Genomic DNA, 57,159 nt, shown 5'->3' with positions numbered 1-57,159 from the left:
CAGGGCCGCAAACGACGCCAGGACGAGCAGCGTGATGGCGTACTCCTCGCCCGGGAGGCCCACCTGCCGGTTTCCCCCGGAGAACACCCGGATCACGGCCCAGCCGGCAAACATGCCCACCAGCGCGGCGAGCAGACTCATCGCGATCAACGGAATCACGTTCTCGGCCAGGATGATGCGGCGCAGCGTGCCGGCGCGCACCCCCATCAGCCGCAGCCGAGTGAACACCTCCCGGCGGTCGAGCACCCCGATGATGGTCGCCACCGCGAGGGCGAGCATCGAGATCCCCCCGGCCACGATGGCGCCGATCGACGCGAGCGTGGAGAAGCGGGCAAAGTACCCCAGCTGATCCCCGTACTCACGCTCGGTGAGCACGTACGGGACAGCGTCGGCGGTGAGCCCGAGCGCCCACACGGCGGTGCGCGTGCGCTCGATCGCCTCGGCGGACCCATCGGTGAAGGCCAGGCTGTTTCGCGGGATTCGCGGCACGTTCGGATCCACCGGAGTGTCCTCCGCATGAATCGCCACCCCCGCCGTGATCGTCGGGTTGAGCATCACGAATTCCTGCGCCGGCTTCGGGTTCAGCCCGAGGAGGCGGGCATCCGCGGCGCTGACCACGGGCTGGCCTCCGAATCCGTCATCCAGGTCATACACGTCCACCACAAACTTCACGCCGGACACCTCGCTCATGACCTCGCGACGTCGCTCGGCCAGAGTGGCATCGCCGGAGTGGTTTTCGAGCTGCACTACGCCGGCCCACACCGGGGAATCCGCACCATACACCTCCCGCATTTCGGCCCGAGGGTCAACCCGTGCGGTCATCGCAATCTGGAACATCGAGACGAGGAAGAGCGCGATGACGAGTCCACTCACCGCACGGAACGTGGCGCGGGGAACTCGCACGGTGCGCCCCACGGCGATGACGTTCGCCGCCGAGGTGACGCCGCGGCGCAGGACGCGCCCCAGAACGTAGGTGAGGTACGGTCCGGCAATGATCAGGCCCGCGCAGATGAGCGTCAGAACGATGAACATGGCCAGCCAGTAGGTGATGCTCGAGAGGATCGAGTTCATCATCAGGATCGCGGGGATCCCCAGCAGGCCCAGTACCAGCGGCACCAGCCGCCAGAAGCTCGGCACGGGTTCGGGGAGAACGGCGCCGCTCGGCAGCACACCCCGATCCGTACGGTGCGCACGGAGCGCGGCGATCAGGGGCACAAGGGCGGCCACCAGCGCCAGTACCACGATCTGCTGCGCGAGGGGCACCCGGATATCCGAGGTGAAGAAGGTGCCGTCGATCACCGGAACGAGGGAGAACAGCGGTGCCGTCAACCAGGCCCCGGCCGCCCCGAGCAGCACGCCCACCAGGGCCGCGGGGATCATCTCGAGCGCCGCGAGGTGTGCCACCGTGCCACGGCTCGCGCCCAGCAGGCGCAGCGTGGCCGTGCGTTCGCGCCGGGATGCCTGCCCCAGGTCGGCCACGATCGCGATCAGCAGCAGCACCGGCGCCGCCACCGCGAGTGCACCCAGTACCGCAACGAAGCTATAGACGGGCATTCCGCCGAACTCGCCGGAGGGGCCCCCGATCAAGACCCGCGGGGAAAAACGCATCAGCATATCGGTCTCGTTGTGGGCCACGACCGCCACGAGGGCATCCGGGGTCGGGAGGGCACCATCGGGCAGGGTGCCCGCGAGCGTGCCAAAGCGCACCCCGAGCTCCAGCGGGGAGTACTCGGCAATGCGTTTCGCCAGCGCAGGCGATGCGAGGAATTCACCGGGTTGCGGGAGCGTCACCGGAACGTGGAAGAGCGGTGGTGCACCCTCCGGAGACGACACGTCGATGCGTTGGATATCGGCTTCCCGATGCCGGTCAATATTGCCGGCAACGAGGGTTTGCCCGGTGCCTGGCTCAACCTCTTCGAGGGTGCCGGTGAGCGAGCTCATCTCGATCCGCGAGATCGCATCCCAGCGCTCGCTACGCGACTCGAGCCCGCGATATCCTCCCCAGAGCAGGAGGAGCAGCATCACACCGATCGCGATGCCCGCGGCGATACCCAGAATGCGCACCCGTGAGCGCCGGTCCTGGGTGAGGACCAGCGCGAGACTGAGCCTCATCGCGAGAAACCGGGGTGTGCGGAGAAGCCTGCGGTGGTGCCGGCGTCGGCCGGATTTTCGTCTACCAGGGGCACGCCGATACCCGCGCTGATGCGGCCATCGCGCACGATGATCTCGCGGTCGGCATAGGCGGCGGTGCGCGCATCGTGGGTCACGAGAACCACCGCCGTGCCATCGGCGCGCGCGAGGTCGGTGAGCGCAACCATGGTGGTCTCGGCGCTCAGCGAGTCGAGGGCACCGGTGGGTTCATCGGCAAAGAGCACCCGGGGCCGGGTCACCAGCGCACGGGCAATGGCAACGCGCTGCGCCTGGCCACCCGAGAGCTCGGCGGGGTAACGCGCGCCATATTGACCGACTCCCAGCCGATCGAGTTCCGCGCGGCCGCGGTCAATCGCCTCCCTCCGACGCACGCCGGCGAGCAGCAGCGGAATGGTGACGTTATCCAGCGCACCAAGATCAGGCAGCAGCTGCCCGGACTGAAACACAAAGCCGCACTCGCGCAGGCGCAGATCATCGCGGGTGGCCTGATCGAGCTCGCCCAGCACTCGGGTGCCGATCCGTACGGTACCCGAATCCGGCACGAGCACACCGGCCAGCGTGTGCAGCAGTGTGGATTTTCCCGACCCCGAGGGCCCCATGACCGCGAGCACCTCGCCCGGGTAGACGTCGAGACTGATCCCGCGTAGGGCCTGCGTCTGGCCAAAGTTCAGGACGAGATCCCGCGCGCGGATGAGCGGCTGCGTGCCCTGGGCGTCTGGTGTGCTCATGCGCCACGCACCCCCGCCCGCAGTTCGGTCAGGCGGGCACCGGTGAGTTCGATCCAGCGCAGGTCGGCTTCGATGTGGAACAGCGCGTGGTCGATCGTGAGGATGGTCGCGAGGTCGGCATCGCGCTTGGCGCGGGTGAGTTCGCGCATCCGGGCCTGGTGACAGGCGCGCTGGGCGTCGAGGAGGGACGCGGCGTCCTCATCCAGAAGCAGGGCGATCACGGTCTTCGCAAACAGGTTGCTCTGCAGGGTGGGCTCGGGGGTGTCCGGTGTGAACATCCACTCGCGCACGCGCACCCGGCCGGCAGCGGTCACGCTGTAGCTCTTGCGGTCCGGGCCACCGGAGGATTCGCCGCCCTGCGCCTCGAGGATGAGGCCGTCGCGGATCAGGCGGGCGAGGGTCGCGTAGACCTGCCCGAATGCCAGGGGCTTCTGCCCGCCAAAGTAGCGATCGTACTCCCCCTTGAGGTCATACCCGTGGCTCGGGGCCGCTTCGAGCAGCCCGAGGAGCGTCTGTGCGTTGTCCATGACGCCACTATACACCGAGTGTATAGTTGATAACGCCCGCCTGACCGACGGTGCACCTCGGCACCGATTCGAATATCCTGAGGGGATGTCTGCAACACCGATCACCCTGCGCGCCACCCTCGGTTCCGCCGAGTATCCGACCCTGACGGCGATCTGGCAGAGTGCCGTCGAGGCCACCCATTCCTTCCTCACTCCCGCCGATATCGAGTTCTATCGGGAACGCATCGAAAACGTCTATCTTGATGCCGTCACCCTGACGGTGGCCGAGGCTGACGGGGTGCCGCTGGGATTCTCGGGAATCGCCGAGGGCTCACTGGAGATGCTGTTTGTGCACGCCGATGCGCGCGGAACGGGAATCGGCGGCGCGCTGCTCACCGCCGCACTCACCGAGTATCCAACGCTGGTAACCGACGTCAACGAACAGAATCCGGATGCCCTGGGGTTTTACCTCACCCATGGATTTGAGGTGGCCGGCCGCTCCGAGCTGGATGGCGACGGCCGACCCTTCCCGCTGCTGCACCTGCGCCGCGCCACACCGGGCACCGCGACGCCGTAGCGCCGCTCGTTTCCACCAGCACCTTCCCGGTGTCGGAGCAAGGGGGTAGCGTGAGTGGGTGACCCATCTTCTCCTGCTCTCGCGCGGCCTCGGTGCCGTTCCCGCATTCCTCGCCACCGTCGTGCCCGATCGCCCCGCACGCATTGGCTATATTCCCGATGCGGCACACGCCTTTGCCGGGGCCCCGTTTGTGCAGGCCGAGCGCGACGCCCTCGACTCTCTGGGCTTCGAGGTATGGGAGATTCCGCTGCGCGACCACTCGAGCACGAGCTTCGCCGCGGCCCTCGACGAGGTTGACGCAATCTACGTCGCCGGCGGTGACACCTTCGCCCTTCTCGCCGCCGTTCGCCGGGCGAACGTGGCTGACCTCCTGCGCGAGCGCGTGGCCGACGGCCTCGCCTACATAGGATCGAGTGCAGGATCGGTCCTGGCCGGCCCCGATATCAAACCCATCGGTCCGCTTGACGACCCGCACGGCGAGCACGCGGGCTCAGACACCACCGGGCTCGGCCTCACCGACGCCGTGGTCCTCCCCCACGCCGACGGCCTGCTGCCGCCGTATCCGCTCGTGCTCATTCAGCGCACGCTCGCGCGCTATGCCGATCGCTTCCGCATCGTGCCACTGCGCGATGACCAGGCGCTGCTGCACACCCCCGAGGGAGAGCGCCTGATCGAGTCGTCACCGGTTCAGGATCCGGCACCGCTACTCGCGGCCGACACGCAAAACTCGGAAGACTCGGAAAACTGGAATTCCCCGGAATCGGGTGCGAGCCACGCCCAAACGTGATCGTAAAACCGGGAGCCACCGGTGAGGTTCCTGAATGTTCGCAGGAAAGACGGTTGTGAACCGGAACACCGGCGTAACGTGAATCTCGGATCCCCCGCCCGTGGGTTGGTGGACTCGCGACGTTATTCCCCCTGGTAAACCGTCCGTCGCGACTCCACCAACCCCGGGCATTTTCTCTGCCCACCCGCGCGCACGACTCACCGCGGCTCTGAGCCCAGATCCGCGTATGCGCGGCCCATCACGACGTATCTCACGCCGTGACCGGCCAGCGCTCCGAAGTGAGCGGGCAAAACGCCGCCATCGACGCCGCGCACACCACCGCCCTCGCCATGATCTGCCCGGAGGGGATACCCGCTGATGCGCTGCAATTCGGCGGCGTACCCCGCACGGCCGGGCGGGGTGAGCATCATCAGCACCCCGTCGGTGAGACGCACCCAGTCGGGATCGATGCTGAGTTCACCACCGCCATCCCAGGCCATCCACACCTCTTCGGCGCGGTGCCGGGCCGCCGCAACCCAACGGAAAGCCGCGGGGTGGAAGTCCGCCTGGATCGTGATCCGAGAAACGCCCCGGGGTACCCGGGCGAGAGCCTCCGCAAGATCATCCACCATCAGGTGAACGTCGAGCCGGACACCGGGAATGCGTGCAAGCCGCGCCAGCTCCTCCCAGCCGATACCGGGCTGACCCCGATAGCGGCCCTCAATGATGTCCGCGTGCACCCACTCCCCCGACGACGCCCGCACGCGCGCGAGCGCCTCACGAGATTCGGGGGCGATCGCGATCAGGCTGGGCGAGAGGACGATACCCAGTGCGCGCGCGTCCCCACTCACCGATTCTCGCGATGCGTTATCGCCCGGGGTCATCCCATATCGGATTCGAACGCCGCGGCAGAGGCATCGCTGACGTCGTTCTGCATGCACGCCCAGATCACGCCGGGTGCCGCGGTGAACTGCCACACCCCGACGCGGGCGAGCGCCGCAATGGCGTCCGGTGTGCGCAGGCTCGCGGCCAAAACCTCGGTATCGCTGTCGGCCACCAGGGCGGCGAAATCGGCGATGACCGCGACGCCATCCTGGCCGGAGTCTTCCAGTCGGCCAAGATAGGGGGCGATGAAGTCCGCACCGATGGCGGCGGCCAGGAGCGCCTGGGCGGGAGCGTACACCGCGGTGATCAACACCGAGACATCCTGGGCAATCAGGGCACGCGCTGCGGTAAACCCGATGGTGGTGGCCGGCACCTTCACGGTGATGTTGGAGCCGAGCGACGCGATTTCGGTGCCGCGCTCGATCAGCTCGGCGGCCGTGGATCCCCAGGCCTGGAAGAACACCCGCTCGGCCCCCTCCGCGCTCCATCGGCGAGCGAGCTCGGGAATGTCGCTGGCTCCCCGGTTGGAGCGTGCCAGGATTGTGGGGTTGGTGGTGACCCCGGTGATCACCCCGGCAGCCAGCAGCGCGGCCACCTCTTCCGTATCGGCACTGTCCGCGTAAAATACAGGGTTGCGGGTCATCTGAGTTTCCTTCATGTGTTCGATTTATGCCGCGTCGCTGTCTGTCCAGGCGAGCTCGCGGAGCATGGGAGCCGTTGCATGCCCCTGCGCGTATGTAACGCCATCGCAGGAGCCGGAACGGAAGACGGTGATGGTATCAGCCACGGTCATCAGCTCCTCCTCATCGGAGGAGACGACGATCACGGCGACGTTTTCGTTGTGGGCAAGGTCGCGGATGATTCCGTAGATCTCCCGCTTCGCGCCGATGTCAACGCCCTTGGTGGGTTCGTCGAGGAGCAGCACCCGCGGGCGCTGAATCGCCGCACGGGCGAAGAGCGCCTTCTGCTGGTTACCCCCCGAGAGCGAGGTAATCGGTGCCTCCGCGTTTCCGCGAATACGCACCCCGGAGAGCGCCTCGGTCGCGGCCGCACGCAGCTTTTTGGCGCTCAGGAGGCCGGCCGAAGTGTAGCGGGAGAGCACGGGAAGGGTCACGTTTTCGAGCGAGCTCATCTGGGGAATGAAACCGTCGGACTTCCGCTCCTCGGAGAGGAAGGTCACCCGCTGCGCGATGGCCTGCCCCGGGTTCTTCGGGGAATAGGGCACTCCATACAGCGACATCGTGCCCTCCGCCATCGGCTCCGCTCCGTAGACCGTGCGAAGGAAACGGGAACGGCCCGACCCAACGAGGCCGTAAATCCCGAGAATCTCGCCGGCGCGTACCGTGAGGTCCACACCGTCGAGGTTGTTGCCGGCCAGCCCGCTCACGACCAGTGCCGGTTCGCCGAAACGCTCGGCCCGGCTTGCCTCATCCTCGGCGAGGGTCTCAGCGCTCAGGGGCTCGGCCTCCTCGTGGGGGCCATCGGCCACCAGATCGTGGTCGCCCACGATGGCGTCGATCACCGCGCCGCGATCCACCTCGGTGATGGAGCCGTCCAGCACGATGTTGCCGTTCGCGAGGCCCACGATCTGATCGGCAATCGCGAAGACCTCGTCGAGCTTGTGATCCACCAGCAGGATACCCACACCACGCTCCTTCGTGACCCGACGGATGACCGCAAGCAGCCCCTCCACCTGGTCCTGTTCGAGCGCGGTGGTGGGCTCATCCAGCAGGATGTATCGCGCATTTCGGCTGATCGCCCGCGCCACCTCGAGGAGCTGGCGCTGCGCAACCGGCAGCGCGCGCACGGTGTCGGTACCGCGGGCGGCAATACCGTACTCGGCACACAGCTCATCGGCGCGACGGTTCATCAGGCGACGATTCAGCAGCGGACCGCTGAGCTGCTCGTCTCCGAGAAACAGGTTCTCGGCCACGGTCAACTCATCGATCAGGCTCAGTTCCTGGTAAACGCAGGCGATGCCCGCGGCCGTCGCATCTCGCGGCGAACCGAACGGGGTGTCGTCCCCATCCACGGAAATGCTGCCCTGGTCGGGCACCTCGGCACCGGAGAGCGAACGCAACAGCGTCGACTTTCCGGCACCGTTGTGCCCGATCAGTGCCACTACCTCGCCCGGTCGAATCCGGATACTCACGTCCGACAGGACCCGGGTGGGCCCGTAGGACTTAGAAATGTTGGTGACGATGAGTCCCGAATTCTCGGTCATGATGTGTTCTCCAGGCTGGGATGATGAGTCCGACGCACGGTCGGGGATGCGGGAGTGGCCCGTTGGCTAGTAGCTAGCCAACCTCGCCAGCACCGGGGGTCTGACCGGTGACGAAGACCTTCAGGGGTTCCAGTACTTCGTTCTCAATCGACTCCCCGGCCAGGTGCTTCTTGAGGTTGTCGAGCGCGATCTTTGCGTAGTTCGCGGGCTCCTGAGCAGCGCAACCGGCGTAGGTCGAGGTCAGAGCGGTGTCCGCGGCACAGAATGCGTAGACCTTGATCTTGTCGGACTTGCCCTGCTGGCCAATGGCCTGCAGCGCTCCCACCGCGTGGGGGCCGGCATCGGCGAAGATCACGTTGATGTCGGGGTTACCCTGCAGCATGTCTCCGGTGACCTGGAGGCTGATGTTCGGGTCGATCTTGCCGTTGACGGTCTGCACAACCTTGGCGTTGGGGTTCTTGCTAATGGCCTCGGTGAAGCCCTTGTCGCGCAGGTTGGTGGGGATCTGGTCGGGGTTACCGATGATTCCCGCGACGATCTTGCTGTCGGCGCCCAGGTCCTTCAGAGCCTGCTCACCCATCTGGGTTCCGCCGGCCACCTGGTCGGCGCCGACGTACTGCAGGAAGGAGGCGTTCTGGGTCTTCAGGTCGTCCTCAGAGATCGTGACGTTCACGGTGATCACAGGAATGTTTGCCGCGTTCAGCGCCTTCACGCTTGCGGCACCCGGGCCCGAGTTGACCGCGTTCAGAACTACGGCGCACACCTTCTGCTGCACGAAGCCGTCGATCTGGGAGAGCTGGGTCGAGTCGCTGTCATTGGCGATGGCGACCTTCACGTCGTACCCCAGTTCCTTACCGTGGGCCTTGAAGGAGTCCTGCATGGCGACGTAGTAGGGGTTGACCGTGTTGGGGAGGGCCACACCGATCGTGGGGTTGTCGGTGGAGCAGTTTGCGGGGAGGCCACCGGACTCACCGGCACCACCGGCGTTATCGGTGGCGGGGTTCGAGCAGGCGCTCAGCGCCAGGACGAGTGCGCCACCGGCAAGGGCTGCCAGGGCTGCGCGGGAACGAATCTTCATTGATCTGCCTTTCAAATGGATGTGCTGTGGAGGGGAAAAACTATGCGGTGCCGCGGGTGGGGGAACCCGCCACCGGGGTGTCTGCGGAGCGCACCGATGCGGGGAGTTCGACCGGTGCCCCGGCGGGGGAATCCGGGCCGGATCCACCGCCACGGCGCAGCGTGAACACCGGCTTTCCGGCCCGCGCTCGACGATAGGTATCGAAGGCCACACCCGCGAGGATGATCAGGCCGATGACGAGAGACTGCCAGTAGCTCTGTACGTTCAGGACGTTCATGCCGTTGCTGACCACGGCGATCAGGACCGCACCGATCATCGCGCCGAGGATGGTACCGATGCCGCCGAAGAGCGAGATACCACCGACCACCGCGGCGGCGATCGAGTAGAAGAGCTCATTTCCGGTACCGGTGGCGGGGAACCCCACCATGAGGCGTGAGGTGGCGATCAGGCCACCCATACCGCCACAGAAACCGCTGATTGCATAGGCCATGATCGTGGTGCGGGCCACGTTCACGCCGGCCAGACGCGCGGCGGACTTGTTTCCCCCCATCGCGTACAGGTGCACACCCGGACGGGTCTTCGCGAGGAAGACTCCCGCGATCACCGCGGCCACCAGGAGAAGGAGCACGGCGACGGGAAGGCCGGCGATCTTGCCCTGGCCGATCCAGGAGAAGCCCGCATCCTTGACCGAGACCGAGTTGGCACCGGTGATGATCAGCGGGATGGCCAGCGCCACACCCTGGGTGGAGAACGTCGCGATAAACGCGGGAATCCGAACGTAGTGCACGAGGAATCCGTTGACCAGACCGAGCACGACTCCCGCGCCCACGGCGATCACCGCCGCGAGGAACCAGGGCAGCCCACCCTGCATGAGGAGGGCCGCGATGACGCCGGTCATGGCGACGTTCGCGCCGGTGGAGAGGTCGATGCCGCCGGTGAGCAGCACGAAGGTCTGGCCGAGAGCAAGGAACGCAATTACGGTTCCGTTGACCAGGAGTACCAGGCCATTATCGAGCGTGCGGAAGGACGGGGACAGGATGCTCAGAACCGCAACCACGGCAATGAGCACAACAAAAATCCCTGTTTCCTCGGGGAGTTTGCGCTTCTTCATGAGTGAGTGAACCTCGCTGTTCGGATGGGTGGGGAGGGGGAAAGTGGGGAGGGCCTACGCGGTTGCGGGGCGGTCGGCACCGCGCCAGTCGGCGGTGGTGAGGTAGCGGTTCCAGACCGCATCGAGCGTGGAATCCGGTCGCGGAAGGGCTGCTTCGTGCAGTCCGGGGGCCCAGCGCTCGCGTTGCGCGGCAATCGTGGTTCCGTGGAGCACCGCGGCGGCCTGCACCGCGGCCCCCATCCCCACTACCTCGCGCTCATCCGGGAGGAGCACGGGGCGGCCGGTGAGATCGGCGAGCACCTGTCGGTAGGCCGGGGAGGCCGCGCCTCCCCCGATCACGATCAGCCTCTCGCCGAGGTTGATCCCGAGCCGCTCGATCCGGCGCATCCCGCGCACGAGGCCGAAGATGACGCCCTCGTAGGCGGCCAGGGCAAACTCGCCCCGGTCCAGTTCCGCGTCAATGCCGGAGAGCACACCGCGGGCGTTGGGGAGATCGGGCGTTCGCTCACCGTCGAGGTAGGTGGCAAACACCGCCCGGTCCTCACGGCGACGAGACTCGAGGGCGAGCCGGCCGAGCTCATCATGATCGACACCGAGAATGCGGGCGACGGTGTCGGTAACCTTCGCGGCGTTCAGCGTGCAGATGAGCGGCTGGAAACCTCCGGCCGCATCGGCGACGCGATTGACGATTCCCTCGGCTTCGGTGGCAGGGTCCTCGGTCACGGTGTAGACGACGCCCGAGGTGCCAAGCACCACGACGGCGTCGCCGGGTCGGGCGCCCAGACCTACCGCACCAGCGTGCTGATCGCCCGCGCCGGGACCAACCACCGCGAGCGGGGAGATTCCCAGAGCCAGTGCGGCTTCAGGAGTAACCGTTCCGGCGAGCTGCTCGGGGCCAAGCACCGCGGGGAGGGCGGTGGTCCAGTCACGTTCGGCATCTACGAGGGCCAGCAGATCGTAGTCGTAGACGTTTCTCTGGGCATCAAAGTAGCCGGTTCCGCTGGCTTCGCTCCGGTCGGTAACGAACGCACCGGTCAGGCGAAAGGTGATCCAGTCGTGAGGGAGCAGCACCGTGGCCAACCGCGCGTAGGCGGCGGGTTCGGTGCGCTTGAACCAGGCGATCTTGGAAATCGTGAACGCCGCGTTGACCACCGTGCCGGTGCGGGTGATCCACTCACTCGGTGCCAGGAGTTCCCGCAGGTGTTCGGCATCGGGGGCCGAGGTGGTGTCGTTCCAGAGCTTCGCCGGGCGAATCACCGCACCGGCGGAGTCGAGAGCGACGAGTCCGTGGCACTGCCCGGCCACGCTCACCGCAACGATCTGCTCGGGGTCCACCCCGGCGGCCTCGCGAGCCCGTGAGAATGCGAGTACCAGGGCGTCCCACCACGCGGCGGGGTCCTGCTCGCTCAGCGGAGGAAAGGTTGCGGGGTGCGGAGCGCTCGCACTGGTAAGAACCGCGCCGGATTCCGCGTCACGGAGCACTACGGTGGTGGACTGGGTCGAGGTATCCACACCGGCCACGACGCGGGCGCGCTCGGCCGGAGCGAGCGAATCGATGCGGGGGCTCACGAGCGGGGCTCGCTCTCAAACGTGGGGATCTCGAGCGGTGCCACCTGCTCGGGCAGTGTGCTCAGCTGGCCGACGGCCCCACCGGGGTGGATGTAGTGCACGCGCTCCCATTCGAAGCCGCGAGCGCGCATGATCACGAGGGCGAGGGCATCCAGCCAGGAGCCGTGCGCGAGCGTGCTGCCCATCGCGATCAGTGCGCCGGGATCCGCGCTCGGGAACTCGCGCAGCGCCACGGTGATGTCCGCCGAGGTACCCAGACGAGACTCGGGGGCGCAGGTGAGGGCGACCACGGTCACGCCGTTTGTGCGTGAGCGATCGACGAGCTCATTAACCTCGGAGCTTCCGCCGCCCTTCGACATCGCGATCAGGATGTCATCGGGTTCGAGCACCCCCATCGAGCCGTGCAGACCGTCGGTGGGGTTGAGGAAGAATGCCGGGGTTCCCGAGACGGAGAACAGGTGGGCGGCACGGCGGGCGATGAACCCGCTCGTTCCGGCGCCGGTGATCACGACCTTGCCGGTCCCGCGCAGTACGAGATCGGCGACACGAACGAAGGTCTCATCGATCTGATCCGCGATGTCGTGGACGGCGCTGCTCTCCTCTTCGATAAAGGCGCGTGCGGCGTTGATCACGAGAGCTGAAGGGTTCGACACTGAGTTTCCTTTGTCCGGGGGCGACATCCCGGTCTGCCTCGACCGGTTGATTCGAGTATCACCCCGGTGTGCACATTCGTCAAATACCCCGCTCATATGAGCAAATCTCGATTTTGTGACTATACTTCGGAAGAACCACCGCCCGAACCGGGCATCCCCACCCACAACGCAGAGGGCTCAACATGACGGCATCCCCCGACTCTGGAATCCTCGCGGCGACGGTAGCGCGCAGATTCTATGTGGACGGCGACTCCAAGCTGCAGATCGCCGAAGATCTCAGCATCTCCCGGTTTCGGGTCGCGCGACTCCTGGACTACGCGGTGGCCAACAACATCGTGCGCTTCACCATCACCGCCCCGCTCTCCCACAATCTCGAGCTCGCCGAGCTGATCCGCAAGCGGTTTGGCTACCGTCAGGTCATCGTGATCGACGCCCCGGAAGACGAAAACAACCCCACCGCGCTGCGTCAGCGGGTGGGCACCGCCGCCGCACAGCTGCTCAGCGAAACCGTCACTGATCGGGACGTTCTGGGGATCGGTTGGGGTCGAACGATGAGCGCGATGGCGCGCGAACTCGTGGATCTCGCCGCCTGCACCGTGGTGCAGCTCGGTGGCATGGTTGGTTCCGTAAGCGAAAACTCCCTCGAGCTGGTGCGTCGGGTGAGCGAGGTGGGTGGCGGCCGCGCCTACCCGCTCTTCGTGCCACTCATCGTGCCCGATGAGGCCACTGCCGCGGGCCTGCGCTCCCAGCCCGGCGTTCAGTCGGCCACGCAGCGATTCAGCGAGATCACCGTGGCGGCCGCCGCGGTGGGCAGTTGGCAACCCGCGGACTCACAGATGCGTGATGCGCTGGCGCCGGCCGATCGTGACCGGCTAACCCAGATGGGTGTGGTCACCGAGGTGCTCGCCTCGCCGCTGACCCGCGAGGGAATCCTCGTGCCCGATCTGGAAAAGCGCGCGATCGCGCTGGACTATGCGGGGCTCGTGCGCATCCCCCACCTGATTCTGGTGGCCGCCGGTGCCCACAAGGCTGATGCCGTGCATGCGGCAAAGCTAGGCGGCCTCGGCGATACCCTGGTCACCGATCGCTCGCTGGCGCGAGCGCTCCTCAAGCTCGGCTAGCCACTAGAGGTCGAAAATGTCGTCGTAGCCGAGAAAGCGCCAGTCGTCGTTTTCGCGGCCGTAGCAGGCCACGAACTCGTTGTTCATCTGCCGTGACCACCAGACGATGCCCACGCGCCCGCGATAGTGAATAACCTGGGCCGGATCGGCGTCCAGCTCATCCCGGTGTGCGGTGAGCTCGTCGAGACCCGCGAGAAAATCCCGGATCTCGGGCAGCACAAACCGGCTCAGCTCATCAAGACTCGGCGCATACGCCTGGATCGTGAGCTCGTTCTCCTCACCGGGAAACAGCACGCAGTTGTACTCGGTGAGCTCACCGTCGCCCTCGCCGGTATCGATAAGTGTGCGGCGGCGCAGCTCTCCGGTCCAGTCCATGCCCCCAGTCTAGGAGGCCGCGCGCCAGAGGTGCATCGCCGCGTAGGAGCGCCACGGCGCCCAGTCGGCGGCACGGCTTTCCAGGGTGCGATGTTGCATCGCACGCGTTGCCGGCTTGACCGCGGGCTCCGACCCCGCGAGGTCAGCAAGAATCCCCAGCGCGCGGGCACCGGCCAGCAGCGCGACATCGCCCGGGAGCCAGGCGTCCGGGTCGCCGAGTACCCGCATCGCGATGTAGCTCGCCGTCCACGGCCCGATTCCGGGTCGCGCCTCGAGGGCCGCCCGCAGCTCGTGGGTGTCCTGCCCCAGATGGACGGTGAGTTCACCGCTCGCGAGGGCGGCGGCGGTATCGCGCACGGTGCGCACCTGGCGATCCGGCAGACGCAGGATCCGCTCGGGGTCGCGCGGTGCATCCGCATCCGGGTTTGGGATTCCCTCGGCGAGGGTGCCGGGTTCGGGAAAGAGCCGGGTGAGACCCTCGAATGCCGACGCATAGGGCGTGCCCAGACCGGCGGCGAGTCGCCCGAGGTGGGTGCGGGCCGCCGCCACCGAGATCTGCTGGCCAATCAGGGCACGGATGACGATCTCGTGAGAATCGACCGCACCCGGCACCCGGATTCCTGGGGTCGCCGAGACGCGCGGGGCAAGGGCCTGATCGAGGCGCAGCGCGTGATCCACGGCCAGCGGGTCGGCATCCAGATCGAGGAGCCTGCGCACCCGCGACACCGCCGTTCCCACGTCAGCCAGCGCGCTCAGCTCGATGCGTGCGCGCAGCGTCCAGTCTCGTATTCCGTTTTCGGCATGCACCTCGATAGCGGCCGGGCCGCCCGGCAGTCTGAGCGTGCGAGCGTATCGCAGCGGCTCACCCTCGGCACTACCCACGCTCTCCACGCCCTCGATCGCGCGGCTAGCGAGGAACGCAAAAACCCCGGGGGCGTCGTAGGGCTGACGCACGGGAAGCTGAAGGTCAATCAGGGGGCGAGCACCCGATCGCGGCACACGAGCCGCCGGTTTTGCACGGGCGCGGATGTCCAGCGGCGTCATTGCGAACACCTCAAGAATGGTGTCGTTGAACTGCCGAATCGAACCGAAACCCGCGGCGAACGCAACCTGGGCCGCATCGAGATCGGTATCAACGAGTAGGGCCCGAGCGGTGTGCGCCCGGCGGGCACGGGCCAGGGCGAGCGGGCCCGCCCCGAGCTGCTCGGTGAGGATTCGGCGCAGGTGCCGCGGGGTGTAGCCGAGTCGCTCCGACAGCCCCTCGACCCCCGCGCGATCCACCTGGCCGTCGCCGATCAGGCGCATCGCCCTCCCGGCGACGTCACCGCGCAGGTTCCACTCCGGGGTTCCGGGCACCGCCTCGGGCAGGCAACGCTTGCACGCCCGGTATCCGGCCACCTGTGCGGCCGCGGAGGATCGATAAAAGCTCACATAGCGCTCGGCCGGGGTTCGGGCCGGGCAGGAGGGGCGGCAGTAGATACCGGTGGAGGACACCGCGGTGTAGAACTGGCCGTCGAAGCGGGTATCGCGCGCGTCGATCGCGCGGTACTGCTCGGCGAAGCCCGGGTCGCCCGGGCGACATACGGCGCGCACTTCATCATTCACCACGGCGTCCCCTGTGCTCACAGTGCGATCATCGCGTTCAGCTCGCCGTAGGCCAGTTGGTTTCGCGGCGCGGTTCCCGCCGAGAGGAAGCCCTCGGCGTCGCGGCGCAGCCCGGCGTATGCCGACTGTGCGAGTGCCGATCCGGAGCTCAGTCGCGCCACCCCCAGCCGGGCGAGTTCGCCGGGCTCCGGGGTATCAGCGCCGACCATGACGTTGAGCGGGCCGTCGATTCCGGCGGCCAGCGCGGCGATGGTCTCGGCATCGGTGACGCCGGGAACAAAGATGCCGTCGGCACCGGCCGCACGATAGATCGCAGCGCGGCGAAGGGTTTCGGCGATGCGATCCGCGACGCTGCCGTCGCCGCCCAGGAATACGTCGGTGCGGGCGTTGATGAAGAGCTCGGTGGAGACGGCGCGGGCCGCGGCGATGCGCTCAGCGGTATCCGCCGGGGTGCGCGCACCGTCCTCGATGTTGATGCCCACCGCGCCGGCGGCCAGGACGAGGCGCACAGTTTCGGCGACGTGCGTGGGCGCGGGACCAAAGCCGTCCTCGATGTCCGCGCTGACCGGAACGCTCACCGTTGCCACGATTTCGGTCAGGGTCTGGATCATTCGGTCACGATCCAGCTTCCCACCGTCACGCGCGCCGCGCGCCCAGGAAATACCCGCGCTCGTGGTGGCGATCGCACGCGCTCCGGCGATCTCCAGGATGCGGGCACCTGTGCCATCCCAGGCGTTGGGCAGGAGGAGGAGTGCGGGGTCGACGTGCAGGGAACGGAAGTCAGCGGCGTGTGTCATGACACCAGTTCACCACGGCCGCGGGCGGCTTTCTAGCGAAAATCGGACATGACCGTTGTCTGCCACTCGCGTCTGCGATCTCTACGTACTCACCTGCTGAGCATCCACACACAGTAGGCTTTGCCCCACACTCGACCGGAGAGGCACGCATGAGTAATCACGCAGGGTTTGGACACGAGTCGGCGATCTCGGCCGGGGGTTTCTCCCGGTGAGATACCTCGACCTGATTCCCGAATCCCACCGTGGCCTCCGACTGGCGCGCATCCTTTCTCCCTGGCGGCTCGCCGGCGAACCGCGCACCTGGGCCTCGCTGGTCTCCGAGGGCCGGGAGCTCCCGGCCAACGCCAACTGGTTCGAGGTGGCGGATGCCGGGCTCACCGAGGGTGAGCGCTCGGCAGCAACGCCCCCACGCAGCGAACTCACGCCGGAGATCGCCCGCGCACTCACCGAAATTCGCGGAGCGCTCGATGCGCGAAGCATCCGGTACTACCGCTGGGCGGGGTATGGATTTCACGGCGTTGAGGTGGCCGGCGTCCGGGAAACCGTGGTCGGTTCGTTGCTCGCGATAGAGGCGGGCACGGCGTTTGCCGCGGGCTCATATCCGCCCACCCTCGCCCACGATTCCGCGGGGCGGTTCGCCCTCGCGTCACTCCCCTATCCGGATTCCATCGTGGTGGCGGCGGATCCCGAGCTGTTCCTCGCCCTGCATCAGACTCCGGGAATCGAGGTGGTTACGGTCTCTCCCGAGGACACCGTCCCACCCAGCGCCAACGACTAGGGCCGAGGTCGGGGCGCTAGTTGCCGAGGTCTCGGCCGAAGCACACGGATTCCGGTGCACCCGCATAGTCGCCAAAACCGGGAATCGGAGAGTACCCCTCGCGGGTGTAGAAGCGGATCGCATCGGGCTGACGCTCGCCGGTTTCGAGCACCAGGCGGCATGCACCCAGCTCGGCCGCGCGCTCCTCGAGGCGACGCAGCACGGCCACCGATGCGCCCAAACCGCGGGCATCCGGCAGCACAAACATGCGCTTGATTTCGATGTGTCCCGGGCCGAGGATGTCGTCATCCAGCGGGCGTAGCCCACCACACGCGACCGCACGCCCCGATTCATCACGCGCGATGAGGAACACCGGCACATCGGCCGCGCTGGGCTCATGGCCCGGTTCGTGGTCCTCACTGCCGTAGCGAGCGTGCAGCTCGGCCCGCTGGGCGCGGCGCAGCCGGTCGGCATCCGGGTGCACCCAGGGCACCTCTTCGATGGTCAGGCTCATGAAATTCCCTTCGTAACAAACGTTACCGTAACACATGTTACGCTGTGGACATGGCCCGAACCAGAGACCCCCAGGCTCAGCGCGCGCTCCTCTCCGAGGCGGTCTGGGCCACCCTCGCCGACCTCGGCCCCGGCGGGCTCACCCTGCGCGCGGTGGCCGAGCGCGCGGGCTGCACGACCGGACTCGTCATGCACACCTTCGGTGATAAGCGCGCGCTTCTGCTGCACGCCCGCGACCGCCTACATGAGCGCACCGGCGCACGCACCGACCGTCTCGAGCGTGAGGCCGCGTCTCCCGAGGAGGCGCTGCGAGCGGTGGCCCTCGGAACGCTCGCCGCCGATCCGGAGGGGCTCGCCAACGCGCGCGTCTGGGTGGGGTTCCTCGCCGCCTCCCTGAGCGATCCCGATCTCGCCGCAAAGCACGCGCTACACAGCGGGTCCTTCCGTACACGACTTACCCGCCTCATCCGCGCAGCGGTTACGGTGACCGAGGCCGAGGCCACCGCGCGCGCGGCCCTCCTCGCCGCCACCACCGAGGGCGTCTGCGTGCTCGCCGCGGGCGATCCGGCAGCCTGGAGCGCCGAGCTCCAGCACGCCGCGGTGAACCGGGCGCTGGAGGCGGCGCTCACGGACGCGTAGCGCGGTCGACTACTCTCCCCAGGGGCTTTCGCGAATCACAGAGACAAAATCACCCCGCACGAATCCCGGGACGCAGTGCGCGAGTACGTCCGCATTCACGTTTCCAAAGGTCGATTCCGGGCGATGCGCATTCCCCGCAGCAAACGCCGTGATGATCTGATTCTTGAAATCCGGGCGCGGATGCCAGGCGGTAACCGCCTCGCGCTGTTCCAGGGTGAGCTCGTGATACCAGATTCCCAGCACATCGGTTTCTACGCCCGCCGTCACCAGCGCCACCTCCGGTTCCATGAATTCAGGCACACCCGGCGTCGTATGCAGCGCGATACCGGTCCACACCCGCTGCGCGGCCTCGCTGTCCACACCGCGTGCGGTGAGGAAGGCGCGCGCCGCGTTTGCGCTGTCCACTTCAAAGCGCAGTGAGGAGGTGCGGAAGGGCTCGGTCAGCCCAAGGTCGTGAAACATTGCTCCGGCGTAGAGGAGCTCGGCATCGACGCGCAGCCCACGCTTCTGCCCCATCAGGGCTCCGAAAAGAAAGACCCGGCGCGAGTGATGAAACAGCAGATCACTCTCATGCTCACGCACATACTCGGTAATCTCACGCACGAGTGCGGTGTCTGGGATGCTGATTCCAGCGATGGTTTCGGTCATGATGCCCTCCAACGGGGTTAGCGCGTCGTCATTTCCGACGTCTGTCACCAGCATCTCCCCGAGTAGCCGCATCGAGAGAGTATCCAATTTGACACCCATAACTCAAATATGGACATACTTGGCGTATGGCAGCCCATTCGATCACGTTTCTCCTGTTTGACGGCCTCAAGCATCTCGATGTGGCGGGGCCAGCCGAGGTGTTTGCCGAGGCTAATCGGCACGGTGCCCAATACGAACTGCACTATGTGTCTCCCGACGGTGAACCGGTGCTGACCTCAATCGGTGCCTCTTTCCCCGCGGATGCCTCTCCGGCACTCGATGCCCGCCGGGACACCGTGGTCATCCCCGGGGGAGACGCTGTTCCCACCAGCGCCGTGCCCGCTGCCCTCACCTCGAGCCTCCTCTCGCTCACAGAGAACGCCAGCCGCATCGCTACGGTCTGCACCGGCGCCTTTCTCCTGGCCTCCACCGGACTGCTGGAGGGACGGCGTGTTGCAACCCACTGGGCCCATGCAGCGCTGTTGCAACGCCTCCACCCCGGAATCACGGTCATCCCAGACGCGATCTTTGTGACCGACGGCCGGTTTCATACATCCGCCGGGGTGTCCTCGGGCATCGACCTCGCACTCGCCCTGGTCGAGGCCGACCACGGCCCGGACCTCGCCCGCCAGGTGGCGCAGCAGCTCGTTGTGTACCTCCAGCGGCCCGGCGGGCAGTCTCAGTTTTCCACGCTGCTCGGCATCTCGCGCGGTGCCCGTGACGGCGTTCGACTCGTGATCGACGCCGTGGTAGCGCACCCCTCGGCATCACACGCCATCGCGGACCTCGCCGCGATCGCGGGCGTGAGCCCCCGGCATCTCTCCCGACTGTTCCTGGGCGATCTGGGGATGACGCCCACCCGGTTTGTCGAAAACGTTCGGTTGGACACCGCCAAATCCCTCCTTCTCGGCGGAGAGTCCGTGACGCTCACCGCGCAGCGTGCGGGCTTTCAGAGCATTGAAACCATGCGCAGGCTCTTCGTCGCGAACCTTGGGATGCCCCCGAGCGTCTACCAGCAGCGGTTTCGTTCGACCGGCGCGGATCGCACCTAGAAGTCCCAGTCGGCGTCCTCGGTGTTCACCGCCTGGCCGATGACGTAAGAGGAACCCGATCCGCTGAAGAAATCATGGTTTTCATCCGAGTTTGGGGACAGTGCGGAGAGAATCGCGGGGTTCACGTTGATGTCCGAGCGCGGGAACATCGCCTCATATCCGAGGTTCATCAGCGCCTTGTTGGCGTTATAGCGCAGGAATCGGATAACGTCGTCGCTCAGCCCGACCGGGTCATATAGTTCCCGGGTATAGGCGAGCTCATTTTCGTAGAGATCGCGTAGCAGGCTGAATGTGTAGTCTCGCAACTCGGTTCGGCGCGCCTCGTCCACGAGTTCCAGCCCCTTTTGGAACTTGTAGCCGATGTAGTACCCGTGCACGGCCTCATCTCGGATGATGAGCCGAATCATGTCCGCGGTGTTGGTGAGGGTTGCTCGACTCGACCAGTACATCGGCAGGTAGAAGCCCGAGTAGAACAGGAACGATTCCAGAAGCGTGGAGGCAATTTTCCGCTTGAGTGGATCATCATCACGATAGTCGTGAAGGACGATCTCGGCCTTGCGCTGCAGGGAGACATTGTCCGCCGACCAGCGAAAAGCCGCATCAATATCGCGGCTGGAACACAGCGTGGAAAATATCGCCGAATAGCTCTTGGCATGCACCGACTCCATGAACGCGATGTTCGTGTACACGGCCTCCTCATGCGGGGTAAGCGCATCCGGGATCAGTGCAACCGCACCGACGGTTCCCTGAATGGTGTCGAGTAACGCGAGTCCGGTGAAAACCCGCATTGTGAGCACCTGTTCCGGCTCAGAGAGGGCGTTCCACGAGGGCAAATCATTCGACACCGGCACTTTTTCGGGTAGCCAGAAGTTTCCCGTCAGGCGATTCCACACCTCGACGTCCTTTTCGTCCTCGATCTGATTCCAGTTGACGGGGTGAATGATGGCGCGCGGTGGCTTTTGTGATGAAGATGACATCACTCCACCTTCGAGGGTGCGGGCGATTGAGTGTAATGGCGAAACCGGACAGGCAGGCGGGGTTTGCGGTCAATCGGCCCGGGTTATACCGAGCGGAGGTCTGGATCCTGCTGATCGATCGCAGCATCCGCGGACTGGCGCGGCGCAGGAACGGCACGATCGAGGCTCCAGTTCGCGAGCAACTGCATCGCCTCAGCCGTCGGGGACGCGGGTTCAACCGTGTAGACGAGCATCAGAAGCTCGGGGTGGCCGGTGACCTCGAAAGTTTCGTATCCGAACTCGATATCGCCCACCAGCGCGTGGTGGTAGCGCTTGGTTCCGGAACGGTAGCGGAGCACATCGTGTGAGGCCCAGAGGCGCGCAAACTCGGCGCTGGAGGTGCTGAGTTCGCCGACGAGCTGCTGGAGACCCTCATCCTGTGGGGCGCGTCCCACCGCCTGGCGCAGGAGGGCAACGTTGTTGTGTTTCATGCGGTCGAGGTCGCGGTAGAACGCGGTGGCTCGAGGGTTGAGGAATACGAACCGTGAGTAGTTGAAGGGCACCGCGGGGTCGTCGCCCGGGTCTCCGTACAGGGCGCGCCCGATCGCATTGGAAGCCACGTGATCACCGCGAACATTTTGCACAAACGCGGGGATGTCCATCGCGTCGAGCACCAGTTGAAGGTTCTGGGACACCCGCGCGGTTCCCCCGCGGCGGGGTGTGCGCCGGCCCGGGCTTACCGGCCGGGTTGCGTCGACGAGATCAAACAGGTGTTCGTGTTCCGCCTCGGTGAGCCGCAGGGCACCGGCGATCGCGTCCAGCACCTCGGGGGAAACCCCGGCGGTGTGGCCGCGCTCGATGCGTGCGTAATAGTCGACGCTGACACCGGCGAGGTGGGCGACCTCTTCTCGGCGAAGCCCCGGAACGCGACGCGTCCCACCGAAGGTGGGCACCCCGGCATCCTCCGGGGAAATTCGCGCGCGACGAGAAGCCAGAAACGTCTTGATCTCCGTGCGTCGGCTGTCCATGCCCTCATCCTAGGTCGCCGCGGGCTGTTTTTGGGGTGCCCTGTCAGACCCTGGTTCGGCCAGAACGCTGTTCGAGCGGGTGTTCCGCCCCCGTGAGAAAGAGGGTTTTCTAGAACCATACCCTCCGCGTTGAGCCGCATTTCGGCAGGCTCCGCAACACCTCAGTCTCAACAGAAAGTAACGCCATGTCCTCCCGTAGACCTCCGAGCGCTCAGGCCTCACCCGGCAAGATGCCCATCGTTGTCCCCATCCTGATGGTGGGCGCGTTTCTCATGTGCACCACCGAGAACATCGTGGCCGGTCTGCTCACTCAGATCTCCTCAGACTTACACGTGACCGAGGCTCGTGCCGGGCTCCTCATCACGATCTTCGCGGTGGGTATGGTCATCGGTGCCCCGGTCATGGCCGTCGCCACCCGGAAGCTTCATCCGCGGGTCACCCTGGTGGGTGCGCTGATTATCTTCGCGCTGGGGCACGCCTTCACCGCGCTGAGCAGCAGCTTTGAGATGAGTCTGGTCGCCCGGTTTATTTCAGCGGTCGCGACCGGGGCGTTCTGGGCGGTGGCCGCGGTCGTGGCTACCTCGGCTGCTGGCCCGGCGCTGGCTTCCCGCGCCCTCGGACTGATGATGAGCGGTGTGGGTTTGGCCACCGTTGCCGGTGTTCCGCTGGGCGCGTTTATCGGTCAGCTCGTGGGGTGGCGGGGTACCTTCTGGCTCCTCACGGTGCTGACCGTGATTGCCGCGGTGATTATCTCGCGCATTTCCCTGACGCATAACACCGGGGATCAGGCGTCGATTGGTTCCGAGCTGCGCGCCTTTCGGCAGGTGCGTATCTGGCTGGTTCTGGCGGCCACCGCGGTGGTCAGCGGCGGCGTCATGGCGGCGTTCAGCTACATCCAGCCGCTCCTGATCGGTCGCACCGGACTGCCCGAATGGAGCCTTCCGCTCGCCCTCGTCGTGTACGGAATCGGCTGTCTCCTGGGAACGAACCTGGCGGGCCGGTTGGGTGATCGCCACGCGATCGCCACCTACCTGGGTGCCACCGTTATTGGTGCCCTTGCGCTCGCGCTGCTGGTGCCGCTCTCGGTGAGCCCGGTGTGGAGCTTCCTCCTGTTCTTCGTGGTTGGCGCGGCCGGCATGTGTGTGCCACCGCTGGCTACGGGCATGTCGATTCTTCTTGCACCGACCGCCCCGACCCTTGCCGCGGCTTCCGCCGTCGCCGCCTATAACGGTGGTGTTGCACTCGGTTCCTGGGTGGCCGGCATGGCCCTGGAATCCTCACTCGGTATCACCGGACCCTCAGCTATCGGGGCCATCATGGTCGGCGTGGGCCTGATCCCCCTCATCGTTCTCGCACTCCTGCGACTACCCTCCGCTACAACCCCAAAGGAGCCGTCATGACCACCCTCAACAATCCGTTTGCCCGCCTACCCGAGGTTCCGTCCTTTACCCTCACGAGCACCACGTTTGCCGACGGCGAGGCCTTCGGCCCCGCCCAGTACTCCGGCCTGTTCGGGGTTCCCGGTGGCGAGGATCGCTCCCCGCAGCTCTCCTGGAGCGGTGCCCCCGAGGGCACGCTGAGCTATGCCATCACCGTGTTCGATCCGGATGCCCCCACCGGTTCGGGCTTTTGGCACTGGGCAGTGGCGAACATCCCCGCCTCGGTCACCAGCCTGGCCGAGGGTGCCGGCGATGAGACCGGGTCGGGTCTGCCGGACAGCTCCTATCAGCTGCGCGGCGACAGCGGCGCGGCCCTCTTCCTCGGTGCAGCACCGCCCGCGGGCCACGGCGAGCACCGCTACTTCGTGACCGTGCACGCCCTCGATGTGGCTGACATCGGCGTGGGCCCGGATGCCACCCCGGCATTCCTCGGCTTCAACATTTCGAGCCACATTCTGGCTCGGGCAACCCTGGTCGCCACGGCGATCAACAACGCCTGAGTTCGAGATGGGGCGCGTGCGCCCCATCTCGGGTGGCGGTGCGAACCCAAGTATTACCCCTTTCGCACCCTCCGTGTCATCATTCTCCCCCGAAGAAGAACGTCAACATCATAAATATTAGATGCTTACATGGTTTCTTGCAATTCGTGGTTCGCGCTGCATCAGCACTCCTCCACGAAAGACGCACCATGAATCACTTCAATCGTTACGGTCTTGCGATGCTCGTCACCGCGGAATTCCGGACGCCCTCAGTGCGACGGTGGCGGCCAAAACACGCTTGCCTCGCGGGCACAGGAAAGGGGCGGCTCGGTGGGGGCCGAGCCGCCCCGGTAGAGATCCCGGCGCTACCGGGACACTTCGGCGATTTCCGCGCGGGCGGCGGCCACGATGTCATCGTTTGTGTTGGCGTGCCCCGCGATCCCCCATCCGCCCGGGATAGCCTCGGTGAGCAGCACCCACACGCGGTCCGCGGCAATTCGCCCGCCGGATGCGTCCGCCACCAGCACGGTCAGTTCGGAGACCACGGCGAGCTGCTTGTCACGGTCGAGCGCACCATCGTTGGTCAGCACCTGCACCCGGACGTGATCGCTCGCGCCGGCCGCATCGGAGATCGCCTCGGCGGGAAGCTCATGGACAAACGCGGCGGTGTTGGTGCGGAACAGGGGGATATCGGGAACCCGTTCAGCCCTCTTCACGATCTCCGCCGCACGACGTGCGACCTCGTGGATATTGGCCAGCGCTCCGGCCGGAGCGTAGATATCGATCATCGGCATGACTGCCACCTTTCGGGAGTGGAATAGGATTCTGATGATCATCATAATCTTAAATTATGATGACTGTCATAATTTTCTTTTGGGAGCTCTCTTGGCACACAACACCCGGCAGCGCATGATCGAGGCCACTCAGATTCTCGTGGCGCGCCACGGATCACACGGAACCTCCTTCGGGGACATTCTGGCCGAGTCGGGCGCACCCCGGGGTTCGCTGTATCACCACTTCCCCGGCGGTAAGGAGGAGCTCATCACCACCGCCGTGCGCGCCACCGGGGCACGGGCCCTTGGCGAGCTGGAGGCACTGCGAGGTGCGTCCGCCACGGAGATTGCTGCGGGCTTCGTGAGTATGTGGCGTCAGCTGTTGACCCTGGCAAACTTCACCGTGGGGTGCGCGGTAGCGGGAGTCGCGGTGGATGCCGAGTCCGACGACCTCGTGGACCTGAGCGGGGAGATTTTTGCGGAGTGGACGGTGCTCCTCGCGAGCCTCCTGACCGAGGGCGGCATCCCGAGCGAGCGCGCACCGAGCCTCGCCGCAATTCTGCTTGCCGGCTGCGAGGGCGGCGTCATTCTCGCGCGGGCGGCTCGTGATCTCGCGCCGTTTGAGCGCGTGGCCGGAGAGTTGATCGCCCTGATCAGCGAGGCGACGCCGGCTCCCTAGAACGAGCTAGTCCACGTCCTCCCACACCGCGCGCCACTTTTGCGCGAGCGTATCGATGGTTTCGTGAGCGTTGAGGCCGCTGGGTTGTGGCACGACCCACAGTGGGAGGCCCGCTGGCCAACCGGTGATGAGGGTGGTGTCCTGTTTTCCGAGCATGGCCTTCGGGAGCTCAAATGCGGTGCGGAACGCGGTGATGCCGGCGACCGCCACCACCCGCGGACGCAGTTCGGGCAGGCGCGTGATGAGGACCGCAGCACCGGCGCGCAGTTCCTCGCGGGTGAGCTCATCGGCGCGGACGCTCGCCCGGCCCACCAGGTTTGTGATGCCGATGCCCGCCCGGTGCAGGTGATCCTCGTCGGCCGCGCTCAAACCGCGTGAGGTGTCGATGCGGTGTCCGGTGAGTCCGGCGTGAAAGAGGCCGGGCCAAAAGCGGTTGCCCGGATGGGCAAACGGTGCATTGACGGCGGCGGTCCACAATCCCGGGTTGACACCAACGATCAGCAGGCGGAGGTCCTCGGTGTCCGAGATGACGTCATCGATCGCGTCGGGATTATCCGTGGCGAAGCGCGCCAGGTCCTCACGGGTGGGTTTTTCTCCCCGCATCGGCGAGGGGCGACGAGTGGTCATGGCTTTAGGTTAGCCGTTTGGGCCTCGGCTGCTAGTCTCCCGGGTGGGTTCCGGTTTCGGTGCCCTACCGTTCCGGCCCTCATTTCCCGGGCTCCACGAGGAGGCGAATGTATGTCGTATATGGATCATCCTGCCTGGGTTCATCTGCTCAATCTGGAGGCGCAGTATCGCGAGGGGCTGACGCGGATTCACGAGATTCCAACGCGGGAGTGGAATGCTTTTGTTGACGTGAAGAATCGGGCGACCGATGCCGTACGCGCGGACTCCGCTCTCCTCGCGGATATTCGGCGGGCAGCACTGATGTCCGATGCGACACCGCGTGAGCTGGCCCTTTTTCACGGAGTCCTGACCGGTGCCGTCTGGGAGTATCAGGTTCTTCGGGACGCCCACGGAGACGATCCGACCTCGTTTGAGCGTCTACGCGCAGACCCTCGACTACGAGATGTTGGCGATGAGCTAAACATGCGGTTGGCGGTATATCTCCCCGAGCAGCACGGGTCCGAGGATGTCTACGCCGGTGAGCTCTGGGATGATGGGGACCCGGGCACCGCGAAATGGCGAAATCTGACCCGGGTGGGTGGTGTCCCCACTCGTGTGCCCGGCTCTGAAGCACCCGACGGTCTCGCCCTCCTCGCTCAGATCGACTTCGCGGCGCTCGCTACCGTAGCCGAGCACACCGAGGCACTGGCGGCGCTGTTGCGTGTTCATCCGCTACCCCCGGACGGACTCCTGCAGGTCTTCCATTCGACCCTCGGAGACTCACGAACCGACCCTGATATCCCGGGAGGTGGCGCGCGCGTCCGTCACGTCGCTGAGCACGATGTTCGCGCGCGGCTGCCGATCGATGACCGCGACGCTGATGGCGGTGCTTTCCCGGTGTTCGCGGTGGACATCGCGGTGATCCCCATGTTCCACGCGATGCCCTCCGCGTCCGCGGATGCGCTGGACCGCGGAGAGCTCCTGCAGCGCGAAGCGAACCGATTCGCACGCAACGGTTCTTATCCGGAGCACTTTGACGCGGAGTTTGACCGCAATCCGTTCCTCGCCGACGCGGGCGACTGCGTCCGCCTCTTTGGTCTTCCGTACACCAGCTTTGGGGTGAACGTTGAGGATGCCCTCGTGTTGAGTGCCCGGCTTCCCCTCGCCCATCCGAATGATGAACACGTGCTCCTCATTACCCTCCCCGGAGAGCCTGTTTTTGAGGGTGTCTTTGGTGATGGCGGACACCTGGAGATCTGGATGAGGCAGAGCGATCTGGAAGCGGCCCACTTCGACAACGTGGTGTCGTTTATCCGGAGCGGGTAGGGGCCACGGGGCCTGATCGATACGAATTGCGGGGGCTATTCCAAACCTGTCAGAGCGCACAGCACTTCTTGAAGATCTTGCCCGCAGTTGATCTCAACCACGAAACTGGTGACCCCGTTATCTCACGGGAACGCAACATGGGTTTCCGCAAAACTGGGAAACGCTCCCGCTCTGGCGCTAACCGTCCGTCGAGAGGAGGTCCAGCCCCGCCAGGTGACGGTTTCGGGTCTCGATGAGGTTCTTCATGTAGCGGGCGAGGATGGCGCGCTCAACGATTCGGCCCAGCACCCCGAGCGGCGCGGCAAAGATGACGCGATCCACCATGACCGTGTGATCACCCTCGCTCGTAAACCGATGCTCGTGTCTGAACCGCGCAAACGGGCCGCGCACCTGCTCATCCACGAAGAAGTCGGGTGCGCGAAGCTCGGTGATGCGGGTGGTCAACCGCAGGGGCAGCCCAAAGTGCCAGGCTCGCCAGGTCACGGTCTCCCCCAGCGACATCACCCCCGAGGTCACGCCCGCGATCGCCCTCTCCCGGGTGTTTGCGAGAGATTCGGTGTGCACATCAATACTCAATGAGCGCTCAAAGAGCTGCGCCCGGGGCATCCGCACCCGGGTCACGCACTCAAACTCCACCGTCATGGTCCGAGTATCGCAGATGTCGCACATCCCGGGCCGGCATGCCCACCTCGTGCTTCTGAGCGTGCGGGCGGTTCACACGCTGCCGGTCTACGCTCGGAGCATCGAGAGCCAGGTGCCGCTGGGAACCCTGCCACAGAAAGACTCCGAAGCGAATGATGACGGACAACTCACTTCAGGCATTCATCGATGAGTCCTCGGCCAACCGTTCCGGCAATCGGCAGGAGTACCTTATCGGCGCGGCCCTCGTCGCAACAAAAGCGCTGGAGGTTTCGAGGGACCTTGTCCGTCCCCTGCTTCTTCCCGGCCAGGTCAAACTGCATTGGACGGACGAGAATGAGCGCCGCAGGGATGCGATCATCACGAGGATTCTCGAACTCAACCAGGTCAGTGTCGTGGTGGCGCACCTAGACGCACCACAGCGCAAAAACGAACGCTTCCGACGCAAGTGTTTGGAGACGCTCTACTACGAGTTCCAGGAGATGAGCATTAACACGCTCACCTTAGAATCACGCACAGGCCCTCAGGACAACCAGGACATCACTCACGTTCGCGGCTTGCAATCACGCGGGCTGGTCGAGATGCGCACCTCTGAGTCACTCGCCCCCGAACAAGACGAAAGGTCCTAGACCCAGTCGTCCGGCTGGCTTCTAAGACCCTCTTCCTTCCTCCGTCGTAACGGAGAGGCGGAATCAATTCTAGCGTGAATCATGCAGCAGCAGATATTGGGAGCCAGAATCCACCGTCATGGTCCGAGTATCGCAGATGTCGCCCGTCCCGGGCCGGCATGCTGACCTTCCCTCTGGGCGCGCGGCTGGTTCACACGCTGACGTATTACGCTCGCGACACTGTTTAATCGCCCTGCCACAGGTGGGCCAGATCATGTCGAAGGGGTTGCCGTGGCACCGAATCTCGATCGCTTGATCTATGTCGATGACTCTGGGCGTCCTCAGTCCGGACTCGTTGTGTACGGCTGGATTGAGTTCTCCCCGGATCGCTGGGCCAGTATCCTGAAGTCTTGGCTAGATATGCGTAAGAAGCTCTGGCGAGAGTTTTCCATTCCCGTCACGCAAGAGCTTCATACAACGGCGTATGTGAATGGGCGGGGAAGAATCGCTCGCAAGGTTCCCGATCGGCATATGCAAAATGGTGTTCCCTACTGGAAAGACTTTGGCCGCGCAGTCGCCGTCGAATGCCTCAAAACTCTCCGTTCTGCCGAGGGGCTCCGCGTGGGAGCGGTGTGGAGGCAGGGCACCCCCGAGGATTTTTTCCGAACGAAACACGAGACGTATGCGGCATTGGTCTCCCGATTCGAGCGGAGACTCCGCGAATCCGATTCTCTCGGTCTCGTAATCATGGATGGCGATGGAAGCGACTCTTCTTATCGATCCACCCATCGCCGTTTGAAGCTCACCGAACGACGGGTAATCGAAGACGCAATCCATCTGGACTCACGGAGTTCGCAGCTTGTGCAGATTGCCGATTTGGTTGCGTGGTGCGCCAACGCTCACATAGATCGGCATGACGCGAACGAGTTTGCCTGGGAGTGGTACTCGACTCATCTAGCCGAACGGGATACCGCTCGCGGACCCCAAGAAATCTAAACGCTCAACAAAATCTAGGCGTTAAACAGCTAGACCCCCTGCTCCACGTGTGTGGGGGGGTCTGCACGTACAACTCTACCCGGAGTTAGTAACGAAGTAAAGGCAACCAAACGCGCAAGGCTGGATGACCGGGCAGCGATCTCATCGCTCACCAAAACAAAAGACCCCGTCTTTCGACGGGGTCTTTTTCAGTGGTGCGCCCGGAGGGATTCGAACCCCCAACCTTCTGATCCGTAGTCAGATGCTCTATCCGTTGAGCTACGGGCGCATTTTCAATTGTGGCCTTGGGTTTGTTTCTCACCCTCGGGCCGTTAGATAGCTTAGCGCAGGTTTTACGCGGGCGCTAATCGAGTGCATCCTTCGACGTGTCGCCCGTGATTCCGCGGATCTTGCCCCCACAGCGAGGGGGCCTCCTAGGGGCGCGTCTCGCGCGGTTTTCGGCGCCACTCCCAGGCGATGACCGCGCCGCCGGCAACCACCGCCGCGGGCACCCCGGCCACGGGCATCACCACAAACAGAATGGTGCCGATCGAGAAGTCCTGCCCCTCGTGCTGCACGGCCAGCACAATATCCAGCACCAGTAGCGCCAGCGTTACCCCCAGGAAGGCTCCGAGGGCCGCACAGACCACGCGAACGCTCAGCGAGCGGCGCAGCCACCGGTCCCCCGCCAACACCGCCAGAAACGCCCCCAGGACGCCGGGAATGGCAAACAGCATCCCGCCGAACCCAAACCCCACAAAGGTCGGTACGAGCTGCGCGGAGTTCGCGACCCCCACGGTCACCAGGCCGTAGATGCCGCCCACGACAAAACCCACCGGAAACGCGATCACGATCAGCGGCCAATACCGCCTCCACACCGTCTCGCGCGTCCGGGTCATGTGACGATCCGCAGCTTTCGATACCCGGTCTCGGTGGCGTATACGGCGAGCGCCGCAATCCCGGCCGTCACCAGCACCACCGGGATGGTCCACATAAGGACAAAGGTAAGCGGGTTTACATAACCAGGGTTCGCCGTGAGGAACGTGACGATCCCGATCAGCAGGAGCGTCACAAACACCGCGGCCGCGGCACCCCCGGCGGCAAGCGCCACGCGGGCGCGAATGCCGCGCGTGAGGGAGCGGTCGCCCAGCTCGACCCCGAGATACAGGCCCAGACCGCCGAGACCACCCATGAGGGCGGAGAAGTATCCGAGGGAGAGGACGTACTCACCCCAGGCGACCAGGTCGCCGCCGGTGAGCGCCATGCCCAGGGCAACACCGATCACGAACCCGGCCGGTATGGCCAGGATCAGTAACCATCGGTAGCGACGCAACACCATACCCATGACAATAGCGGCTCACCGACCCCGTATGGTTGATTGTCATAACAGGTCATGTTTAGTCATACTGGTCGAATCGATCCGTTCGTGTTACGTACCTCCTTGGCAGTCTCAGGTTGCCCTGTTAGGTTCGGGGCACAGACCATTTACCTCTGGAGCGAACGATGACCCCCAACAGCATCCTCCCCAGCCCCGCTACCCCGGCTCACTGGCGAGCCGTTGCCGAACGTGTTTCCGAGCAGGCCACCGGGGCCGAGCCCGGTGCCGCACTCGATCTTCTGCGCGAAAGCGGGCTGGCCGCACTCACCATTCCCCGCGAACACGGCGGTACCGGCGCTCACCCGAGCCTCGGCACCGAGGTCGTGCAGACGCTCGCCAAGAACAATGACGTTCTCGCGCGCATCCTCGCCGATCACTTTCGCACCCTCACCCTGCTCGTCACCACCGCGGCCTCCGGCGAGCGCTGCCCCTGGCTCACCCGCAGCGCCGCCGAACAGTGGATCTGGGCCCTCGCCGAACCCGCGCCCGACGCCCCCATCCTGACCCCCACCGGCGACGGCAACTTCAACCTCGATGGCCGCGCCCTGCTCGGCCCCGGTGCCGCCGCCGGCGACGTCATGCTGGTCAGCGCACGCACCGCCCACGGCTTCCACACCATCATCCTCGAGCACGGTCGGCCCGGCACCCACTACCTCGGCGACTGGGACAACTGCGCCAGCCGCCTCACCTCCACCGGCCCGATCCGCTTTGCCGAGGTGCACGTGACCCCGGGCGATCTCATCGGCACCACCCACTCCGACAACACCCTCGATGCCGCGGCCGAAGCCAACCCGCGCATCGACCTGCGCTGTACGCCGAGCGTCTCCCCCGCGATCACCCGCCGCGCGGCCCGCGGGGTCACCCTGCACGACCCGAGCGACTACCGTCGCCTCGAGCCGGGCACCGCCTCCGGCACCGGTTTCCTGCTCCCCCTCACCACCTACATCACGAAAGGCTGACCCATGAGCACCGAGGTACGCTTCAGCGCCGACGACCCCGACATCCACCAGCCCTACCGCGCCGCCGCCGATCGCTACACGCACCTCGGATATCGCCGGGTCGGCAACAGCGGCCTGCTGCTACCTCCGATCTCCCTCGGCCTCTGGTACAACTTCGGTGACAACAAGCCCTTTGATACCCAGCGCGAAATTCTGCATCACGCGTTCGATCGCGGCATCACCCACTTCGACCTCGCCAACAACTACGGTCCTCCCGGCGGCTCCGCCGAATACAACTTCGGTCGCCTCCTGCACTCGGACTTCAAGCCGTACCGGAGCGAGCTCATCGTCTCGACCAAGGCTGGCTGGCCCCACTGGGCCGGCCCCTACGGCAACTTCGGCGGCCGCAAGTACCTCCTGAACAGCCTCGAGGAATCCCTCGAGCGTCTGCGCACCGACTACGTCGACATCTTCTACTCGCACCGCGTCGACCCGGACACCCCGGTCGAGGAAACCATCGGCGCCCTCGACACCGCCGTGCGCCAGGGCAAGGCACTCTACGTGGGCATCTCCTCCTACTCGGCCAAGCGCACCGAGCGCGCGATCGAGGCAGCGCGTGCGTTGGGCACCCCACTGGTGATCCACCAGCCCGCCTACTCGCTCGTGAACCGCTGGGCAGAGGGCGGCCTGTTCGACACCCTCGGCACCCACGGGCTCGGCTCGATCGCCTTCACCCCGCTCGCCCAGGGCCTGCTAACCAACAAGTACATTCAGGATCCCAACGCCGCCCCCTCGGCCGGCCGCACCTCGTTCCTCGACGGCTTCCTCAGCGAGGACAACCTCGCCCGCCTGCGCGCACTCAACGCGATCGCCGAGCGTCGCGGGCAGAGCCTCGCCCAGCTCGCCATCGCCTGGGTACTGCGCGACGGCGGGGCCACCAGCGCCCTCATCGGGGTCTCCTCGGTGCGCCAGCTCGACGAAAACCTCGCCGCCCTCGACAACCTCGACTTCACCGCCGCAGAGCTCGCGGAAATCGACGAGGCCGTGGGCACCGGAGACACCGGCGTCAACCTCTGGGCCGGCTCCTCCGAGCTCTAACCCAGCCCGCGCGGTGCAAAAAACGCCCGTGTCGCCCCTCCTCAGAGGGGCGACACGGGCGTTTTTTACGAAGCGTGCCGACAGAATGCAGAAACCTAGCCCACGCTCAGCGCGGTGTGCACCGGGGTGGGGTTCTGGAACAGGTCGAGGACCGGGCAGTGCTCATCCACCGCGGCCTTGAGCTCCCGGTAGCGCTCCTCGGTTTCCGGGCCGGTGATCGATACGTTGATGCGGATCTGGTCAAAACCCGGTCGCCCGTCCTCGTTCAGGCCAAAGAGCTTGCGAACGTCGAGGTCGCCATCGGCCTCGGCCGTAATCGAGTCGATGCGAATACCCAGCGCCTCGGCGTACAGGCGATACACCACGACGTGGCAGCCGATGAGCGCACCCAGCGCGTACTCCACCGGATTGGCACCCGTGTTCTCGCCACCGAGACCCGCGGGCTCATCCACCACAAACTCGTGCCCGCCCGCGCGGATACGCGTCGCGACTCCGCCCTCGGCGGTTCCGCTCGCGGCGGGGTGGATGACCGCGGTGGCCGGGTTGGCCGCGATACGTTCATTCCACGCGGCACCCGCCGCGGCGAGGCGCGCGGAGCGTGCACGGGCAAGGTCTTCAATCTCGGGCGCTACGCCCGTCACAGTGGTCATGCACCGACCCTAGGGTGCGTAAAACGCGCACACCAGGGGTCGCGTCATCTGCCGTCATGTAGCCGCGACTGAACGCGAGGCGTGGGACCGGCGGGTCCCGCAGCGCGGGTACTAGCGCGGGCAGTGCAACTGCGTGCGCTCTCCGCTGCGATCAACAACGTGCTGCGACATGGGGTTGCCGCACAGGGGGCAGGCGGCCTCGGCGGTATCGGGCAGCGGCTCCTCGTTGTAGGGGCCGAGGGGCGGCGGGCCGATGTAGGGACGCAGCTTGCCGTTCAGCCAGTTTGTGAAACCACCCGCGGCCCGAATCGGTCCGGGTTCACCATTAGTTCGTGCCATAACTATTAGTGTATACCTCTTTTGCTACACTGGGAACATGTCTGAAAATACCACCGCCGCGGATGACCTCCTCGCCCTGGAAAACCAGGTGTGCTTCGCCCTGGCGGTGGCCTCGCGCAATGTCTTGGCCCTCTATCGCCCAATCCTCGAACCACTCGGACTCACCCACCCGCAGTACCTCGTAATGCTCGCACTCTGGGAATCGAGCCCCCGCTCGGTCAAGAATCTGGGCGCAGCGCTCGCACTGGAGCCGCCGACCCTCTCCCCACTCCTCAAGCGACTCGAGGCGGCCGGACTCATCACGCGCACCCGAAGCGCCCGCGATGAGCGCGTCCTCGACATTGAGCTCACCGAGGCCGGGCGCACGCTGCGCGAGCAGGCAACCCGCATCCCACCACGCATCATCGAGGCGCTCGGCATGAGCCTGCCCGAGCTCACGAACCTTCGCGAGACCCTGCACGAGGTGATCCGGGCGGCCGAGGTCGCCCAGGCCTCCTAGCCAGACTTCGGTGCACCGAACCCCTGATCAGGGGCACTTACGCTACACTGAGAACCACGAAGGGGAGTAGCTCCCACACGCGGCAAGGTTTTTCACAACCGTCGCAAAGCGGTCTGTCGACATACTGGCGCAAGCCCGGCAGCCCACCCCGCCCAGGCGGGGCGAGCGAGACCTTCGGCCACTTATCGACCGTGGCCGAAGCACACCCGTCATTATCGCTTCGGCCAAGAGCCAGGAGCCGTACCGTGACCGTCACCCCCTCACCCACCGAGATCCGCCGCTGGCGGAAATATCTCGCCGATGAACGCGCCGAACGGGCCGTCTATCAGGACCTCGCAAACGCCCGCAGTGGCGAGGAACGCGAAATTCTCACGAGCCTCGCGGAGGCCGAGCGCCGCCACGAGCAGCACTGGCTGGATCTCCTCGGCGAGCACGCCGGAAAGCCGCGGCCGGTGGCAATGCGCACGCGCTTTCGCTGCTTCCTCGCCCGCCACTTCGGCCCGGTATTCGTGCTCGCCCTGATGCAGCGCACCGAGGCCCGCTCGCCCTACTCCGCAGACATCCACGCCACCGACACCATGGCGGCCGATGAACGGATCCATGAGGAGGTCGTGCGCGGCCTGGCCGCGCGCAGCCGCATTCAGCTGTCCGGATCGTTCCGCGCCGCCGTGTTCGGCGCCAACGACGGCCTGGTCTCAAACCTCGCCCTGGTACTCGGCATGGCCGCCACCGGGGTAGACACCGGCGTCGTGCTGGCCGCGGGCGTTGCCGGGCTTCTCGCCGGCGCGCTCTCGATGGCCGCGGGCGAATACGTGTCGGTACGATCCCAACGAGAGCTCCTCGAGGCGTCGGCCCCCAATCCCGAGGCCCAGGGTGCGGTGCCCCACCTCGACATCAACGCCAACGAGCTCGCCCTCGTCTACCGAGCCCGCGGCATGGAGGCCACCGAATCGGTGAGTCACGCTCACGAGATGCTGGCCGGCCTCCCCTGCACCCACGACGGCGCTCCCGAGGCCCCGCCGGCCGAGGATGCCGCGGAGGAACACGAAACCCTCGGCACCGCCTGGGGTGCGGCAACGTCCAGCTTCCTCTTCTTCGCCTCCGGCGCGGTCATTCCCGTGCTCCCCTATCTGTTTGGGCTCAGCGGGTTCACCGCCGTCCTCGTCGCCGCCGTCCTCGTGGGTGCCGCGCTACTCGGTACCGGTGCGGTCGTGGGCGTACTCAGCGGGGCCTCGCCGCTGAAGCGAGCACTGCGCCAGCTGGCAATCGGTTTTGGGGCGGCGGGGATCACCTACCTGCTCGGCCTGCTGTTCGGATCCGGGCCCGCATAGCGGCCGAGATGATAACGAGTGTTTCTGATTTGGCGCTGAAAACACAGCTATCTCCTACCTTTCTTACCTAACATCTCCAGGAACCGTCGTTAGTTTTGTGCGGCAGCGTGAATCCCCTCACGCAGCAAATCGGCGCCGTGCCACACCCGGCATCTCTCGGGCCCCCGAGTGATGCCGGGTGCTCCGTCCCCCGGGACGGTAGACCCGACGATCGGAGACCCTGTTGTCGCTTCACAACCCCACACGACCCCCCATCTCACTTTCCGCACTCGAAGCCCGCCGCATCGCCGCCGCCGCCAGTCTTGTTCCCGCCGGTGCCACCACGCCGCAGTCGATCCTCACCCGCGTGGGGCTCATCCAACTCGATGCCCTCGCCCGGGTAGACCGCGCACACCGCCTCACCGGCCTCGCGCGACTTCCGGGAAACGCGCGTGCCCCGGAAATCGATGCGACACTCTGGTCTCGCGGCGAAGCCGTCTCATTTGAAACACACACACACGCTGCCGCCCTCATTCCCGTCGAGGATTGGCCCCTGTTTCGCCTCAACCGGATGAGCGCAACCCAGCGCCGCGATGCGCCATCGGCCGCCGAACTCGAGGGCGTCACCGCCCTGATCCGTGAGAGCAACCACGGCCTCACCCTCGCCCGCATCGAGGAAACCGCGCCACGCTCCGGCGGCCGCTGGGACTGGTCCGAGTGTAAGCGCATCACCGAGCACCTGGTGTGGCGGGGCGACATCGTCAGCACGGATCGCCGACTCAACCGCCGCATCTACGACGTCCCCGAGCGGCGCATTCCCGAGCCGCTCCTCAATCGCACGCTCTCCCGCTCCCAGATTCTGATCGGTCTCGCGAATCGGGCAATCGATGCCCTGGGCGTGGCCACCGCTTCGGACGTGGCGCACTACTACAACCTCACCCCCGCGGATGCCGCATACGGCCTCGAACACGGTCACGCGATTCCCACCCGGGTAGAGGGCTGGAGCGCCCCCACCTGGACCTCCCCCGTCTCCGAGCTCCTCACCACCCCGCAAAGCCCAGACCCCCGACTCATCGGCCCCTTTGACCCCCTCATCCGCGACCGCGACCGCGCCCGCCGCGTTTTCAACTTCGACTACACGTTCGAGGCATACAAGCCCGCGGCCAAGCGGATTTACGGGCACTACGTGCTCGGCGTCATCCTCGGCTCGGAGTTCATCGGTCGAGCGGATGTTCGCCGCGAGGGCCGGACCCTGATCGTGAACGCCCTGTTTCCCGAACCCGGGACAAACGCCGCCCACTTCCGCGCGGCCGCCAGCGCCGCCGCCGAAACCCTCGCCTCCCAGCTGGCGCTCACCACCTCGGTACGCTGCTGACACACCCGGGCGGCGTTCGACCGCACGTCGGCTTCGCGCTCTGGAGATGCGTCTCTGCCGTTTCCACACTTTCCACAGATTGTGGATAACTCTGTTGAAACCTGTGGAAAGCGGTGTGCAAAACGCCGTACCGGGTGTGGACAGCGTGTGGAAACCCCGAATCCTCGACCCTCGATGCGGGGACAGGTACCACCCACTCACCGAAATATACCGTCCGGTATTTAATGCGTAGGTTTAAATACCGATCGGTACATACCGGTGTTACAGTGGAAACATGACCAGCGAGCAGAACCCCCAGGACCACACACCCCACGCCGACTCGGGCATCCCGGAAACGGAAGCCAACGGTTCCGATTCCTCCGGTTCGGATTCCCCGGGCTCCGAGTCACTCGGTTCGGCCGCCCGTGCCCTCGCCGATGCCACCGCCGCCCTGACCCGCCTCATCGGCAAGCAGGTACGCGAGACCGTTGTTCCCGAGGTGGGCGATGCCCTCGCACACACGCTGCGTGAGGCCTCCCGCGGGCTCGCCACCGTCTCCGAAGACCTGAAGCGCAAGGCGGAGGGCACCGATCCCCGCCGCACGCAGTCGGAACAGACCCGCCGTGACCTCCTCGAAGCCGCGGCGCGCACCTTCGCCGCACACGGCTACGAGGGCGCATCGGTGGGCGACATCGCGGCCGAGGCCGGATACACCAAGGGGGCGATCTACGCGCACTTCGGCTCGAAGGAGAACCTCTTCCTCGAACTCGCTCGCGAGCGATTCGCTCCCTCCACCCGGGAGTCCGACACCGAGGCGGCCGACCTCGAGGATCTCGCGACCCGGCTCGGCGCGCTCCTCACGCCGGATGCCGCCGACGCCTCCCCCCTGCTCGATCTCGAGGTACTCGCGTATGGCGTGCGTCACGCGGATGCCCGCGCCGAGCTCTCCCCCGCCCTCCACGGTGCCCTCGACCGGCTCGCCGAGCGGGTGCGGGCCGAGCGCGCGCGGGACGCGCACGCCGACGCAGACCAGGCCCCGAACGAACGTGATCGCGACACCGCCCTCGGGCTCTCCGCGATCACGAGCATCGTCGCGCTCTACGCCGCCCTGGAGGAGGATCCCGCCGCGCGTACCCGCGCCGTGGCCGCCGGCGAGCGCCTCATCGGCCGGCTGCTGGAGCGCTAGCGCTCGGGCACGTCACTCGCCCAACGCCCAACGCCCAACGCCCAAAAGAATAGCCGCCCGTGTCAACGGAATTTGATTCCGTATCAACAACCGGGCGGCTATTTCTTCTCATTTGTGGCGGAGACGGCGGGATTTGAACCCGCGGTCCCCTTAGGGGGACTCCACCTTAGCAGGGTGGTGCACTAGGCCACTATGCGACGTCTCCTTACCTCGCGAGCGAGGTACGTTGCAAGCATATCGGAACCTTGCCGCCGCGCCGAATCCACGCCCAAAAAAGGATGGGAAAGTTTTGTGGACGGTGGCGGATTGCCCCTATTTGCGTTTGTTTCCGGCGGAACAGGTCTGTTCGCCCGCGTTTTGTCCGGTGACCGAGGAGGGGAGCTCAATGACCGCGGGCGGAGTCGACGGGTCGGTGGAGGCGGGCGGGGTGGTCTCGGTGCCGCCCGTCGTGGGTGTCTCCGGGGCACCGGATCCGCCCTCACCGCCCGGGGTGGCCGGGGGCGTCGCGGTGCCGTCTACGGGCGTTTCCGGGTTTTCTACGACCGAACCCAGCCCGGTACCGCCGGTCAGGGAGATGTGCTGATCGGCCTTGAGGGCGTCGAACAGGGCCTTTGCCGGGATGGGCAGCGGGTCGACACCGTTGTGTCCGGGTTTGTCGACGATTACGTTGGGATACTGCACAAACACGATCTGGCTCAGCGGGATGTTCCGCAGGGCGGACGCGATCTGCACCATGGTGTTGACGTTGTTCAGGCTGCTGGACAGGGTCATGTTGCTCACCGCCGCCTTCGCGATGGAAAAGAGCTTGGTGGGGTCGGACAGCGTCTTGCCGTCCTGGAGCGTGCGCACCAGTGAGGAGAGGAACACCTGCTGATTGCTGATACGGCCGAGGTCTGATCCGTCACCCACACCGTGTCGCGTGCGCAGGAACTGCAGTGCGGCGAGGCCCTGCAGGTTGTGCGTGCCGGCATCCAGATAGGTGCCGGTGTAGGGGTCGGCGATGCCCTGAGCAACACACACCTCGACGCCACCCACCGCATTGGAGAGCTCGATCACGCCGCTGAACTGCACCTCGGCCGCATACGGAATATCGAGCCCGGTGAGCGCCTCGACGGTCTTGACGGTGCAGGGCAGCCCGCCATAACCGAGCGTGGTGTTGATCTTCTGCGAGGCCATTGCCGGATAGCTGCCACCCTCGGGCTTATCGCAGGACGGAATGGGGACAAACATGTCTCGCGGGAAGCTCACCACGGTGGCCGCGGTGTGGTCCTCGGAGATGTGCATCAGCATCGTGACGTCGTTCAGGACGCCGGTCTCCTTGGTGGGATCACCAAAGATTGCCGGATCCTGCCCCTGGCGCGAGTCACTCCCCACCAGCAGGAGGTTGACCCCACCCTTGATCTCATCGATCGAGGCGGGCGGTGGGGTTTTACCCAGGTCCACCGAGGGCTTGCTCGAGGCCACGACATCCCACACCGCGTAGGCACCCACGCTCGCACCGCTCACCAGCACCACCGCAAGCGCACCGGCCACGATCTTCGCCCCGGTTACCCAGGGGGATGAACGCCGCAGACGGCCGTGCCGAACCGCGGGAACGCGGGGGGCGTGTTGACGGGAGCTACTCACGAGGGCCTTTCAAACGAAACGGGAAATCAGGGGAGTCGGGGGTTCTTTAGGCGGATCTACACGCGCACGGCACACCGCGGCGGTAGACCCACGTCCCGGTGGCGCGAAAGAATCACATCATGATGCCAGGGTTTTCCGAACGTTTACTGGGAGGAGTGGGGCGTTAAACGCCCGACGGGCGGATAGGGAACCCCATCCGCCCATCGAGTGTGTGCCAACTAGTTGGCTCCTACCTCGCGCCGACGTCGTACCAGCCACAGCACGCCCGCTCCCGACAGGAGCAGCAGCAGGCTGAGCCCGCCGAGCCCGCTCGGGTTCGATCCGGTGTCCGGCAGGTCCGGCCCGGGCTGACCTGGATCGGTCGGGTCGACCGGCGGCTGAGTCGGCTCCACGGGGGGCGTCGTCGGATCAACCGGCGGCTTGGTCGGATCAACCGGGGGCTTCGTCGGGTCGACCGGCGGCTTGGTCGGATCAACCGGGGGCTTCGACGGCTCCACCGGGGGCTTGGTCGGCTCCAGCGGCGGCTTCGGCTGAACCGTCACCGGCACGCAGGAGGCCGTGCCGGCCGCGTTCGGGTTCTGCACCACCGTGTCCGCCCACGGACCGGTCGGGGTGACGAGCTGCGCACAGTTCGTGTACTCGCCCTTCCGGTCGTAGGTCACCACCACGGTGAAGCTCGCCGTCTTGCCCGGGGCAAGGGAGGCGATGTTCCAGGTAATCGTGTTCCCCGTGTGCACACCGTCACCGGCGCTAACGAGGGTGGCGGCCGCGGGCAGCGTGTCGGTCACCGGTACGTCGATTGCCTCGATTTCACCGGTGTTCTTCACCTCGATCGTGTACGTCACGGGTGCACCGCTCGCCACGGTCTTCTGTGCCACGCTCTTGCGGATCTCAAGCGAACCGGTGGTGAAGGTGTTGGTGATGGTCACCAGGGCGACCTCGCCATCCTCACCCGGGGCGGGGATCGTCACCGAACCGTCCTGAGGCGCGTACGAGACGGAGGTGGCGAGGCCGGAATCGGTCTCGGTCACCACGCAGCTCGCGCCGATCAGGATGCCACCGATGGTTGCGGTGTACTCGTTATCCGGGCCCAGCTCCACGCTGCCACCGTTCGGCAGAGGCGCGGTCAGGGTCTCGCCATCGCGCTCCCAGGTGCACACCGCGGCCGCGGTGTAGGTACCCTGGCCGAATGCCTCCACGCCGCTACCGGTGCGCTCCTTGACGATCTTCAGCGAGCCCACGTCGAAGTGGTTGGTGATGTCCGCGGTGACCGCGGGGCCGTTGATCACGACGGAGCCGGCAACCGGGTTGTCGGTGCGGGTCGCGCCGCCGGTCTTCACCTCCGTCAGGTCGCACACGGTCCCCAGCGGGAAGTCGCGGTCGATCTCCACCGGCTCGCCCACGGTGAGGGCCAGCGCATCAGTGCTGTAGAGGGTCTGTACCGCATCGTCACCGTGTGCGTAGGTGCAGAGTACCGAGGCGGTAAATACCGTGCCCTCGGCCGAACCGTAGTTCTCCGCGCCCTCACCGGAGAGGTACTTGATCACCGAGAGACGACCGGTGTCAAAGTGGTTGGTCACCACGATGTCGTTCGGCTGGACGAGCTCGGCCAGCGGATCACCGGCGTGGGCCACAAACGTGACGCTCGGAGCCGAGGCTTCCTCGTCCGCTGCTGCCGCCTCTGACTCTTCCTCGCCAAACACGGTCTTTCCGTCGATCGTGATGTTCGTGCGCTCGGCACCGCGAACATCGGTCTCGGTCAGCGCACAGGTGGCACCCACCGGAATGCCGGTGATCACGCGGGATGCGGTCTCGGAACCCTCCTGGTCGGGCGTCAGCGTGAACCGCAGCACCGATTCGCCATCCCAGGTCACGGCGGTGCCGCTCACCGCTGCGGTACAGCTGAGCTCGAAGGCAAAGTTGTATCCGGCAAAGATGCCGTGATCGGCGAGGGTGTCCACCTTCTTGGTGACGCGCAGGCTGGTGAAGTCGTAGCGGTTGTCCAGCGTGATAACCGGAACCTCCGCCACCGGGGCGGCGGTGATGAGCACGCCCTGGGTACCACCGGAACGCGCGGTCTCACCGAACTGTCCCGTCTCACCAAACTCGCTCACATCACACAGCGACCCCACGGGGATTCCCCGGACGGTACTGCCGAAGCGGTTGGCGGTATCCAGCTCAAACTTGCCGGCACCACCAAACACCACCGGAGTGGTCGCCTGGGTGCCGTCCTTGAGGGTACGGCCGCTCGGCACGAGACAGGTCACCTGCGCGGCCGCCCCCGTCGGGGCATACGCGACCGCGTCACCCGAGAAGGTCTTGGCAAGCGGAAGCGAACCGGTCGGCAGGCGCACGCCCACGGTTTCGGGGATCCGGCGCTGCGGATCGCCCGAGACGAAGCTCGCGACCGCTCCGGCCTGGTTGATGAGCTTGGAATCCGCTACCGGCGCTGTCACCGAGGCACCCGCGGGGAAGGCGGCCGAGGCCGGGGCGTTAATCGTCTGGAACTCGACCTCGACACCGGCGTTCTGCGGCAGAACCTTGCCCGCGGTGCCGGCGAAGTCAAACTTCACCCGGATCGCGGTGACGGTCGGGGCGATGTCGTCGATCGCATCCGGGGTGATCGAAGCGCCCGCGGTCCAGGAGGTCGCGTTGCACTCGCGGTCGCTGTCCCACCCGCTGGTAGATCCGGATCCGACACAGGCGTCCTTATCGGTGGTGTACTCCCAGGTCGCGAGGGTTCCCGGGGCGACATCGGAGCCCAGAACCACGCCGTGGGCGAGGTCCAGGAGCGCCTGGTAGGTCGATCCACGGCCCGCGGAACCCAGCAGCAGCCGGTCGCCCGGTGCCGGCAGGATATCGACCACGGTGGCCTTGGTGATCGGCTCGGTACCGGTGTTGACGATTCGCAGCTTCCAGGAATCGGTCCCGCCCACGACGGAGTTGGCGATACAGTTCGGTCCGAAGTAACCGGCAGCATCCGCCACGCACTCGCGCTCGGCATTGCGCTGGTTCGTTGCGCCGTGAACGAGGCGGTCCTTATCCGGCGTCGTAACATCTGCCTTGACCCGCTTGTACAGCTGGAACAGGCCACCGGCCTGCTGCTGCACGGTGTTGGTGGCGGCACACGAATTACCCTTGGGGCCGTCGTTTGTCGACGGGGTCAGCGCACAAATCACGTCATCCTGCACCGTGTTCACGCGGAGGGTGTTCGTGGACTTCTGGTCTCCGATGAGGCCGGGCTGAAGCGTGAGGTTGATCTTGATCGTGAACTTTTCGCCCGGGGCCATCCGGTTTTTACCGGCCGGCCAGGCGAAGGTGATCTCCCGGGTTGCATCGTTGTAGTCGAGCTTCACCACCGAGGGGTCGGTGGAGAGTAGACCGTCCTTCGTGGTGCTGTACGTCGGGTCCACCTCGTCCCACTTCAGGGTCGGCGGCAGCTGGTCGACCACGCTCGAGACGTTGAGGAAGCTGTACTTGCTGTTCTCAAACGTCAGCGTCCAGACGTTGCTCTCGTCCACCTTGACCGACTTCTTTTCCGGAGTCTTGGTCACCGCAAGGCGGTGCTCACCCGGGGTGACCGCGATCGACTTCTTATCGCTGGCCGTTGCCGGCGAGTAGACGACGGGGTTATCGGTACGCTCGCTCTTTCCGTTCAGCACGTTGTCGATCCCACCGGTGAAGGCGATCTCGGAGCCGTCCAGTGCCACGTCGCGCAGCCCCACGGTGAGGGTCGCGCCAACCCGCCACACATCGGGGATCGCCCCCGCGGAGAAGGCACTGCCGTTGGCCTTGGTGAAGGTCAGGCGCACGCCGGTCACCCGGTCAAGGGCAACGTTCGCCGGCAGTGTTGCGGTGGCTTTCGCGCCCACGGTGCCCGCGGTTCCCGCGGTCCAGGTGGCGTCGTCACCGGTGCCGGTGCGCAGTTCCACCAGGACGCGGTCGCCCGCACCCACCTGAGTGACCTTGGTGAGGTCCAGACCGGTGAGGGCGAAGCTGTTCCAGAACGCCTCGGTGCTGTCCTCCAGGGTCACCCGATGCGTGGACACCGTCGCGTTACCGTCCGTCGCACCCAGGGTCACCGTGACCGGGTTCTTCCGGTTTACCTCGGTCAGTGTGGCCGGGGAGATGGTCTTGGTGGTCGCAATCTTCAGCTCACCCGAGACGAGGGCAACACTCGCGGCATGCGTTCCCGAGGCCAGCTCGCCGGGGCGCAGGATCGGGTCGTAGCTCTGAGCGCGGGCCTCGTTCTTCACGGCGGTCGCGTCGACCGATCCCGGGGTCACCAGGTTACCGGTCGAGCGTTCCGTTGCCCGCACCTGAGTGGTCAGTCGAAGATCAAGAGCGGCGTTCGTCAGGATCTTTCCGCCATCGCGCTCGGGGTTGGCCCCCTGGAAGAGCACGCTCACGCCCACGATGTCCTGCAGTTCGCTCGCCTTCATCTTGAGGGTGTCGGCGAGGGACTTCACGACCGTCGAGGTCACACCGGTATCGGGGTCACGCTTCCACAGCTGCACCATGGAGGCGGCCTGATCGGCTACCTTCTTCGAGTCGGTGACCGCGATCTGGGTCAGGGTCATCCGCTCGAACGGGTTGTCAACACCGTAGGTCGCACCGTCAAATACCCGGGCGTTTGGATCGTTCGCATCGGTTCGGCACGGATTGTCTCCGCCGCAGGACAGCGAGTCGGTGACACGCAGATACGAGGCTGCGACGGGTGAGACGTTCGTGGAGCGAATCGTGTACGTCACCGTCGGGAAGTTCGCCGCCGGGGTGTCAGCCAGCGTCGGGATAACCACCTTGGTCGAGGACGCCGTCTTCGTGATCGACACGTTCGGCGGCGAGGACAGCAGGGTGATCGTCGCGTTCTTCTCGGCGGACGTCGTGGTGGGCTTACCCTCCACGATGCGCGTGCCGCTCACTCGCAGACGGTTGTCGATGATTCCGTTTTCCGCGGTGTTGACCGGGGCGTTATTCTTCACCCAGATGTTGGTTGCGGTCGGGACGCGCAGGGTGTTGCGCAGGTCCCAGGTCATCGGAATGACGCGCGGGGTACTTCCGACGGTGGCGGCCACACCCGAACCCACCGGCGGTGCCGTCGGCGAGTTGCTGTTCTTACGGGCGGCGTCGTTCGGCTCCACGGTGATGCGCACACCGGTGGTGTTGGCACGCTCAATGTCGGTCAGGGTGTATCCGAGGAAGCCCTTATCCTTCATCCAGCTCCCGCCCGCGGGCAGACGAACGGTATTCCAGGTCTTGGCTTTCGAATCGTAGAGCTCGATTGAGCTCACGCTGTCCCACTCGAAGTTCGCATCGCTCGCGGCCGGTACGGCACCGATAGATTTCAGATCCATACCCTGGAACACGGTGGCGGCGGGGTTGTCGGCACCCGCTGCCGGGTCCTCAAGCACAACCTTTGTGAAGCCGGTGCGGGACACTCCCCAGCCGAGTCTCGACACGGCGCTGGAGCCGGACTGCGCGGTCAGCGAGGAAATGACCTTACTGTTTGCCGCGTCGTACCACTTCTTATCCGCGATGGGGGCGGCACCGGGGCCACCCTCATCATTCGGAATGATGACCTTGGCGGGAGCGTTGGCCTTCTGTACGTCACTGGTAATCGGACTGTTGGCATCGGGGCCCGGGGCGGTACCGACACCGGTGGCACCGTTGGTGTACGACTGCGGCTGCGGGGGGTTCCCCGGGGTCGCGGTGGGCTTGGTCGGATCGTTTCGCAGGGTCGACCGAGCCTCGAATGTCGCGTTACCCTCAACGATGGTGTTCTGGGCGAATCCGCCAGGGTTCTCGAAGGTGTAGCGCAGCCCGGTGATGTTGAGGTCGGTGGGCAGCGACGCCGTGAAGATCTGTCCGTTGCTGGTGCCCTGCGCGTCGAGCAGCGTCCAGACACCATCGACCAGGTACTCAACGCGCAGGGTTGCGCCGGCGGGAATCGTGGTCGGGGCGATGCGGATCGGGTTGAAGGCGTTCCAGAAGTTTGTCTTCGGGTCTGCCGGGTCAAACGCGTCGGTGATCACGATCTGCGTGGGTCGCACGTAGCCCGAGCTGGTCTCGGTACTGCCCTTGATCTGGGCGGTCACCAGGGCACCGGGCAGTACCGCTTCTGCCGGGGAGATCTTCTTTTCAAGCTTCAGTCCGACCGCGGGGCGGAAGATCCTCAGCGTCTTCGAATCACTCGCCGAGGCCTCGCCCGCGCTGTTGGTCGCGGTGGCCTTCAGCGTGTTGGTGGTGAGCTCACTGACCTTGTCCGGCGCCACATAGTCGCGGGCCGCGACGATCGTGAAGTCCGCGCTGGCCACCGCATCCTGTGCGATCTTGCCGGTGAAGGTGATATCGAAGCCGGTGGCCCCCGCGGGCGGCATCGGAGAGTCGCCACTGTCAAAACTCACGGTCTGCGGCTCGCCCGCCACGTACCACGTGATGGTGCCCTTCGTGGCACCCTCCGGGTAGGCGATCCCCGGGTTGAAGCTCCCGAGGGTCAGCTTGCTGTTGAAGTAGTCCCGGTCACTGAGCACCAGGGAGTCTACGGGACCATTGGAGGTGTTCTTCGCCGAGATCTTCGCGGCGGCCGCACCCCCGGCCGGCATCTCGCCCGGGGTGATGGTCTTGGTCGCGGACACGGCAACGTTGAGCTTCGTCACCGCGAACGGCGCGGTTGCGGTCTGGGTCTGCGTGGGCAGATCCGGGTAACTCGCACTGCCCTGAACGACGTTGTTCACGGAGGCACCCTTGGAGAGATCTGCGGGAGTGCTCTCGCCACGGGAGGTCGCGCGCTGCGCAACCTTCAGCTCCACGGTGGTGACGTCTGCCGACGGAACGATGGAGCCGTTCTGGCCCAGCTGGCGCACCCGAATGCCACCAACATCGCCCGCAGCCACACCGTTCGGCAGAGCAATCGCATCAAAGGAACCGGCGGTACCGGTGATCCACTCCCACTTCAGGGTGGTCTTGTTGTACACGTAGGCGTCCACGGCAACCTGGGTTGCCCCCTTCGCGGGGGTGACCGCGCCAAAGCCCACAAAGTCAACGAGACGGAAGGGGTTATCGGTCCCCAGTGTCGCCGCGGTTGCTACCGCCGAGGCGGGATCGGTCAGCGCGAGCTCATTTGCCCCGACGTTTCCGGCGTTGCGAACACCCAGGGTGATCGTCGACTGTTTTCCGGCCTCGAACTGCTGAGACTTCGGCTCCCAAAACTTCGTGCTCTGGACCGCACCCTTCTTCTCGAGGGTGATCGTCACGCTTGCCGAATCGCTGACCGGGGCGGCGTTGTCCGCGGTCGCGGTCGCATCGTTCTTGATCTTCTTGCCGTTGTAGGCCCAGCCCGGGGTGAGGTCGCTCGGCGGCATCAGCTCGAGGATGATGTCGGCAGAGTCCTCGGGGGTCAGACCAATCTGGCCACCGGGAATCGGGTACTGGAACGTACCCGTAAAGGTGGAACTCTGGCCGATGGTGTCTCCGGCAACGACGCCGGAGAGCGCGACCTTACCGCTCGAGCGCACCTCCTTGACCGTGAACCCGGCAAACTCGGCCGGGATCTTATCGGTGACGGCGGCGTTGATGCAGGACTCCTGCTCACAGCTCACCGTGATGCGATAGGTGAAGGGTGCGGTGGGCGACACCACGGTATCGCGCACGTTGTTCACGGTCTTGGCGATGCTGAGGAATCCCTGCCCGACCGCGACGGCCGGAAGGGCTCCAAAACTGCCGGCGACCAGGAGGGCGCTAAGTGCGGTCGCAATGACCGCCATACGACGCGACCAGGGGGTAGTTGAGCGCGTAGCTACGGTTTTGTGGCGCGCCAAATAGCGGCGCTTTTTGCCAAGCATTAAATTATTCTCCGTACTGAGTTCGGGTCACAGTGTGGATAATCCGCGTGGGTAATTCCGTGGGTGTGGCGCTGGGTGGGCGCCCGGAAAGGGTGCGGAGGTGCCCAGACTCCCGTCCGGAGGGCACCGCTAGTAACGTTAGTATTTCCTCGCGCAAATGTCGCGTCCACGCGGACTAATGACCCCCGAACTGGGGATCATTCGGGGGAAACAAAAAACTCTCCCGGGAAAACCCGGGAGAGTCGCTGCGGAGAGTGTGGGATTCGAACCCACGAGACATTTCTGCCCACTGGTTTTCAAGACCAGCTCCATCGGCCGCTCGGACAACCCTCCAGTTCGTGACGCCGTCACGAACCTGTTTAGTCTAGCGGAACCAGACGACCCCTACGGAAGCGAGTCGAGTACGGGGGCGAGGCCATCCGCCGAGACGGGGCCGGTGATCTCCCCGGCCACCGCAAGAACGCTCTCCGGCGCCTGCCCCATGACGACGGCACGGCCGCGATCGCGCGCCCACTCCATCATCTCGATGTCGTTGCGGCCATCCCCGGCCACCAGGACCCGCTCGAACGGGATGCCCAGGCGCTCGCGCACCACGGCCAGGGCGGTGGACTTATTCACGCCGAGGGGCGCGATGTCCATCCAGGCGGTCCAGCCGATCGCATAGGCCACCTGATGCAGCCCCATCTCGGCAACAACCTGCGAGAACTCAGCCTCGTCATGCTCGGGCGACACCACGACAACGCGAATGACCGGGGTACCCAGCAGCTCCTCAAACTCGACCTGCTCGGCGTTGTTGAGGTCCCACTCGTACATGCCCTCGGTGTAGCGACGGAAACCCTCGGGGTACTCCACGAGGTAGCGACCATCGCTCAGGTGCGGACGGATGATCGTCAGGACGTCATCCGGAAGGAAGGTCTCGACGTGATCGATCACGTAGCCGTGTGCGTCGGCCTCCGGAGACTCCGGATCGCGGCGCATGATCATCGCGCCGTTTGCACACACCACGTAGCGCGGGGTGATGCCCAGCGCGCTCAGGATGATGTGGGTTGCGCCCCAGCTGCGACCGGTCGCGAGCATAACCTCGTGCCCGCGCGCGGCCGCCGCACGCACGGCATCACGCACGGCGGGTGAAACCGAGCCGTCCTCATGGGCGACGGTGCCGTCCACGTCCAGCGCGACAAGCCACGGCGATGCCGCGGGCTCACGCGATACGACATCGGTCTCGTTCAGAACCTCGGTCACAACACTCCTCTTGCGGTCACGAACGGGCGGGCACGCACCCCCTACGGGCGAATAACGTCGATGCCACCCAGGTACGGGCGCAGCGCCTCGGGAACCACCACGGAGCCATCGGCCTGCTGGTGGGTTTCGAGGATCGCGACGATCCAGCGGGTGGTGGCCAGGGTGCCGTTCAGGGTCGCGACCGGGGAGGTCTTGCCCGAACCATCGCGGAAGCGGGTGCCGAGGCGGCGGGCCTGGAAGGTGGTGCAGTTCGAAGTGGAGGTGAGCTCGCGGTAGGCGTCCTGGGTCGGGACCCAGGCCTCGACGTCGTACTTGCGGGCGGCGCTCGAGCCGAGGTCGCCGGCGGCGGTGTCGATCACACGGTAGCTGAGACCGAGGTCCTGCAGCATGCCCTCCTGCATGGCCAGCAGGCGCAGGTGCTCCGCCTCGGCCTCCTCGGGGGTGGTGTACACAAACATCTCGAGCTTGTTGAACTGGTGCACGCGGATGATGCCGCGGGTGTCCTTGCCGTGCGAACCGGCCTCGCGGCGGTAGCAGGTGGACCAGCCGGCGTAGCGCAGCGCGCCCTCGCCGAGATCAAGAATCTCATCCGCGTGATATCCGGCGAGCGCCACCTCGCTGGTGCCGGTGAGGTAGAGGTCATCGGCGGGCAGGTGGTAGATCTCATCCGCGTGGGCACCGAGGTATCCGGTACCGGCCATGATCTCGGGCTTCACCAGGGTGGGGGTGATCAGCGGCACAAAACCGGCCGTGAGGGCGCGATCCAGGGCGAGGTTCATCAGGGCGATCTCGAGTCGGGCACCGATGCCGCGCAGGAAGTAGAAGCGCGCACCGCTGACCTTGGCACCGCGGCCCATGTCGATGGCACCGAGGATCTCGCCGAGGGCGAGGTGGTCGCGGGGCTCGAAGTCGAAGGTGGGCTTCTCGCCCACCTCGCGCAGGGTCACGAAGTCATTCTCGCCACCCTCGGGTACGCCATCAAGCACGATGTTCTCGATCGCGCGCACCGCGGTCTGGTAGGCCTCCTCGGCCTGGTTCGCAACCTGCTGCGCGTTCTTCACGGCGGCGGCAAGCTCCTGGGCCTGCGCGACGAGCGCGGCCTTCTCCTCCTTGGGAGCGCGCGCGACGGTCTTGCCGAAGGCGTTCTGCTCGGCGCGAAGCTCCTCGAAGGCGGTGATCGTCGAACGACGCGACGCGTCTGCCTCGAGGGCGCTGTCTACGAGGGCCGGGGAGGACCCACGGGCAACCTGGGAGGCACGGACACGGTCGGGGTTTTCACGCAGAAGTACGGGATCAATCACCCACCCAGTCTAGGCCGTGTTGCGGGGGATCGCGCCGCTTCTGGAGAAAAGCACGCTATCGTCGGATCATGAATCCGTCGCGCCCCTCCCCCGAACGGCCCCGCGCAGCCGTCATCTACAACCCGGTCAAGGTGAAGCTGCCGGAGCTCAAGGCTGCGATCAACACCGCCGCCGAGCACGCCGGCTGGGAGCGTACCCGCTGGTATGAAACCAGCGAGGCCGACCCGGGTGCGGGAATCACCCGCGAGGCCCTGGCCGACGGCGCCTCCCTTGTTTTTGCCGCCGGTGGCGATGGCACCGTGCGTGACGTGGCCGATTCGCTGCGCGGTACCGGGGTGCCCCTGGCGCTGCTGCCCAGCGGTACCGGCAACCTGCTGGCACGCAACCTCTTCCTCCCCCTCGGAGATCTTGATACCGCCGCCCACATCGGTTTTGCCGGGCACTCCCGCACCATCGACATGGGCATCATGCGGGTGGTGAATGACCGGGGTGAGCGCTCCGAACACTCGTTCCTCGTGATGGCCGGGATCGGGCTGGACGCCACGATCATGGCCAATACCAACCCCGCACTCAAGCGCGCGGTGGGCTGGCTCGCCTACGTGGATGCCGGCATGCGGGCACTTCCCGGTGCGCGCCCCTTCAAGCTGCGCTACCGGCTCGCCGGGCGATCCGAGCACAGCGTCTCCGTCTCGACGATTCTGTTTGGTAACTGCGGCAGCCTTCCCGGGGGCCTCGAGCTCATGCCGGATGCGGCGATTGATGATGGCCAGCTCGACATGGCGGTGCTGCAGCCCGCGGGGCTGTTCGGCTGGCTCAAGGTGTGGCGTAAGCTGCGCTGGGAAAACGGTTCGCTGCGCAAGAGTCGCATCGGCCAGCGCATCATCACGGTCACTCGTGGGCGCAAGGGCACCAAGACGATCAGCTACCTGCGCTCCCCCGAGGTGGATGTGCGGCTGGACGAACCGCAGGACTTCGAGATCGATGGCGACGTGATCGGCAGCATCGTGAGCGCGAAGGTCGGCACCGAGCCGGGCACGCTCGTGGTTCGCGTGCCCGCCCTCGAGCTGACCTAGGCGGGTCTGGGGAGCTGTAACACGGCCGAAACGCGGCCGCAATCGGGGGCGAACATCGCGACCCTACTGTGTGAGACAACCGCCACGGCGGTTCCCGCACCACGGGTACTTCCCCACCACCGTCGATTCGCCATTCCCCTTCGCAGCGCCAGATCGCCACCACACATGTGCGGTCGGGGTCTCGCTGTGGGCGCTCGGTCTTGGTACTTCCCGCACCAGTTAGGACCCTGCCCCATGTCCATTTCCATACCCAAAAGCCGGCCGCGTTTCGCGCAGCACCCGGGAGTACGCGCCGGCATCCTCACCGGCGTTCTCGCCCTGACCGGGGTGCTCGGCTTCGCCGGCCCCGCAATCGCCGCACCGGCCGTCCCCACCGTCACCCTGACCGCGCCCGAGTCGGTAACGGCCGGCGATCCGGTGCCCGTCACCATTCACCTCACCGGCGTGAGTGACACCTTCGCCCTGCAGGCCGGCCTCGCCGCCGATCCCGCACTGCTCACCGCCGATGAGCACGGTGTGAACGGCCCCACCGGAGGCTTCACCTCGGCCCGAGTTACCGCCACCGGAGAGGACATCGTACACACCCGGCTGGGTTCCTCCCCCGCGCTGAACGGCGACATCACCCTCACCGCCCGCCTCACCGCAGCCGGATCGGGTACCGCCACGATCGCGCTATCGAGCCTCACCCTGGTCGATGGCAGCGGTGCCGGCACGAGCGTCACCGCGCTGCCGAGCACGACGGTGCGCGTACTCGCGGTTGATCCCGGCACCTCGCCGAGCCCGAGCCCCACCCCGTCCGGTGGCACCGGGGGAACGCCCACGCCCACCCCGTCGACCAGTACTCCCACCGATGTGCCAAGCGGCACCACTACCCCGACGCCCACCCCCGGTGGGCCGGACGGCACGGCCACCCCCACCCCGGGCAGTAGCGAAACCCCCGGCGGTACCGCAACCCCCTCCCCGACCGACACTCCGACCTCCTCCGCCACCCCGGGCGACCCCGGCACGGGTGAGCCCGGCGGGCTGCCGAGCACCGGTGTCGCGATCGGCGCCTCCCTCCTCGTTGCCCTCGCCGCCGCCGGTATCGGCCTGGTCCTGATGCGCGCACGAAAGGCCACCCGATGAGCCCCCTGACCCGCACCCGGAAAGAAGCCCACCCCATGAACACCGCGTCGCCTCGCGGGGCCCGCACGCTCCGCACCCTGACCGCCGTGGGCACCACGCTGCTGCTCGGTGCTACCGGTATCGCCCTGGTTCCCGCCGCCCAGGCGGCACCCGCCGAGGGCGGCGCACTGCTCGCGCCGTACTACACCGAGCTCGACCTCACCGGGGATCACCGCGTCACCACCGAGGATCTCGACGTGCTCACCGCCCACCTCGGCACCCGCAGCACCGATGCCGACTGGGCAAAGGTTGCCCCGGCCGACACCGACCACGACGGTGTCATCACCGTGCACGACCTCGCCGCGCTCTCCCAGCGCATGGTCTACAACGACGGCCCGTTCTCCCTCGTGGAGGCCTCGGTGCTCGACATGCAGGCCGCGATGAACGCGGGCGTCACCACCTCGGTGAAGATTACCCAGCAGTACCTGGATCGCATCGCCGCCTACGACCGCCCGGTCGTGGACACCGGTGCCGGCGGGCGCGCGCTGAACTCGATCATCACCACCAGCACCGTCGCGTTGAAGGCCGCGGCGAGCGCCGATGAGCTCCGCATGGAAAAGGGTATGACCGGGCCGCTGCTCGGCATCCCGATCGTGGTCAAGGACAACTATGACACCGCGGATATGCCCACCACCGGTGGCTGTGGCTGCTGGGAGAACAACCAGACCAGCACGGATGCCGCGATGGTGACCGGCATGCGTAAGGCCGGGGCCGTGATCCTCGCGAAGGCCAGCCTGGACGAGTTCGCCTTCGGGTTTGTCTCGGAGTTCTCGGCCGGTCAGCCCGCCGGCTCCTCGCTGCTGGTTGCGAGCCCGTACAACACCACGCAGTCCGCCGGAGGTTCCAGCGGTGGCACCGGTGCGGCGGTCTCGGCAAACCTTGCCGGGCTCGGATTCGGCACCGACACCGGTGGTTCGATCCGCATCCCGTCGACGTACAACCAGCTCGTGGGCATTCGCCCGACGGTGGGCCTCGCGAGCCGCGATGGCATCATCCCGCTGGCACTCAGCCAGGACACCGGCGGCCCCCTCGCCCGCAGCGTCACCGATGCGGCAATCGCGCTGGACACCGTACCGGGAATCGATGCGGCCGATCCGGTAACCTCCACCCAGGCGGGTAAGGTGCCCACCTCCTACACCGCCTCGCTCGACCCCACCGCGCTGAAGGGCAAACGGATCGGAGTGGTCACCACGATGATCGGCACCAACCCGACCACCGTGCGCCTGTTCGCCGACGCTCGGGCCACCCTGGAAGCTCAGGGCGCGACCGTCGTGGACATTGCCCCCACCGCCGACTTCAACCGCGTTCTCGCCGAAGCCAGCGGCAGCACCCCCGAGCTCAATCACGATCTCAACAACTATGCGGCCGCCCACCTCGCCCCCGAGGTAACCGCCCGCTCGCTGAACCAGATCGTCGACTCGGGCAAGTTCGTGCCCTCCCGTCGCAGCACCTACCTGCAGCGTGGCGCTGTGACCGAGGACACCTACCAGGCGTGGGCCGGGCCCCAGGGCTCGCACACGCTGCAGCTGGCCGCCGGAAAGACCCTGGTCACCGGCATGCTGAACGACCAGAACCTCGACGCTCTGGTTTACCCCTCGGGCAACCCGTATGCGAGCCTCGGCACCAACATGCGCCTCAGCCCGAACACCGGAATGCCGGCCATCACCGTACCGATGGGGCAGTCCATCGCCGCGGACGGCGGCCCGGTGGGTGCCGGGGTCAACCTCGAGTTCCTCGGCCGCGACTTCGCCGAGGGCCCGCTGATCGGCCTCGCCTACTCGTTCGAGCAGGCCACCCACTACCGCACCACCCCGGCGCTGTTCCCGGCGCTGGCGAAGTAGTAGCAGACAGACAAAACCGCGGCCCGGCACCCACGAGGGGTGCCGGGCCGCGGCGTGCTGTGACGAAGACTAGATAACGCCCTGGGCGAGCATTGCGTCGGCCACGCGGACGAAACCGGCGGCGTTGGCACCCAGCACGTAGTTACCCGGCTGACCGTAGCGCTCGGCGGCCTCGAACGAGGCCTTGTGCACACCGGACATGATCGAGTGCAGGCGCAGCTCCGAGTCGGCGAAGCTCCAGTGCTGACGGGCAGCGTTCTGGCTCATCTCGAGTGCGGAGGTGGCCACACCACCGGCGTTGGCGGCCTTACCCGGACCGAACAGGACACCGGCGGCCTGGAATGCCTCGACGGCCTCCGGTACACAGGGCATGTTTGCACCCTCGGCAACGGCCTGGACGCCGTTCTTGATCAGGGTTGCTGCAGCCTCGGCGCTCAGCTCGTTCTGGGTGGCACACGGCAGGGCGATCTGGCCGGGAACATCCCACACGCTGCCACCGGCAACGAAGCGAGCCGACGGACGACGCTCGGCGTAAACCGAGATGCGCAGGCGCTCAACCTCCTTGATCTGCTTGAGCAGGTCAAGGTCGATACCGGCCTCGTCGACGACGTAACCGGAGGAGTCGGAGGCGGTGATCGCCTTTCCGCCCAGCTGCGAGATCTTCTGGATGGCGTAGATCGCGACGTTGCCCGAACCGGACACGATCGCGGTCTTGCCCTCGATCTCCTCGCCACGGGTGGCGAGCATCTCCTGGGTGAAGAACACGGCACCGTAACCGGTGGCCTCGGTGCGCACCTGCGCGCCACCCCAGCCCAGGCCCTTACCGGTGAGGACACCGGACTCGTGGCGGTTGGTCAGGCGACGGTACTGGCCGAACAGGTAGCCGATCTCGCGGCCGCCCACGCCGATGTCGCCGGCGGGAACGTCGGTGTACTCGCCGATGTGGCGGTGCAGCTCGGTCATGAAGGACTGGCAGAAGCGCATGACCTCGCCCTCCGACTTACCGTGCGGGTCGAAGTCCGAACCACCCTTGCCGCCACCGATGCCCTGGCCGGTCAGAGCGTTCTTGAAGATCTGCTCGAAACCGAGGAACTTGATGATCGACGCGTTGACCGAGGAGTGGAAGCGCAGGCCACCCTTGTACGGGCCGAGGGCCGAGTTGAACTGGATGCGGTAACCGCGGTTGACGCGTACGGCGCCGGAGTCATCGACCCACGGCACGCGGAAGAAGATCTGGCGCTCGGGCTCGACCAGGCGCTCGAGAATACCGGCCTCGACGTACTCGGGGTGCTCGGCCAGAACCGGACCGAGAGACTCCAGCACCTCGTGCAGGGCCTGGTGGAACTCGGGCTCTCCGGCGTTGCGAGCAACGGCGGCTTCAAAGACGGGGCGAACGGTGTCGGAAGTTGCAAAGGGGATAGACACGAAGGAAACTCTCTCGGAACGGGGGGAACGCTGCGGTCTTCAGGGCCGACAGCGTGCGCCGACCACTCCTAGTGGAAAACGCAGCGTTGCGGTTCGCGGCCCTTATGGGGCCAAGTGTTAGTTTCGCTTGGCAACGGGGGTCACGTCAATCCGGGATGCCTCCTAGGCAACCTTTTTTCCATGACGGGGCACCCGTTCATTGCCAAACTCTGGCTCAAATCCGCGGAAACTCCGCGTTAACGCGTCCGCGTGCAATTTTGAGCATTTTCCTCGATTGGCCGCATTAGGGGCGCGAATCGGCCCCAAGAATGTCGCGCAACCACTCGCGGGCGTCGAGGAAGACGGTGTCGGAGAAGCGCGGATCAACCGTAATGGCGGAGCGATCCGCGGCCGGATACGACCCCAGGAAGGTGAGCCGGGCGAGGCTGCGACGCAGACCCAGCAGGGCTTCCGCCATCCGCTCATCCAAAATGTGCCCCTCGGCGTCGATGATGAACCGGTAGCGGCCCATTTCGTCGCCAACCGGGCGCGATTCGATCATCGACATGTTGACCCCGCGGGCGGAAAACTGCTCCAGCATGGTGAGCAGCGCACCGGATTCGTTGCCCGGAAGTTCGGCGATCAGGCTCGTTTTGTCGGCACCGGTGCGCGCGGGAATGACCCGGGTGGTGCTGACCAGGAGGAAGCGGGTGACGGCGTTCTTATTACTGCCGATATCGCTCAGCAGCACCTCGAGGTCGTAGTGGTCGGTGATGCCGGGCGGGGCCACCGCGGCATCGGCATGCCCGGTTTCGAGGAGGTCGGCGGCGGCGGCCACGTTACTGGCGGCCGGGATGTGGCCGTGCCCGGGAAGACGCACGTCGAGCAGCTCACGGCTCTGCGCGTAGGCCACCGGGTGGGCGTTCAGGACGCGAATGTTCTCGAGCTTTGTACCGCGGCGAGCCACCAGGTCAAAGCTCACCGGTACCAGGTATTCGCCAATGACGCGCAGGCCGGGCACGGTAGCGAGGGCGTCCTGGGCCACCGATACGCCACCGTCGATGGAGTTCTCGATCGCGATCATCGCGGCATCGCTGCGGCCCGAAATGACGTCGTCTAACGCCTCGCCCAGGTTCTGCACCGGACGCCAGGTCTGGCCCACCGCCTCGGGCACCTGCGCGAGCGCCCGCTCGGTAAACGTACCGCGCGGACCCAGGTAGCTATAGGTGCGGGTGGGGGCGGGCAGGGACGCGTCAGACATGCTTTGAGCATAGTGCCCGGTAGCCAACTACGCCCGGTTCCCGGCTTTCCCGGCTCGAACCTGGCAGAATGACCGTATGAGCGACCGCGCCGGCACCCGTGCCCTCGAATCCGATCTGATCAGTATTGACGACCTGATCGCCGCCTACTATTCCCTCACGCCCGATGTTTCGGTGCCCGAGCAGCGAGTGGTCTTTGGAACCAGCGGGCACCGCGGATCCTCCCTCCGCACCGGTTTCAACGAGGCGCATATCCTGGCGATCACACAGGCCATCGTCGAGTATCGCGCCGAGCACGGCCTCACCGGGCCCCTGTTTCTCGGTGCCGACACCCACGCCCTGAGCGCCCCCGCG

The 57,159-nt window shown here is 66.0% G+C and carries 52 protein-coding genes and 3 tRNA genes (2 of these 55 only partly in view); 22 read left to right on the top strand and 33 right to left on the bottom strand.

Annotated features, from left to right (window positions below; genetic code table 11):
• The 3 genes in view from D9V32_RS08895 to D9V32_RS08885 are tightly spaced (each overlapping or abutting the next) and all read right to left on the bottom strand, a layout consistent with a single transcriptional unit that may run on beyond the window.
• On the bottom strand, nt 1-2,112 hold the 5' portion of the coding sequence (locus D9V32_RS08895; protein WP_121648554.1) for an FtsX-like permease family protein. The gene continues 66 nt to the left of window position 1, outside the view; only the first 2,112 of its 2,178 coding nucleotides appear in the window; the start codon lies at nt 2,110-2,112; its stop codon lies beyond the left edge, outside the window.
• Entirely contained in the window at nt 2,109-2,879 is a 771-nt protein-coding gene (locus D9V32_RS08890) for an ABC transporter ATP-binding protein (protein ID WP_121648553.1), read from the bottom strand. The genes D9V32_RS08895 and D9V32_RS08890 overlap by 4 nt, the downstream gene beginning before the upstream one ends.
• Complete coding sequence (locus D9V32_RS08885; RefSeq protein WP_121648552.1) at nt 2,876-3,406, bottom strand: PadR family transcriptional regulator; 531 nt, start codon at nt 3,404-3,406, stop codon at nt 2,876-2,878. The genes D9V32_RS08890 and D9V32_RS08885 overlap by 4 nt, the downstream gene beginning before the upstream one ends.
• 85 nt (nt 3,407-3,491) lie before the next feature.
• Here D9V32_RS08885 and D9V32_RS08880 point away from each other — a divergent pair, with 85 nt between their 5' ends.
• Together D9V32_RS08880 and D9V32_RS08875 are read left to right on the top strand one after the other, a co-directional pair.
• A complete protein-coding gene (locus tag D9V32_RS08880) occupies nt 3,492-3,962 on the top strand; it encodes a GNAT family N-acetyltransferase (RefSeq protein ID WP_121648551.1) in 471 nt (156 codons plus the stop codon).
• Nucleotides 3,963-4,020: 58 nt separating this feature from the next.
• Complete coding sequence (locus D9V32_RS08875; protein WP_121648550.1) at nt 4,021-4,749, top strand: Type 1 glutamine amidotransferase-like domain-containing protein; 729 nt, start codon at nt 4,021-4,023, stop codon at nt 4,747-4,749.
• 197 nt (nt 4,750-4,946) lie between these two features.
• On the opposite strand, the gene D9V32_RS08870 is transcribed toward D9V32_RS08875, so the two are convergent.
• The 7 genes from D9V32_RS08870 to D9V32_RS08840 all read right to left on the bottom strand — a co-directional run bounded on the left by D9V32_RS08870 (nt 4,947) and on the right by D9V32_RS08840 (nt 12,248).
• A complete protein-coding gene (locus D9V32_RS08870) occupies nt 4,947-5,579 on the bottom strand; it encodes a beta/alpha barrel domain-containing protein (RefSeq protein ID WP_183086250.1) in 633 nt (210 codons plus the stop codon).
• A gap of 29 nt (nt 5,580-5,608) precedes the next feature.
• On the bottom strand, nt 5,609-6,256 hold the full coding sequence (locus tag D9V32_RS08865; protein ID WP_183086249.1) for a transaldolase family protein: 648 nt from the start codon (nt 6,254-6,256) through the stop codon (nt 5,609-5,611).
• Between the two features lie 24 nt (nt 6,257-6,280).
• On the bottom strand, nt 6,281-7,837 hold the full coding sequence (locus D9V32_RS08860; RefSeq protein WP_121648547.1) for a sugar ABC transporter ATP-binding protein: 1,557 nt from the start codon (nt 7,835-7,837) through the stop codon (nt 6,281-6,283).
• Between the two features lie 73 nt (nt 7,838-7,910).
• A complete protein-coding gene (locus D9V32_RS08855) occupies nt 7,911-8,915 on the bottom strand; it encodes a substrate-binding domain-containing protein (protein ID WP_121648546.1) in 1,005 nt (334 codons plus the stop codon).
• 40 nt (nt 8,916-8,955) lie between these two features.
• Nucleotides 8,956-10,026 (bottom strand): ABC transporter permease, encoded by a 1,071-nt coding sequence (locus D9V32_RS08850; RefSeq protein WP_121648545.1) that lies wholly within the window; start codon nt 10,024-10,026, stop codon nt 8,956-8,958.
• Between the two features lie 54 nt (nt 10,027-10,080).
• Nucleotides 10,081-11,595, bottom strand: a complete 1,515-nt coding sequence (gene xylB / locus D9V32_RS08845) for a xylulokinase (RefSeq protein WP_121648544.1) — start codon at nt 11,593-11,595, stop codon at nt 10,081-10,083.
• Nucleotides 11,592-12,248: a KpsF/GutQ family sugar-phosphate isomerase gene (locus D9V32_RS08840; RefSeq protein ID WP_121648543.1), complete on the bottom strand. Its 657-nt coding sequence runs from the start codon at nt 12,246-12,248 to the stop codon at nt 11,592-11,594. Before D9V32_RS08840 ends, xylB begins: the two co-directional genes overlap by 4 nt.
• 182 nt (nt 12,249-12,430) lie before the next feature.
• Here D9V32_RS08840 and D9V32_RS08835 point away from each other — a divergent pair, with 182 nt between their 5' ends.
• On the top strand, nt 12,431-13,369 hold the full coding sequence (locus D9V32_RS08835) for a sugar-binding transcriptional regulator (RefSeq protein WP_121648542.1): 939 nt from the start codon (nt 12,431-12,433) through the stop codon (nt 13,367-13,369).
• Nucleotides 13,370-13,372: 3 nt separating this feature from the next.
• On the opposite strand, the gene D9V32_RS08830 is transcribed toward D9V32_RS08835, so the two are convergent.
• From D9V32_RS08830 to D9V32_RS08820, 3 genes are read right to left on the bottom strand one after another with little or no spacing between them, the layout of a single operon-like run.
• Complete coding sequence (locus tag D9V32_RS08830; protein WP_121648541.1) at nt 13,373-13,744, bottom strand: hypothetical protein; 372 nt, start codon at nt 13,742-13,744, stop codon at nt 13,373-13,375.
• Nucleotides 13,745-13,753: 9 nt separating this feature from the next.
• A complete protein-coding gene (locus tag D9V32_RS08825) occupies nt 13,754-15,337 on the bottom strand; it encodes an AlkA N-terminal domain-containing protein (protein ID WP_121648735.1) in 1,584 nt (527 codons plus the stop codon).
• 29 nt (nt 15,338-15,366) lie between these two features.
• The gene (locus D9V32_RS08820) at nt 15,367-16,146 is read right to left on the bottom strand and encodes an isocitrate lyase/PEP mutase family protein (RefSeq protein ID WP_121648540.1); all 780 of its coding nucleotides are present in this window, start codon (nt 16,144-16,146) and stop codon (nt 15,367-15,369) included.
• Between the two features lie 208 nt (nt 16,147-16,354).
• Here D9V32_RS08820 and D9V32_RS08815 point away from each other — a divergent pair, with 208 nt between their 5' ends.
• Nucleotides 16,355-16,924, top strand: a complete 570-nt coding sequence (locus D9V32_RS08815) for a hypothetical protein (RefSeq protein WP_121648539.1) — start codon at nt 16,355-16,357, stop codon at nt 16,922-16,924.
• Between the two features lie 16 nt (nt 16,925-16,940).
• Here the strand turns inward: D9V32_RS08815 and D9V32_RS08810 are convergent, their stop codons facing one another.
• Complete coding sequence (locus D9V32_RS08810; RefSeq protein ID WP_121648538.1) at nt 16,941-17,417, bottom strand: GNAT family N-acetyltransferase; 477 nt, start codon at nt 17,415-17,417, stop codon at nt 16,941-16,943.
• A gap of 50 nt (nt 17,418-17,467) precedes the next feature.
• On the opposite strand from D9V32_RS08810, the gene D9V32_RS08805 reads away from it, so the two are divergent.
• Nucleotides 17,468-18,055, top strand: a complete 588-nt coding sequence (locus D9V32_RS08805; RefSeq protein WP_121648537.1) for a TetR/AcrR family transcriptional regulator — start codon at nt 17,468-17,470, stop codon at nt 18,053-18,055.
• 9 nt (nt 18,056-18,064) lie between these two features.
• Here D9V32_RS08805 and D9V32_RS08800 read toward each other — a convergent pair whose 3' ends face one another.
• Nucleotides 18,065-18,703: an HD domain-containing protein gene (locus tag D9V32_RS08800; protein WP_121648734.1), complete on the bottom strand. Its 639-nt coding sequence runs from the start codon at nt 18,701-18,703 to the stop codon at nt 18,065-18,067.
• A 125-nt stretch (nt 18,704-18,828) separates the two neighbouring features.
• Between D9V32_RS08800 and D9V32_RS08795 the strand changes: the two genes are divergently transcribed.
• Nucleotides 18,829-19,794: a GlxA family transcriptional regulator gene (locus D9V32_RS08795; RefSeq protein ID WP_121648536.1), complete on the top strand. Its 966-nt coding sequence runs from the start codon at nt 18,829-18,831 to the stop codon at nt 19,792-19,794.
• Here D9V32_RS08795 and nrdF read toward each other — a convergent pair.
• Nucleotides 19,791-20,771, bottom strand: coding sequence for a class 1b ribonucleoside-diphosphate reductase subunit beta (nrdF, locus tag D9V32_RS08790; protein ID WP_121648535.1), 981 nt, complete (start codon nt 20,769-20,771; stop codon nt 19,791-19,793). The genes D9V32_RS08795 and nrdF overlap by 4 nt on opposite strands.
• Nucleotides 20,772-20,854: 83 nt before the next feature.
• Nucleotides 20,855-21,778: a helix-turn-helix domain-containing protein gene (locus tag D9V32_RS08785; protein ID WP_121648534.1), complete on the bottom strand. Its 924-nt coding sequence runs from the start codon at nt 21,776-21,778 to the stop codon at nt 20,855-20,857.
• Between the two features lie 185 nt (nt 21,779-21,963).
• Between D9V32_RS08785 and D9V32_RS08780 the strand changes: the two genes are divergently transcribed.
• Together D9V32_RS08780 and D9V32_RS08775 are read left to right on the top strand one after the other, a co-directional pair.
• Nucleotides 21,964-23,178 (top strand): MFS transporter, encoded by a 1,215-nt coding sequence (locus D9V32_RS08780; protein WP_121648533.1) that lies wholly within the window; start codon nt 21,964-21,966, stop codon nt 23,176-23,178.
• The gene (locus D9V32_RS08775; protein ID WP_121648532.1) at nt 23,175-23,717 is read left to right on the top strand and encodes a YbhB/YbcL family Raf kinase inhibitor-like protein; all 543 of its coding nucleotides are present in this window, start codon (nt 23,175-23,177) and stop codon (nt 23,715-23,717) included. The genes D9V32_RS08780 and D9V32_RS08775 overlap by 4 nt, the downstream gene beginning before the upstream one ends.
• Nucleotides 23,718-24,061: 344 nt before the next feature.
• On the opposite strand, the gene D9V32_RS08770 is transcribed toward D9V32_RS08775, so the two are convergent.
• Nucleotides 24,062-24,490 (bottom strand): hypothetical protein, encoded by a 429-nt coding sequence (locus D9V32_RS08770; RefSeq protein ID WP_121648531.1) that lies wholly within the window; start codon nt 24,488-24,490, stop codon nt 24,062-24,064.
• A 91-nt stretch (nt 24,491-24,581) separates the two neighbouring features.
• On the opposite strand from D9V32_RS08770, the gene D9V32_RS08765 reads away from it, so the two are divergent.
• Complete coding sequence (locus D9V32_RS08765; RefSeq protein WP_183086248.1) at nt 24,582-25,148, top strand: TetR/AcrR family transcriptional regulator; 567 nt, start codon at nt 24,582-24,584, stop codon at nt 25,146-25,148.
• A gap of 6 nt (nt 25,149-25,154) precedes the next feature.
• On the opposite strand, the gene D9V32_RS08760 is transcribed toward D9V32_RS08765, so the two are convergent.
• Nucleotides 25,155-25,775, bottom strand: a complete 621-nt coding sequence (locus tag D9V32_RS08760) for a mismatch-specific DNA-glycosylase (protein ID WP_121648529.1) — start codon at nt 25,773-25,775, stop codon at nt 25,155-25,157.
• A 111-nt stretch (nt 25,776-25,886) separates the two neighbouring features.
• On the opposite strand from D9V32_RS08760, the gene D9V32_RS08755 reads away from it, so the two are divergent.
• Nucleotides 25,887-27,080: a DUF1963 domain-containing protein gene (locus D9V32_RS08755; RefSeq protein WP_121648528.1), complete on the top strand. Its 1,194-nt coding sequence runs from the start codon at nt 25,887-25,889 to the stop codon at nt 27,078-27,080.
• Between the two features lie 177 nt (nt 27,081-27,257).
• Here D9V32_RS08755 and D9V32_RS08750 read toward each other — a convergent pair whose 3' ends face one another.
• Nucleotides 27,258-27,722 carry an SRPBCC family protein gene (locus tag D9V32_RS08750; RefSeq protein WP_121648527.1) on the bottom strand — a complete coding sequence of 155 codons (465 nt, stop codon included), beginning with the start codon at nt 27,720-27,722 and terminating at the stop codon, nt 27,258-27,260.
• 152 nt (nt 27,723-27,874) lie between these two features.
• Here D9V32_RS08750 and D9V32_RS08745 point away from each other — a divergent pair, with 152 nt between their 5' ends.
• Together D9V32_RS08745 and D9V32_RS08740 are read left to right on the top strand one after the other, a co-directional pair.
• A complete protein-coding gene (locus D9V32_RS08745) occupies nt 27,875-28,348 on the top strand; it encodes a hypothetical protein (RefSeq protein WP_121648526.1) in 474 nt (157 codons plus the stop codon).
• Between the two features lie 270 nt (nt 28,349-28,618).
• Nucleotides 28,619-29,323 carry a DUF3800 domain-containing protein gene (locus D9V32_RS08740; protein ID WP_121648525.1) on the top strand — a complete coding sequence of 235 codons (705 nt, stop codon included), beginning with the start codon at nt 28,619-28,621 and terminating at the stop codon, nt 29,321-29,323.
• 192 nt (nt 29,324-29,515) lie between these two features.
• Here the strand turns inward: D9V32_RS08740 and D9V32_RS08735 are convergent.
• The 3 genes from D9V32_RS08735 to D9V32_RS08725 all read right to left on the bottom strand — a co-directional run bounded on the left by D9V32_RS08735 (nt 29,516) and on the right by D9V32_RS08725 (nt 30,647).
• A tRNA-Arg gene (locus tag D9V32_RS08735) sits at nt 29,516-29,591 on the bottom strand.
• 145 nt (nt 29,592-29,736) lie between these two features.
• Complete coding sequence (locus D9V32_RS08730; RefSeq protein ID WP_121648524.1) at nt 29,737-30,201, bottom strand: hypothetical protein; 465 nt, start codon at nt 30,199-30,201, stop codon at nt 29,737-29,739.
• A complete protein-coding gene (locus D9V32_RS08725; RefSeq protein ID WP_121648523.1) occupies nt 30,198-30,647 on the bottom strand; it encodes a hypothetical protein in 450 nt (149 codons plus the stop codon). Before D9V32_RS08725 ends, D9V32_RS08730 begins: the two co-directional genes overlap by 4 nt.
• Before the next feature lie 158 nt (nt 30,648-30,805).
• Here D9V32_RS08725 and D9V32_RS08720 point away from each other — a divergent pair, with 158 nt between their 5' ends.
• A complete protein-coding gene (locus tag D9V32_RS08720; RefSeq protein ID WP_121648522.1) occupies nt 30,806-31,639 on the top strand; it encodes an acyl-CoA dehydrogenase family protein in 834 nt (277 codons plus the stop codon).
• A 3-nt stretch (nt 31,640-31,642) separates the two neighbouring features.
• A complete protein-coding gene (locus tag D9V32_RS08715; protein WP_121648521.1) occupies nt 31,643-32,716 on the top strand; it encodes an aldo/keto reductase in 1,074 nt (357 codons plus the stop codon).
• Between the two features lie 95 nt (nt 32,717-32,811).
• Here D9V32_RS08715 and D9V32_RS08710 read toward each other — a convergent pair whose 3' ends face one another.
• Together D9V32_RS08710 and D9V32_RS08705 are read right to left on the bottom strand one after the other, a co-directional pair.
• Entirely contained in the window at nt 32,812-33,366 is a 555-nt protein-coding gene (locus D9V32_RS08710; RefSeq protein WP_121648520.1) for an OsmC family protein, read from the bottom strand.
• Nucleotides 33,367-33,477: 111 nt separating this feature from the next.
• Entirely contained in the window at nt 33,478-33,705 is a 228-nt protein-coding gene (locus D9V32_RS08705; protein ID WP_121648519.1) for a hypothetical protein, read from the bottom strand.
• Nucleotides 33,706-33,742: 37 nt separating this feature from the next.
• Here D9V32_RS08705 and D9V32_RS08700 point away from each other — a divergent pair, with 37 nt between their 5' ends.
• From D9V32_RS08700 to D9V32_RS16385, 4 genes are all read left to right on the top strand, one after another.
• Entirely contained in the window at nt 33,743-34,204 is a 462-nt protein-coding gene (locus D9V32_RS08700; protein ID WP_121648518.1) for a MarR family winged helix-turn-helix transcriptional regulator, read from the top strand.
• Nucleotides 34,205-34,449: 245 nt separating this feature from the next.
• The gene (locus tag D9V32_RS08695; protein ID WP_121648517.1) at nt 34,450-35,535 is read left to right on the top strand and encodes a VIT1/CCC1 transporter family protein; all 1,086 of its coding nucleotides are present in this window, start codon (nt 34,450-34,452) and stop codon (nt 35,533-35,535) included.
• Nucleotides 35,536-35,758: 223 nt separating this feature from the next.
• A complete protein-coding gene (locus D9V32_RS08690; protein WP_183086247.1) occupies nt 35,759-36,889 on the top strand; it encodes a DNA glycosylase AlkZ-like family protein in 1,131 nt (376 codons plus the stop codon).
• A 274-nt stretch (nt 36,890-37,163) separates the two neighbouring features.
• Nucleotides 37,164-38,054 (top strand): TetR/AcrR family transcriptional regulator, encoded by an 891-nt coding sequence (locus tag D9V32_RS16385; protein WP_220700679.1) that lies wholly within the window; start codon nt 37,164-37,166, stop codon nt 38,052-38,054.
• A gap of 115 nt (nt 38,055-38,169) precedes the next feature.
• On the opposite strand, the gene D9V32_RS08680 is transcribed toward D9V32_RS16385, so the two are convergent.
• The 6 genes from D9V32_RS08680 to serS all read right to left on the bottom strand — a co-directional run bounded on the left by D9V32_RS08680 (nt 38,170) and on the right by serS (nt 50,064).
• Nucleotides 38,170-38,259 (bottom strand) — tRNA-Ser (locus D9V32_RS08680).
• 107 nt (nt 38,260-38,366) lie between these two features.
• A complete protein-coding gene (locus D9V32_RS08675; RefSeq protein ID WP_121648515.1) occupies nt 38,367-39,680 on the bottom strand; it encodes an LCP family protein in 1,314 nt (437 codons plus the stop codon).
• Nucleotides 39,681-39,898: 218 nt separating this feature from the next.
• On the bottom strand, nt 39,899-47,521 hold the full coding sequence (locus tag D9V32_RS08670) for a DUF5979 domain-containing protein (RefSeq protein WP_121648514.1): 7,623 nt from the start codon (nt 47,519-47,521) through the stop codon (nt 39,899-39,901).
• A 248-nt stretch (nt 47,522-47,769) separates the two neighbouring features.
• Nucleotides 47,770-47,854, bottom strand: a tRNA-Ser gene (locus tag D9V32_RS08665).
• Between the two features lie 51 nt (nt 47,855-47,905).
• A complete protein-coding gene (locus D9V32_RS08660; RefSeq protein WP_245982200.1) occupies nt 47,906-48,763 on the bottom strand; it encodes an HAD family hydrolase in 858 nt (285 codons plus the stop codon).
• Nucleotides 48,764-48,804: 41 nt separating this feature from the next.
• Nucleotides 48,805-50,064, bottom strand: a complete 1,260-nt coding sequence (gene serS, locus D9V32_RS08655) for a serine--tRNA ligase (protein ID WP_121648513.1) — start codon at nt 50,062-50,064, stop codon at nt 48,805-48,807.
• A 68-nt stretch (nt 50,065-50,132) separates the two neighbouring features.
• On the opposite strand from serS, the gene D9V32_RS08650 reads away from it, so the two are divergent.
• The 3 genes from D9V32_RS08650 (at nt 50,133) to D9V32_RS08640 (ending at nt 54,142) form a co-directional block, all read left to right on the top strand.
• Nucleotides 50,133-51,137, top strand: a complete 1,005-nt coding sequence (locus D9V32_RS08650) for a diacylglycerol/lipid kinase family protein (RefSeq protein WP_121648512.1) — start codon at nt 50,133-50,135, stop codon at nt 51,135-51,137.
• 234 nt (nt 51,138-51,371) lie between these two features.
• Complete coding sequence (locus D9V32_RS08645; protein ID WP_121648511.1) at nt 51,372-52,262, top strand: hypothetical protein; 891 nt, start codon at nt 51,372-51,374, stop codon at nt 52,260-52,262.
• 35 nt (nt 52,263-52,297) lie between these two features.
• The gene (locus D9V32_RS08640; protein ID WP_121648510.1) at nt 52,298-54,142 is read left to right on the top strand and encodes an amidase family protein; all 1,845 of its coding nucleotides are present in this window, start codon (nt 52,298-52,300) and stop codon (nt 54,140-54,142) included.
• Nucleotides 54,143-54,211: 69 nt separating this feature from the next.
• Here D9V32_RS08640 and gdhA read toward each other — a convergent pair whose 3' ends face one another.
• Together gdhA and pheA are read right to left on the bottom strand one after the other, a co-directional pair.
• Complete coding sequence (gene gdhA, locus D9V32_RS08635) at nt 54,212-55,561, bottom strand: NADP-specific glutamate dehydrogenase (protein WP_121648732.1); 1,350 nt, start codon at nt 55,559-55,561, stop codon at nt 54,212-54,214.
• A gap of 289 nt (nt 55,562-55,850) precedes the next feature.
• Nucleotides 55,851-56,807, bottom strand: a complete 957-nt coding sequence (pheA, locus tag D9V32_RS08630) for a prephenate dehydratase (protein WP_121648509.1) — start codon at nt 56,805-56,807, stop codon at nt 55,851-55,853.
• A gap of 76 nt (nt 56,808-56,883) precedes the next feature.
• Here pheA and pgm point away from each other — a divergent pair, with 76 nt between their 5' ends.
• Nucleotides 56,884-57,159, top strand: partial view of a phosphoglucomutase (alpha-D-glucose-1,6-bisphosphate-dependent) gene (gene pgm, locus D9V32_RS08625; protein ID WP_121648508.1) — the 5' end (the start) only. Its footprint extends 1,371 nt past the window's final position; the window shows 276 of its 1,647 coding nt (coding positions 1-276); it begins with the start codon at nt 56,884-56,886; its stop codon lies off the right edge, out of view.

The sequence above is a fragment of the Mycetocola tolaasinivorans genome (genome assembly GCF_003667565.1).
Taxonomy (GTDB): domain Bacteria; phylum Actinomycetota; class Actinomycetes; order Actinomycetales; family Microbacteriaceae; genus Mycetocola; species Mycetocola tolaasinivorans.
The sequence above is the reverse complement of the archived record's forward strand: the minus strand, read 5'-3'. Positions and strand labels throughout refer to the sequence as shown.

Coding starts and splice junctions, on each gene's coding strand:
- D9V32_RS08865 (WP_183086249.1), bottom strand. CDS start 6,256: ATGACCCGCAACCCTGTATTTTACGCGGACAGTGCCGATACGGAAGAG.
- D9V32_RS08855 (WP_121648546.1), bottom strand. CDS start 8,915: ATGAAGATTCGTTCCCGCGCAGCCCTGGCAGCCCTTGCCGGTGGCGCA.
- D9V32_RS08700 (WP_121648518.1), top strand. CDS start 33,743: ATGTCTGAAAATACCACCGCCGCGGATGACCTCCTCGCCCTGGAAAAC.
- D9V32_RS08805 (WP_121648537.1), top strand. CDS start 17,468: ATGGCCCGAACCAGAGACCCCCAGGCTCAGCGCGCGCTCCTCTCCGAG.
- D9V32_RS08810 (WP_121648538.1), bottom strand. CDS start 17,417: ATGAGCCTGACCATCGAAGAGGTGCCCTGGGTGCACCCGGATGCCGAC.
- D9V32_RS08890 (WP_121648553.1), bottom strand. CDS start 2,879: ATGAGCACACCAGACGCCCAGGGCACGCAGCCGCTCATCCGCGCGCGG.
- D9V32_RS08820 (WP_121648540.1), bottom strand. CDS start 16,146: ATGACACACGCCGCTGACTTCCGTTCCCTGCACGTCGACCCCGCACTC.
- D9V32_RS08770 (WP_121648531.1), bottom strand. CDS start 24,490: ATGCCGATGATCGATATCTACGCTCCGGCCGGAGCGCTGGCCAATATC.
- D9V32_RS08745 (WP_121648526.1), top strand. CDS start 27,875: ATGATGACGGACAACTCACTTCAGGCATTCATCGATGAGTCCTCGGCC.
- D9V32_RS08710 (WP_121648520.1), bottom strand. CDS start 33,366: ATGACCACTGTGACGGGCGTAGCGCCCGAGATTGAAGACCTTGCCCGT.
- D9V32_RS08880 (WP_121648551.1), top strand. CDS start 3,492: ATGTCTGCAACACCGATCACCCTGCGCGCCACCCTCGGTTCCGCCGAG.
- D9V32_RS08670 (WP_121648514.1), bottom strand. CDS start 47,521: ATGCTTGGCAAAAAGCGCCGCTATTTGGCGCGCCACAAAACCGTAGCT.
- D9V32_RS08785 (WP_121648534.1), bottom strand. CDS start 21,778: ATGGACAGCCGACGCACGGAGATCAAGACGTTTCTGGCTTCTCGTCGC.
- D9V32_RS08835 (WP_121648542.1), top strand. CDS start 12,431: ATGACGGCATCCCCCGACTCTGGAATCCTCGCGGCGACGGTAGCGCGC.
- D9V32_RS08830 (WP_121648541.1), bottom strand. CDS start 13,744: ATGGACTGGACCGGAGAGCTGCGCCGCCGCACACTTATCGATACCGGC.
- D9V32_RS08850 (WP_121648545.1), bottom strand. CDS start 10,026: ATGAAGAAGCGCAAACTCCCCGAGGAAACAGGGATTTTTGTTGTGCTC.
- D9V32_RS08715 (WP_121648521.1), top strand. CDS start 31,643: ATGAGCACCGAGGTACGCTTCAGCGCCGACGACCCCGACATCCACCAG.
- D9V32_RS08640 (WP_121648510.1), top strand. CDS start 52,298: ATGAACACCGCGTCGCCTCGCGGGGCCCGCACGCTCCGCACCCTGACC.
- D9V32_RS08645 (WP_121648511.1), top strand. CDS start 51,372: ATGTCCATTTCCATACCCAAAAGCCGGCCGCGTTTCGCGCAGCACCCG.
- D9V32_RS16385 (WP_220700679.1), top strand. CDS start 37,164: ATGACCAGCGAGCAGAACCCCCAGGACCACACACCCCACGCCGACTCG.
- D9V32_RS08650 (WP_121648512.1), top strand. CDS start 50,133: ATGAATCCGTCGCGCCCCTCCCCCGAACGGCCCCGCGCAGCCGTCATC.
- D9V32_RS08800 (WP_121648734.1), bottom strand. CDS start 18,703: ATGACCGAAACCATCGCTGGAATCAGCATCCCAGACACCGCACTCGTG.
- D9V32_RS08720 (WP_121648522.1), top strand. CDS start 30,806: ATGACCCCCAACAGCATCCTCCCCAGCCCCGCTACCCCGGCTCACTGG.
- D9V32_RS08780 (WP_121648533.1), top strand. CDS start 21,964: ATGTCCTCCCGTAGACCTCCGAGCGCTCAGGCCTCACCCGGCAAGATG.
- nrdF (WP_121648535.1), bottom strand. CDS start 20,771: ATGTCATCTTCATCACAAAAGCCACCGCGCGCCATCATTCACCCCGTC.
- pheA (WP_121648509.1), bottom strand. CDS start 56,807: ATGTCTGACGCGTCCCTGCCCGCCCCCACCCGCACCTATAGCTACCTG.
- D9V32_RS08795 (WP_121648536.1), top strand. CDS start 18,829: ATGGCAGCCCATTCGATCACGTTTCTCCTGTTTGACGGCCTCAAGCAT.
- D9V32_RS08750 (WP_121648527.1), bottom strand. CDS start 27,722: ATGACGGTGGAGTTTGAGTGCGTGACCCGGGTGCGGATGCCCCGGGCG.
- D9V32_RS08760 (WP_121648529.1), bottom strand. CDS start 25,775: ATGACCACTCGTCGCCCCTCGCCGATGCGGGGAGAAAAACCCACCCGT.
- D9V32_RS08860 (WP_121648547.1), bottom strand. CDS start 7,837: ATGACCGAGAATTCGGGACTCATCGTCACCAACATTTCTAAGTCCTAC.
- D9V32_RS08705 (WP_121648519.1), bottom strand. CDS start 33,705: ATGGCACGAACTAATGGTGAACCCGGACCGATTCGGGCCGCGGGTGGT.
- D9V32_RS08755 (WP_121648528.1), top strand. CDS start 25,887: ATGTCGTATATGGATCATCCTGCCTGGGTTCATCTGCTCAATCTGGAG.
- D9V32_RS08730 (WP_121648524.1), bottom strand. CDS start 30,201: ATGACCCGGACGCGCGAGACGGTGTGGAGGCGGTATTGGCCGCTGATC.
- D9V32_RS08725 (WP_121648523.1), bottom strand. CDS start 30,647: ATGGGTATGGTGTTGCGTCGCTACCGATGGTTACTGATCCTGGCCATA.
- D9V32_RS08885 (WP_121648552.1), bottom strand. CDS start 3,406: ATGGACAACGCACAGACGCTCCTCGGGCTGCTCGAAGCGGCCCCGAGC.
- D9V32_RS08775 (WP_121648532.1), top strand. CDS start 23,175: ATGACCACCCTCAACAATCCGTTTGCCCGCCTACCCGAGGTTCCGTCC.